Origin of the sequence: Pseudomonas sp. Irchel 3E13 (assembly GCF_900187455.1) — a bacterium.
Lineage (GTDB): Bacteria > Pseudomonadota > Gammaproteobacteria > Pseudomonadales > Pseudomonadaceae > Aquipseudomonas.
The window spans coordinates 1-55,320 of sequence record NZ_FYDX01000009.1 but is presented as its reverse complement, the minus strand read 5'-3'; the positions used below and the strand labels follow the sequence as shown (position 1 = coordinate 55,320).

Annotated in this window: 55 protein-coding genes, 5 tRNA genes, 2 pseudogenes and 1 riboswitch (1 of these 63 only partly in view); of the genes and pseudogenes, 20 read left to right on the top strand and 42 right to left on the bottom strand. The window is 61.3% G+C overall.

The window, feature by feature from the left end:
* The 4 genes from CKW37_RS32465 to CKW37_RS16835 form a co-directional block, all read right to left on the bottom strand.
* Positions 1-599, bottom strand: partial view of a hypothetical protein gene (locus CKW37_RS32465; RefSeq protein WP_143502014.1) — the 5' portion only. Its footprint begins 34 nt before the window's first position; the window shows 599 of its 633 coding nt (coding positions 1-599); its start codon is at positions 597-599; the stop codon falls past the left edge of the window.
* Between the two features lie 272 nt (positions 600-871).
* Entirely contained in the window at positions 872-1,555 is a 684-nt protein-coding gene (locus CKW37_RS16845) for a hypothetical protein (RefSeq protein WP_095156844.1), read from the bottom strand.
* Positions 1,552-1,872 carry a hypothetical protein gene (locus tag CKW37_RS16840; RefSeq protein WP_095156843.1) on the bottom strand — a complete coding sequence of 107 codons (321 nt, stop codon included), beginning with the start codon at positions 1,870-1,872 and terminating at the stop codon, positions 1,552-1,554. The genes CKW37_RS16845 and CKW37_RS16840 overlap by 4 nt, the downstream gene beginning before the upstream one ends.
* A 154-nt stretch (positions 1,873-2,026) precedes the next feature.
* Positions 2,027-2,103: transfer RNA gene (locus tag CKW37_RS16835), tRNA-Arg, on the bottom strand.
* A 294-nt stretch (positions 2,104-2,397) separates the two neighbouring features.
* On the opposite strand from CKW37_RS16835, the gene CKW37_RS16830 reads away from it, so the two are divergent.
* Positions 2,398-2,586, top strand: a complete 189-nt coding sequence (locus CKW37_RS16830; RefSeq protein WP_095156842.1) for a hypothetical protein — start codon at positions 2,398-2,400, stop codon at positions 2,584-2,586.
* Here CKW37_RS16830 and phnN read toward each other — a convergent pair.
* Complete coding sequence (gene phnN / locus CKW37_RS16825) at positions 2,583-3,179, bottom strand: phosphonate metabolism protein/1,5-bisphosphokinase (PRPP-forming) PhnN (protein WP_095157122.1); 597 nt, start codon at positions 3,177-3,179, stop codon at positions 2,583-2,585. The two genes, CKW37_RS16830 and phnN, sit on opposite strands and share 4 nt — an antisense overlap.
* Positions 3,180-3,517: 338 nt before the next feature.
* Between phnN and CKW37_RS16815 the strand changes: the two genes are divergently transcribed.
* Positions 3,518-3,844, top strand: coding sequence for an Arc family DNA-binding protein (locus tag CKW37_RS16815; RefSeq protein ID WP_003254499.1), 327 nt, complete (start codon positions 3,518-3,520; stop codon positions 3,842-3,844).
* Between the two features lie 120 nt (positions 3,845-3,964).
* Here the strand turns inward: CKW37_RS16815 and mgtE are convergent, their stop codons facing one another.
* The 8 genes from mgtE to alaS all read right to left on the bottom strand — a co-directional run bounded on the left by mgtE (position 3,965) and on the right by alaS (position 10,750).
* Positions 3,965-5,407 (bottom strand): magnesium transporter, encoded by a 1,443-nt coding sequence (gene mgtE, locus CKW37_RS16810; RefSeq protein ID WP_095156840.1) that lies wholly within the window; start codon positions 5,405-5,407, stop codon positions 3,965-3,967.
* Between the two features lie 371 nt (positions 5,408-5,778).
* Positions 5,779-5,855 (bottom strand) — tRNA-Arg (locus CKW37_RS16805).
* A 78-nt stretch (positions 5,856-5,933) separates the two neighbouring features.
* Positions 5,934-6,010, bottom strand: a tRNA-Arg gene (locus CKW37_RS16800).
* A gap of 76 nt (positions 6,011-6,086) precedes the next feature.
* A tRNA-Arg gene (locus CKW37_RS16795) sits at positions 6,087-6,163 on the bottom strand.
* A 108-nt stretch (positions 6,164-6,271) separates the two neighbouring features.
* Positions 6,272-6,362 (bottom strand) — tRNA-Ser (locus CKW37_RS16790).
* Between the two features lie 72 nt (positions 6,363-6,434).
* Positions 6,435-6,623 (bottom strand): carbon storage regulator CsrA, encoded by a 189-nt coding sequence (gene csrA, locus CKW37_RS16785; protein ID WP_010226667.1) that lies wholly within the window; start codon positions 6,621-6,623, stop codon positions 6,435-6,437.
* A 180-nt stretch (positions 6,624-6,803) separates the two neighbouring features.
* Positions 6,804-8,039, bottom strand: coding sequence for an aspartate kinase (locus tag CKW37_RS16780; protein WP_095156839.1), 1,236 nt, complete (start codon positions 8,037-8,039; stop codon positions 6,804-6,806).
* 86 nt (positions 8,040-8,125) lie between these two features.
* Entirely contained in the window at positions 8,126-10,750 is a 2,625-nt protein-coding gene (alaS, locus tag CKW37_RS16775) for an alanine--tRNA ligase (protein ID WP_095156838.1), read from the bottom strand.
* Positions 10,751-10,975: 225 nt separating this feature from the next.
* Positions 10,976-11,128: riboswitch (FMN riboswitch) on the top strand.
* A 95-nt stretch (positions 11,129-11,223) separates the two neighbouring features.
* Between alaS and CKW37_RS16770 the strand changes: the two genes are divergently transcribed.
* Positions 11,224-11,730 (top strand): 6,7-dimethyl-8-ribityllumazine synthase, encoded by a 507-nt coding sequence (locus CKW37_RS16770; RefSeq protein WP_095156837.1) that lies wholly within the window; start codon positions 11,224-11,226, stop codon positions 11,728-11,730.
* Between the two features lie 64 nt (positions 11,731-11,794).
* Here the strand turns inward: CKW37_RS16770 and astE are convergent, their stop codons facing one another.
* From astE to acs, 13 genes are all read right to left on the bottom strand, one after another.
* Positions 11,795-12,805: a succinylglutamate desuccinylase gene (gene astE, locus CKW37_RS16765; protein ID WP_095156836.1), complete on the bottom strand. Its 1,011-nt coding sequence runs from the start codon at positions 12,803-12,805 to the stop codon at positions 11,795-11,797.
* A gap of 11 nt (positions 12,806-12,816) precedes the next feature.
* The gene (locus CKW37_RS16760) at positions 12,817-13,107 is read right to left on the bottom strand and encodes a topoisomerase II (protein WP_095156835.1); all 291 of its coding nucleotides are present in this window, start codon (positions 13,105-13,107) and stop codon (positions 12,817-12,819) included.
* Between the two features lie 14 nt (positions 13,108-13,121).
* Positions 13,122-14,471, bottom strand: a complete 1,350-nt coding sequence (astB, locus tag CKW37_RS16755) for an N-succinylarginine dihydrolase (RefSeq protein ID WP_095156834.1) — start codon at positions 14,469-14,471, stop codon at positions 13,122-13,124.
* A gap of 25 nt (positions 14,472-14,496) precedes the next feature.
* On the bottom strand, positions 14,497-15,963 hold the full coding sequence (gene astD / locus CKW37_RS16750) for a succinylglutamate-semialdehyde dehydrogenase (protein WP_177454442.1): 1,467 nt from the start codon (positions 15,961-15,963) through the stop codon (positions 14,497-14,499).
* Positions 15,960-16,985, bottom strand: a complete 1,026-nt coding sequence (gene astA / locus CKW37_RS16745; protein ID WP_095156832.1) for an arginine N-succinyltransferase — start codon at positions 16,983-16,985, stop codon at positions 15,960-15,962. Before astA ends, astD begins: the two co-directional genes overlap by 4 nt.
* A 72-nt stretch (positions 16,986-17,057) precedes the next feature.
* Positions 17,058-18,077, bottom strand: coding sequence for an arginine/ornithine succinyltransferase subunit alpha (gene aruF / locus CKW37_RS16740; RefSeq protein ID WP_095156831.1), 1,020 nt, complete (start codon positions 18,075-18,077; stop codon positions 17,058-17,060).
* A gap of 132 nt (positions 18,078-18,209) precedes the next feature.
* A complete protein-coding gene (locus tag CKW37_RS16735) occupies positions 18,210-19,430 on the bottom strand; it encodes an aspartate aminotransferase family protein (RefSeq protein WP_095156830.1) in 1,221 nt (406 codons plus the stop codon).
* A 323-nt stretch (positions 19,431-19,753) separates the two neighbouring features.
* Positions 19,754-20,734 carry a transcriptional regulator ArgR gene (gene argR, locus CKW37_RS16730; protein WP_095156829.1) on the bottom strand — a complete coding sequence of 327 codons (981 nt, stop codon included), beginning with the start codon at positions 20,732-20,734 and terminating at the stop codon, positions 19,754-19,756.
* A 135-nt stretch (positions 20,735-20,869) separates the two neighbouring features.
* Positions 20,870-21,634, bottom strand: a complete 765-nt coding sequence (locus CKW37_RS16725) for an ABC transporter ATP-binding protein (RefSeq protein ID WP_095156828.1) — start codon at positions 21,632-21,634, stop codon at positions 20,870-20,872.
* A gap of 66 nt (positions 21,635-21,700) precedes the next feature.
* The gene (locus CKW37_RS16720) at positions 21,701-22,399 is read right to left on the bottom strand and encodes an ABC transporter permease (protein ID WP_095156827.1); all 699 of its coding nucleotides are present in this window, start codon (positions 22,397-22,399) and stop codon (positions 21,701-21,703) included.
* Entirely contained in the window at positions 22,396-23,085 is a 690-nt protein-coding gene (locus CKW37_RS16715; protein WP_095157121.1) for an ABC transporter permease, read from the bottom strand. The genes CKW37_RS16720 and CKW37_RS16715 overlap by 4 nt, the downstream gene beginning before the upstream one ends.
* 89 nt (positions 23,086-23,174) lie before the next feature.
* Positions 23,175-23,960, bottom strand: coding sequence for an ABC transporter substrate-binding protein (locus CKW37_RS16710; RefSeq protein WP_095156826.1), 786 nt, complete (start codon positions 23,958-23,960; stop codon positions 23,175-23,177).
* A 570-nt stretch (positions 23,961-24,530) separates the two neighbouring features.
* Entirely contained in the window at positions 24,531-26,486 is a 1,956-nt protein-coding gene (acs, locus tag CKW37_RS16705) for an acetate--CoA ligase (RefSeq protein WP_095156825.1), read from the bottom strand.
* A gap of 404 nt (positions 26,487-26,890) precedes the next feature.
* Between acs and CKW37_RS16700 the strand changes: the two genes are divergently transcribed.
* Complete coding sequence (locus CKW37_RS16700) at positions 26,891-27,151, top strand: DUF2790 domain-containing protein (RefSeq protein ID WP_095156824.1); 261 nt, start codon at positions 26,891-26,893, stop codon at positions 27,149-27,151.
* Between the two features lie 101 nt (positions 27,152-27,252).
* Here CKW37_RS16700 and CKW37_RS16695 read toward each other — a convergent pair whose 3' ends face one another.
* Entirely contained in the window at positions 27,253-28,812 is a 1,560-nt protein-coding gene (locus CKW37_RS16695; protein ID WP_095156823.1) for a sigma-54-dependent transcriptional regulator, read from the bottom strand.
* Between the two features lie 271 nt (positions 28,813-29,083).
* Between CKW37_RS16695 and phhA the strand changes: the two genes are divergently transcribed.
* The 4 genes from phhA (at position 29,084) to CKW37_RS33255 (ending at position 31,816) form a co-directional block, all read left to right on the top strand.
* Positions 29,084-29,872 (top strand): phenylalanine 4-monooxygenase, encoded by a 789-nt coding sequence (phhA, locus tag CKW37_RS16690; protein ID WP_095156822.1) that lies wholly within the window; start codon positions 29,084-29,086, stop codon positions 29,870-29,872.
* Positions 29,873-29,914: 42 nt separating this feature from the next.
* A complete protein-coding gene (locus CKW37_RS16685) occupies positions 29,915-30,271 on the top strand; it encodes a 4a-hydroxytetrahydrobiopterin dehydratase (RefSeq protein WP_095156821.1) in 357 nt (118 codons plus the stop codon).
* A complete protein-coding gene (locus CKW37_RS16680; protein WP_256587791.1) occupies positions 30,268-31,464 on the top strand; it encodes an amino acid aminotransferase in 1,197 nt (398 codons plus the stop codon). The genes CKW37_RS16685 and CKW37_RS16680 overlap by 4 nt, the downstream gene beginning before the upstream one ends.
* Positions 31,465-31,684: 220 nt before the next feature.
* Positions 31,685-31,816, top strand: coding sequence for a hypothetical protein (locus CKW37_RS33255; RefSeq protein WP_256587790.1), 132 nt, complete (start codon positions 31,685-31,687; stop codon positions 31,814-31,816).
* 69 nt (positions 31,817-31,885) lie between these two features.
* Here the strand turns inward: CKW37_RS33255 and cysC are convergent, their stop codons facing one another.
* From cysC to CKW37_RS16640, 8 genes are all read right to left on the bottom strand, one after another.
* Complete coding sequence (gene cysC / locus CKW37_RS16675; RefSeq protein WP_095156820.1) at positions 31,886-32,494, bottom strand: adenylyl-sulfate kinase; 609 nt, start codon at positions 32,492-32,494, stop codon at positions 31,886-31,888.
* 17 nt (positions 32,495-32,511) lie between these two features.
* Positions 32,512-32,925 carry an alternative ribosome rescue aminoacyl-tRNA hydrolase ArfB gene (arfB, locus tag CKW37_RS16670; RefSeq protein WP_095156819.1) on the bottom strand — a complete coding sequence of 138 codons (414 nt, stop codon included), beginning with the start codon at positions 32,923-32,925 and terminating at the stop codon, positions 32,512-32,514.
* 106 nt (positions 32,926-33,031) lie between these two features.
* Positions 33,032-34,447 (bottom strand): amino acid permease, encoded by a 1,416-nt coding sequence (locus CKW37_RS16665; RefSeq protein ID WP_095156818.1) that lies wholly within the window; start codon positions 34,445-34,447, stop codon positions 33,032-33,034.
* 706 nt (positions 34,448-35,153) lie between these two features.
* The gene (gene rluB, locus CKW37_RS16660; RefSeq protein WP_095156817.1) at positions 35,154-36,212 is read right to left on the bottom strand and encodes a 23S rRNA pseudouridine(2605) synthase RluB; all 1,059 of its coding nucleotides are present in this window, start codon (positions 36,210-36,212) and stop codon (positions 35,154-35,156) included.
* Positions 36,213-36,362: 150 nt separating this feature from the next.
* Positions 36,363-37,175 (bottom strand): SMC-Scp complex subunit ScpB, encoded by an 813-nt coding sequence (gene scpB, locus CKW37_RS16655; protein WP_095156816.1) that lies wholly within the window; start codon positions 37,173-37,175, stop codon positions 36,363-36,365.
* A gap of 16 nt (positions 37,176-37,191) precedes the next feature.
* Complete coding sequence (locus CKW37_RS16650; RefSeq protein WP_177454441.1) at positions 37,192-37,950, bottom strand: ScpA family protein; 759 nt, start codon at positions 37,948-37,950, stop codon at positions 37,192-37,194.
* Between the two features lie 68 nt (positions 37,951-38,018).
* A complete protein-coding gene (locus CKW37_RS16645; RefSeq protein ID WP_095157119.1) occupies positions 38,019-38,648 on the bottom strand; it encodes an L-threonylcarbamoyladenylate synthase in 630 nt (209 codons plus the stop codon).
* Positions 38,649-38,661: 13 nt separating this feature from the next.
* Entirely contained in the window at positions 38,662-39,525 is an 864-nt protein-coding gene (locus tag CKW37_RS16640) for a PHP domain-containing protein (protein ID WP_095156814.1), read from the bottom strand.
* Positions 39,526-39,592: 67 nt separating this feature from the next.
* Between CKW37_RS16640 and CKW37_RS16635 the strand changes: the two genes are divergently transcribed.
* From CKW37_RS16635 to CKW37_RS16610, 6 genes are all read left to right on the top strand, one after another.
* The gene (locus CKW37_RS16635) at positions 39,593-40,189 is read left to right on the top strand and encodes a septation protein A (protein WP_095156813.1); all 597 of its coding nucleotides are present in this window, start codon (positions 39,593-39,595) and stop codon (positions 40,187-40,189) included.
* A 1-nt stretch (position 40,190) separates the two neighbouring features.
* Positions 40,191-40,490 (top strand): YciI family protein, encoded by a 300-nt coding sequence (locus CKW37_RS16630; protein ID WP_095156812.1) that lies wholly within the window; start codon positions 40,191-40,193, stop codon positions 40,488-40,490.
* A gap of 124 nt (positions 40,491-40,614) precedes the next feature.
* On the top strand, positions 40,615-41,007 hold the full coding sequence (locus CKW37_RS16625; RefSeq protein ID WP_095156811.1) for a translation initiation factor 2: 393 nt from the start codon (positions 40,615-40,617) through the stop codon (positions 41,005-41,007).
* A gap of 7 nt (positions 41,008-41,014) precedes the next feature.
* Complete coding sequence (locus CKW37_RS16620; protein ID WP_095156810.1) at positions 41,015-41,692, top strand: response regulator transcription factor; 678 nt, start codon at positions 41,015-41,017, stop codon at positions 41,690-41,692.
* A 126-nt stretch (positions 41,693-41,818) separates the two neighbouring features.
* Positions 41,819-42,238, top strand: a complete 420-nt coding sequence (locus tag CKW37_RS16615; RefSeq protein WP_095156809.1) for a Spy/CpxP family protein refolding chaperone — start codon at positions 41,819-41,821, stop codon at positions 42,236-42,238.
* A 60-nt stretch (positions 42,239-42,298) separates the two neighbouring features.
* Entirely contained in the window at positions 42,299-43,639 is a 1,341-nt protein-coding gene (locus CKW37_RS16610) for a HAMP domain-containing sensor histidine kinase (protein ID WP_095156808.1), read from the top strand.
* A 54-nt stretch (positions 43,640-43,693) separates the two neighbouring features.
* On the opposite strand, the gene CKW37_RS16605 is transcribed toward CKW37_RS16610, so the two are convergent.
* Complete coding sequence (locus tag CKW37_RS16605; RefSeq protein ID WP_095156807.1) at positions 43,694-44,248, bottom strand: nitroreductase family protein; 555 nt, start codon at positions 44,246-44,248, stop codon at positions 43,694-43,696.
* A 129-nt stretch (positions 44,249-44,377) separates the two neighbouring features.
* Here CKW37_RS16605 and CKW37_RS16600 point away from each other — a divergent pair, with 129 nt between their 5' ends.
* Positions 44,378-45,832, top strand: a complete 1,455-nt coding sequence (locus CKW37_RS16600; protein WP_095156806.1) for a TrkH family potassium uptake protein — start codon at positions 44,378-44,380, stop codon at positions 45,830-45,832.
* On the opposite strand, the gene CKW37_RS16595 is transcribed toward CKW37_RS16600, so the two are convergent.
* Complete coding sequence (locus CKW37_RS16595) at positions 45,789-46,868, bottom strand: AraC family transcriptional regulator (protein ID WP_095156805.1); 1,080 nt, start codon at positions 46,866-46,868, stop codon at positions 45,789-45,791. The genes CKW37_RS16600 and CKW37_RS16595 overlap by 44 nt on opposite strands.
* A gap of 142 nt (positions 46,869-47,010) precedes the next feature.
* Between CKW37_RS16595 and CKW37_RS16590 the strand changes: the two genes are divergently transcribed.
* On the top strand, positions 47,011-47,322 hold the full coding sequence (locus CKW37_RS16590) for a DUF962 domain-containing protein (RefSeq protein ID WP_095156804.1): 312 nt from the start codon (positions 47,011-47,013) through the stop codon (positions 47,320-47,322).
* A 14-nt stretch (positions 47,323-47,336) separates the two neighbouring features.
* On the opposite strand, the gene CKW37_RS16585 is transcribed toward CKW37_RS16590, so the two are convergent.
* On the bottom strand, positions 47,337-48,158 hold the full coding sequence (locus CKW37_RS16585) for a UDP-2,3-diacylglucosamine diphosphatase (RefSeq protein ID WP_095156803.1): 822 nt from the start codon (positions 48,156-48,158) through the stop codon (positions 47,337-47,339).
* A 130-nt stretch (positions 48,159-48,288) separates the two neighbouring features.
* Here CKW37_RS16585 and CKW37_RS16580 point away from each other — a divergent pair, with 130 nt between their 5' ends.
* Both CKW37_RS16580 and CKW37_RS16575 read left to right on the top strand, forming a co-directional pair.
* Positions 48,289-49,053, top strand: a complete 765-nt coding sequence (locus CKW37_RS16580; RefSeq protein WP_095156802.1) for a helix-turn-helix transcriptional regulator — start codon at positions 48,289-48,291, stop codon at positions 49,051-49,053.
* Positions 49,054-49,130: 77 nt separating this feature from the next.
* Positions 49,131-50,015 (top strand): DMT family transporter, encoded by an 885-nt coding sequence (locus tag CKW37_RS16575; RefSeq protein WP_095156801.1) that lies wholly within the window; start codon positions 49,131-49,133, stop codon positions 50,013-50,015.
* A gap of 3 nt (positions 50,016-50,018) precedes the next feature.
* Here CKW37_RS16575 and CKW37_RS16570 read toward each other — a convergent pair whose 3' ends face one another.
* Positions 50,019-50,300 (bottom strand): SelT/SelW/SelH family protein, encoded by a 282-nt coding sequence (locus CKW37_RS16570; protein ID WP_095156800.1) that lies wholly within the window; start codon positions 50,298-50,300, stop codon positions 50,019-50,021.
* A gap of 69 nt (positions 50,301-50,369) precedes the next feature.
* Here CKW37_RS16570 and CKW37_RS16565 point away from each other — a divergent pair, with 69 nt between their 5' ends.
* Entirely contained in the window at positions 50,370-52,574 is a 2,205-nt protein-coding gene (locus CKW37_RS16565) for a patatin-like phospholipase family protein (RefSeq protein ID WP_095156799.1), read from the top strand.
* A 154-nt stretch (positions 52,575-52,728) separates the two neighbouring features.
* Here the strand turns inward: CKW37_RS16565 and CKW37_RS16560 are convergent, their stop codons facing one another.
* Together CKW37_RS16560 and CKW37_RS16555 are read right to left on the bottom strand one after the other, a co-directional pair.
* Positions 52,729-53,001 (bottom strand): baseplate assembly protein, encoded by a 273-nt coding sequence (locus CKW37_RS16560; protein ID WP_371864296.1) that lies wholly within the window; start codon positions 52,999-53,001, stop codon positions 52,729-52,731.
* Positions 52,998-53,410 (bottom strand): annotated as a pseudogene (locus CKW37_RS16555) (phage baseplate assembly protein V). Before CKW37_RS16555 ends, CKW37_RS16560 begins: the two are co-directional and overlap by 4 nt.
* Positions 53,411-53,637: 227 nt before the next feature.
* On the opposite strand from CKW37_RS16555, the gene CKW37_RS16550 reads away from it, so the two are divergent.
* Positions 53,638-55,146, top strand: a complete 1,509-nt coding sequence (locus CKW37_RS16550) for an insecticidal delta-endotoxin Cry8Ea1 family protein (protein WP_095156798.1) — start codon at positions 53,638-53,640, stop codon at positions 55,144-55,146.
* 46 nt (positions 55,147-55,192) lie between these two features.
* Here the strand turns inward: CKW37_RS16550 and CKW37_RS16545 are convergent.
* A pseudogene (locus CKW37_RS16545) lies at positions 55,193-55,320 on the bottom strand (IS5/IS1182 family transposase); the annotation flags it as partial.

Genomic DNA, 55,320 nt, shown 5'->3' with positions numbered 1-55,320 from the left:
CTACTGGCACCAATTCTTAGCTTTGCTCGTTCGAGCATTGAGATAGCCTCTAATGCGTGCGCAGAAAGGTGGTAGGCGTTTTCGCAGAGAGTTTTCCAAAATTCTACCGCCAATATTTCATCTTCAATGGGGGGGAGCGATTTGGCGACTTCTCTAGCAAATATCTCATCACTTAGCGCCTGAATGCGTTTCAGTCTAAGCCAATGATGAGAGAGCATTTGAAGAATTTCCGGATCTGAGACAATTGTGAAAAGTGCCGGGGATACGACCTCCCAGGTCGTAAGCCGCAGATCAGGATTGTGCATAACCCTGCCTTCTTCTGCCCCTATTCGTATCGTGTCAAGAACGCCGATATTATACCGGCACGCCGCGACTAATACTTCAATTGAGTCTCTTGCTTGTTGACGCAAATCTTCTACCTGCAGTCTCCTTTGTCGGCGGAGAACAAGCTCATTTAACGCCAAAGCTATAGGAACTCCGAGCACTACACCTATTAGCGTGGAAACTAAGTTTGGCCAAAAGGCATCTAAAAAAGGAGACATGGTTGCGATCCAATTATAAGTGAAAAATAAATCTGACATTTTATTTTCACTGATCAAGGCTAGTAAAGTTCTTTATCCATGCATAAGCTTCATTCAATTTGACTAACACGCTTCAAAAGAGGTGTGAGCATGGAAGAAGAGCGGCGTAACTAGTATACACATTAAAGGCGAGATCACAGTGTGTCCATGGCCCGTTTTCGGCCGTTTACTGCTATGCTTATTCTTGAGGAAAATATTGCAATGCGAAACTCAATCCTATTTCCTGCGTTTCTCTGTTAGCGAAAAACGACCGCTACAGATTTAAGAACCAATTACTTAACGCCTGATTGCTATCCAACATGCGGAGTCTGACTCAGAATCTTTCTAAAATCAAAGCTACGAATACGACACTCTTCTAGCAGCTCTACAAAGTGTTTCATATAAAGCATTGCATCGGCTTCCGAGGGCTTTTGCCTGCCTACGAGAGCTACCGAAATTATTTTTTCAACCACGATTTTTCCGTGAGCGATCAGTTCTTGATCCTCCCAATACTGCATGTACCGCCGCCGGCGGTATGCCTCTTCAACTACCTCCTGAAGAGTTTGCGGTTGGGACCTGGGCTTCTGCGTAGGCTCGAAGCGAAGACTGGCAGTGTCGCTAGTCGTCTCATAATTATGCCCTTGTGAAAACGCCCAATCACGCAAGAACTCGTCAATCCTCGCCTCAACTCGATGATGCCGATGTGCGTTGAAATCATTACTGATAACAACAGCAGGAAGCATTGGCGCGCCAGTATTGCGAAGTTGGAAGGTAGTTTGAATAAGGACGATAAAATCGATCTCTGAAAATCGTCCCGGATCTTTTCCATCACCAGTCAAGCGAAAGCTGAACCTATCGACGAGCTGGGAGAAAGGAATGCTTTCGACGGATTCATTTAGCACCAGGGCAATCCCTGGAGTATTGGAGTCTAAGCCTAACAACCTCTTGGATGAAGCGATCTGCCGCTTGGCGTTCCTCAACACCCCTTCAATCATTCGAGTCGCATTCGAAAAAATTTTAAAGAGTTGGGCGTCACCACCAGGTGTGGCCTTGATTGCAGCCCCAAGTCGTACGAGCCAAATATCAGCGGAAATTCTGGGCTGTCCATTATCGGCTTGGCACCCTCTAAAATTTTCTCCTTGGGGTCCACATCGAGAGTCTTCATCTCTACAACGGCTCCCCTGTCGAAGAACAGATAGTCAGCGATCTTAACCCCTGGGGGTTGCGCCACATGACCATCCAAAGGCGTTACATGCGCCTGGCTTTCAAGGAATTGCTGCATTCGTTGTTCAATGCCGATTGCTTGATCCATTTTAGCCCTCCAGCAGCACGAGAAGCCCTAGACTCTAGCCCGCATGCGTTGGGTAGCGCAGGTAACGCTATAGACAGAAAAACTCTCTGCACCCGCCCTGCACCCATAGAGACCGAGCAGGAAATACGAGAAACGCTGAGAGCCTTAATTAATATGGTGTCCCAGGGCCGGTTCGAACGGCCAACCTTCCCCTTAGGAGGGGGATGCTCTATCCAATTGAGCTACTGGGACACAAGCCGGCAGCGGACGCCGCGCGGCGGAAGGCGTGCATGTTAACCAGCAGGGAGTTATTTGTCATGCCGTGAATCGGGCTTTTTGCCTGCCGACGTCGCGAGGCTTACGTAACCAATCGTGCATTCTGCAATAAAGCATAAAGCCATCATTGCAGGATGCACGAAAACGCTAGCTCAAATAACATCTAACTAATTGATTTAAATGGAAAATTTTAAAAAATTCGATTGGCACGACAACTGCTGTATCAACCACAATGGAATGTATTGATCCCACAGCCCTGGAACCCACGCCATGAATCACGTCCTCATCGCCTTGAACGCCCTTGCCCTGACGGCCGTGATCGGGTTGAACCTCATGCCTGCGCAAACTTCTGTGGGCTCTCTGGATTACAAAACCTCGATGCAGCCAAACCGTGCCGTTCTGGGCGAAGCACCGCAGCAGTCCGCCACTCCGGTCGCCGAGCATACCCTCTCCTTCTAGACGTTACTGACGCCCTCTTCCCGCAGTATCGCCAGCAGGCGCTGCACGGCAGCGTCGAGCGTCGTGGAATTGTCCAGCAGGTACACACCCTCATCGAATTGACCTGCAATCCGCAGGTTGCGCGCCAGTCGCTCCTCGATTTCCGCGACGCCTTCCCGGGCGCGGCGCAGCAGTCGGCCTCTCAAGACTTCCGCAGACACCGTCAGAAGAATTGGCACCAGATCAGGGTATTTCGCGCGCGCCGACTGCAAGTGGCCACGGGAGCCGTTGACCAGGACCGACCGGCCTTCAGCGAGCCAGGTATCGATCTCCACAGGGATGCCGTACGAAAGGCCATTGGCCTGCCAATCCAGCGCGAAAGCCCCATTCGAACGTAGCGTGGCGAACTGCCATGGCGATACACTATGCGCCACTTCGCCCACCGCCTCGGCGGAACGAGTAATGACGCGTCGGGCGACAGCCACCCCCAACGCCTGCAACGCAGGTCGTGCGTGATCAATCACACTGTCCTTGCCAGACCCGGAGGGTCCCATCAGGTAGATCAACCTGCCGTGGGCGGCCAACGGGCCGTCGCCCCTTGCGTCATGCTGCATAGCCACTATGCTCATAGATAGGAAAGCCCGCGCATTCTAGGCGCTTTCCATGACCTTTTCGCCTGTTGCTGATGGCAGGTAAAAAGGTGGCTGAATCGGAAAAGTGGTGACACAAAACTTTTCAAACCAGTACTCATTTCTGATAATTGGTACTGGCAAAAAGCCTCCACCCGGTTCAATATTTGTCACAGAATTGACGCCAAGGAACCGGCGACAATGAGGCATCATAACGGCCTCATTCACAATTCAGGTTGAACATTTGACCGTGATGATGGTCGTAGTCTCATCGCGCGGCCAATTTCAAGAACCGCTTCCCCTGAACTAAACCGGTCAATTATATGCGCCCAATGAAACAGGCTATTTACTCAAGCCGCACCGCAGACAAATTCGTCGTCCGCCTACCCGACGGAATGCGTGAGCGCATTGCCGAGGTTGCGCGTAACCATCACCGCAGCATGAACTCCGAGATCATTGCCCGCCTGGAGCAGAGCCTTATCCAGGAAGGCGCACTGGGAGACGAGCTGAGCATGCGCCTGGACAGCCCGGAACTGTCCCTGCATGAACGCGAGCTGCTGCAACGCTTCCGTCAACTGTCCCATCGCCAGCAAAACGCCCTGGTGGCTCTGATCGCCCACGACGTAGAGATGGCAGCGGACGCTTCCTGACCTTATTCCTGAACCCGCTTCAGAACAAAACGCCCGATGCACTGCATCGGGCGTTTTGCTTTTCGGCGCTCACAAAAAAAGCCAGCATCTCAGCTGGCTTTCTTTTACTTCAGTTGGGCATCACAGCAGGAACACCGTGGCCAGGCCGAGGAAGATGAAGAAGCCACCACTGTCGGTGACCGCAGTAATCATCACGCTGGACCCCATCGCGGGATCTCGCCCGAGGCGTACCAGGGTCATCGGAATGAGTACGCCCATAAGCGCCGCCAGCAACAGGTTGAGCGTCATCGCCGCCATCATCACCAGGCCCAGCGACCAACTGCTGTACAGCAGGAACGCGACTACACCGATTACCCCGCCCCAGATCAGACCGTTGAGCAGCGAGACCGCCAGCTCCTTGCGCATCAAGCGCGAGGTGTTGCCGGGACTGACCTGATCCAGCGCCATGGCCCGCACGATCATGGTGATGGTCTGGTTACCCGAGTTACCACCAATACCGGCCACGATCGGCATCAATGCCGCCAGTGCAACCAGCTTCTCGATCGAACCCTCGAACAGGCCGATCACCCGCGAAGCAAGGAAGGCGGTGATCAGGTTGATCGCCAGCCAGGCCCAGCGGTTGCGCAGAGAGCGCCAGACCGATGCGAAGATATCTTCTTCTTCGCGCAGACCCGCCATGTTCAGCACTTCGCTTTCGCTTTCTTCGCGAATCAGGTCGACCATCTCGTCGATGGTCAGACGGCCGATCAGGCGGTCGTTCTTGTCGACTACGGGCGCTGATACCAGGTCATAACGTTCGAACGCCTGGGCCGCGTCATAGGCGTCCTCGTCGGGGTGGAAGCTGACCGGGTCGCTGGCCATTACTTCGGAAACCTGCTTGTCCGGGTCGTTGACCAGCAAGCGCTTGATCGGCAGCACGCCTTTGAGGATGCCGTCGTAATCGACCACGAAGAGCTTGTCGGTGTGCCCTGGCAGCTCCTTGAGCCGGCGCAGGTAACGCAGAACCACTTCCAGGCTGACGTCTTCGCGGATGGTGACCATCTCGAAGTCCATCAACGCACCTACCTGCTCCTCGTCGTAGCTCAGGGCTGAGCGCACACGCTCACGCTGCTGGCCATCGAGGGTTTCCATCAACTCATGGACAACGTCACGGGGCAGTTCAGGGGCGAGGTCGGCGAGTTCGTCGGCGTCCATTTCCTTGGCGGCGGCGAGCAACTCATGATCGTCCATGTCGGCGATCAGGGTTTCACGCACCGCGTCGGATACTTCGAGGAGAATGTCGCCGTCTCGCTCAGCCTTGACCAACTGCCAGACCGTCAGGCGGTCGTCGAGGGGCAATGCTTCGAGAATATGGGCAACGTCGGCGGAGTGCAGGTCATCGAGCTTGCGTTGCAGCTCGACCAGATTCTGCCGGTGAACCAGGTTTTCTACCCGGTCTTGATGATGGCCTTCCTGGCGGTGAGTGAGATCTTCCACCACGCGCTGGCGATGGAGCAACTCGACCACCTGGGCCAGGCGATCCTGCAGGCTATCTTGCGTCTTTTTTACTTCGACTTCAGTCATAGGCGAACTCCACTCCCAGCAGCGGAGCACGCCGGGAGATCAATCAGTCACATCGTGATTGGCAAAACGAGCTATTGAGTAACTACTGGGTAAGTCCATGGTGGTATTCCACAAGCCCCGGCGGGGCTGACGGGCGCAATCATACACCGCTTGAGCTGCCAGGGGCTGAAAATATCGGCGAAAACAATCGTTTGCGGAAATGACCGACGCAAACGCCCGAATCCATCAATGCGACGGCAAGCGCCCGAAAAAGAGCACATGCGCCAACTAAAAATTAGCACGCCCTATCGATTGCTCGATGACATTTTATTAATCGGAGAAATAAACGCGGAAAACAAAAAGCCCGCCATTAAGGCGGGCTCTTCGTTATATGGTGCACTCGACAGGATTCGAACCTGTGACCGCTCGGTTCGTAGCCGAGTACTCTATCCAGCTGAGCTACGAGTGCAGGGTTGGTACTTGATGGACCAGATCACCTCTGGTTGAAGCAGAAGCAAGTTCCGATTGGAAACTACTTCTTTATATATGGTGCACTCGACAGGATTCGAACCTGTGACCGCTCGGTTCGTAGCCGAGTACTCTATCCAGCTGAGCTACGAGTGCAGGGTTGGTATTTGATGGACCAGATCACCTCTGGTTGAAGCAGAAGCAACTTCCTGTTGGAAACCGCTTCTTTATATGGTGCACTCGACAGGATTCGAACCTGTGACCGCTCGGTTCGTAGCCGAGTACTCTATCCAGCTGAGCTACGAGTGCATTTGAAGCCGCGCATTATAGTTCGCTTAATCGTTTTTACAAGTGCTTTTTCGTTTAATTTCAACGACTTAGCAATTTGGATCAGATTACAGCGCCCTACATGAATAATGGCGGAGAAGGGGGGATTCGAACCCCCGATACCCTTGTGAGGTATACTCCCTTAGCAGGGGAGCGCCTTCGGCCACTCGGCCACCTCTCCGCAACACGGGGCGTATAATAACCAGAGCTTTCCCCGTTTGCAAACTCTTTTTTGAAAAAAAATCGATAAAAATTAATGGGTTGGTTCTTCGTCCTTCTCTTTCTTGATCCGAAGGTAGATTTCCTCACGGTGTACGGCCACTTCCTTGGGGGCGTTCACACCGATCCGCACTTGATTTCCTTTGACGCCGAGCACGGTCACGGTGATTTCGCCATCGCCAATAATCAGGCTCTCTGCGCACCGACGAGTCAGAATCAACATACCTTTCTCCTCACGCAATTCAGTTCAGGGACAACAGTCTGCAAAAAAAAGGGCTTCAGCCTACAACCAGGATGGCTATCGACCTACGCCTAAGTATTGACCAGCGCGGACAAAAGAACAGATTCCACACCAGCCAAAAAAGAAGGGGCGCGGCCTGGCCGCGCCCCTGGGGACCAACGCTTACTCGCCCTGACGGGACGGAGCGTCCAGCTCGAAAGCCGTATGCAGCGCGCGTACAGCCAGTTCCAGGTACTTCTCTTCGATGACCACGGAGACCTTGATCTCGGAAGTGGAGATCATCTGGATATTGATGCTCTCCTTGGCCAGCGCTTCGAACATGCGGCTGGCAACGCCCGCGTGGGAGCGCATACCAACGCCGACGATCGACACCTTGGCGATCTTGGTATCGCCAATGATTTCCCGAGCGCCGATTTCACGTGCGGTGTTTTCCAGCACTTGCTGCGCCTTGGCGTAGTCGTTGCGGTGCACGGTGAAGGTGAAGTCGGTGGTGTTATCGTGCGAAACGTTCTGCACGATCATGTCGACTTCGATGTTGGCGGCGCTGATCGGGCCGAGGATCTTGAAGGCAACGCCCGGAGTATCCGGTACGCCACGGATGGTCAGCTTGGCTTCATCGCGGTTGAAGGCGATGCCGGAAATGATCGGCTGTTCCATGGATTCCTCTTCATCAATAGTAATGAGGGTACCCGGACCCTCCTGGAAGCTGTGCAGCACGCGCAGCGGAACGTTGTACTTGCCGGCGAACTCGACGGCACGGATCTGCAGCACCTTGGAACCGAGACTGGCCATTTCCAGCATCTCTTCGAAGGTGATCTTGTCCAGGCGCTGGGCCTGGGACACGACGCGCGGGTCGGTGGTGTAGACACCGTCCACGTCGGTGTAGATCTGGCACTCATCAGCCTTCAGCGCTGCCGCAAGGGCCACGCCGGTGGTGTCGGAGCCGCCACGACCGAGGGTGGTGATGTTGCCGTGCTCATCGACACCCTGGAAACCTGCGACCACAACCACGCGGCCGGCCTTGAGGTCGCCACGGATCTTCTGATCGTCGATTTGCAGAATGCGCGCCTTGTTGTGCGCGCTGTCGGTGAGAATCCGTACCTGGTTGCCGGTGTAGGAAACCGCCGGAACGCCACGCTTCATCAGTGCCATGGCGAGCAAGGCGATAGTCACCTGCTCACCAGTGGAAACGATCACATCCAGTTCACGCGGAACCGGCTGATCGCTGATCTGCTTGGCAAGGTCGATCAGGCGGTTGGTTTCGCCGCTCATCGCCGACAGCACAACCACCAGGTCATCGCCAGCTTCGCGGAATTTCTTGACCTTTTCGGCAACCTGCTCGATTCGCTCGATTGTGCCGACCGAAGTACCGCCAAATTTCTGTACGATCAACGCCATTTCAAAGCCGCCTCAGCCCGTGAAGGGCACCCAATAAACAATCACAACGCCCGCGGCCCGCCACTAGACGACGGGCCGCAGGCGCCTCAGACACCCTGCTCTACGAATGGCACGGTCAGGGCCAGTGCGCCGTCCAGCGCCGCGGCGTCCACGCCACCGCCTTGCGCCATGTCCGGACGACCACCACCCTTGCCGCCCACCGCCGCAGCGGCTTGCTTCATCAAATCACCGGCTTTGAGTTGGCCGGTAAGGTCCTTGGTCACGCCTGCGACCAGTACGACCTTCTCTTCGTGGACACTGCCGAGCAGGATCACTGCGCGGCCGAGCTTGTTCTTCAGTTGATCGACCAGCGCCAGCAGGGCCTTGCCATCCTGACCGTCGAGACGCGCAGCCAGCACCTTGACGCCCTTGACGTCCACCGCGCTGTTGGCCAGGTCGTCACCGGCGGCACTGGCGGCCTTGGCCTGCAGTTGCTCCAGTTGTTTTTCCAACTGGCGGTTGCGCTCGAGCACAGCCGACAGCTTGTCGATCAGGTTGTCGCGACTGCCCTTGACCAGTTGCGCGGCTTCCTTCAACTGCTCTTCGGCGGCGTTCAGGTAAGCCAGCGCCGCAGCACCGGTGACCGCTTCGATACGACGGACGCCGGAGGCCACACCGCCTTCGCTGATGATCTTGAGCAGACCGATATCACCGGTGCGCTTGGCATGGATACCACCGCACAGTTCAACCGAGAAGTCGCCGCCCATGCTCAGGACGCGCACGTTGTCGCCGTACTTCTCGCCGAACAGCGCCATGGCGCCCTTGCGCTTGGCGGTCTCGATATCGGTCTCTTCGGTTTGCACCTCGGAGTTCTTGCGCACTTCGCGGTTGACGATCTCTTCCAGCGCCTTTATCTGCTCTGGCTTGATCGCTTCGAAGTGGCTGAAGTCGAAACGCAGGCGCTGGCTGTCCACCAGCGAGCCTTTCTGTTGTACGTGATCGCCCAGCACCTGGCGCAGCGCAGCGTGCAGCAGGTGAGTGGCCGAGTGGTTGAGCGAGGTAGCGTGCTGGACATCGGCATCGACCTTAGCTTCAACCTGGGCGCCAACGCTCAGGCTGCCACTGGCAACGATGCCGTGGTGCAGGAACGCGCCACCGGTCTTGGTGGTGTCACGCACGTCAAAGCGCACGGCACCCGCCAGCAGGTAGCCGGTGTCGCCCACCTGGCCGCCGGATTCGGCGTAGAACGGCGTGCGATCGAGGATCACCACGCCCTCCTCGCCTTCGCCCAGTTGCTGGACAGACTGGCCGTCCTTGTACAGGGCGACGATTTTGGCGCTGTCTTCAGTGGTGTTGTAGCCGGTGAACACAGTGTCCACGTCGACCTTGACCAGGCTGTTGTAGTCCAGGCCGAAGGCGCTGGCGGAACGGGCGCGCTCGCGCTGGGCGTCCATTTCACGCTCGAAGCCAGCTTCGTCGATGGTCAGCTCGCGTTCGCGGGCGATGTCGGCGGTCAGGTCCATCGGGAAGCCGTAGGTGTCGTACAGCTTGAACACCACGTCGCCCGGCACCACGTTGCCTTTCAGTTCGGCCAGGTCCTGCTCGAGGATCTTCAGGCCCTGTTCCAGGGTCTTGGCGAACTGCTCTTCTTCGCTTTTCAGCACGCGCTCGATGTGCGCCTGCTGGGATTTCAACTCAGGGAAGGCTTCGCCCATCTCGCCCGCCAGCGCGGCGACGATCTGGTAGAAAAAGCTGCCCTTGGCGCCGAGCTTGTTGCCGTGACGGCAAGCGCGGCGAATGATGCGGCGCAGCACATAGCCACGGCCTTCGTTCGATGGCAGCACGCCGTCGGCGATCAGGAAACCGCAGGAGCGAATGTGGTCAGCGACCACCTTGAGCGACGGCTGGGCGTCGTTGCTGCAGCCGATGGCCTTGGCCGAAGCGGCCAGCAGGCTTTGGAACAGGTCGATTTCATAGTTCGAGTGAACGTGCTGCAGGACCGCGCTGATGCGTTCCAAGCCCATGCCGGTGTCCACCGAAGGCGCCGGCAGCGGGTGCAGGACGCCGTCCGCGGTGCGGTTGAACTGCATGAAAACGTTGTTCCAGATCTCGATGTAGCGGTCTCCGTCTTCTTCCGGCGAACCGGGCGGGCCGCCCCAGATGTCGGCGCCGTGATCGTAGAAGATCTCGGTGCACGGGCCGCACGGGCCGGTATCGCCCATGGTCCAGAAGTTGTCGGAGGCGTAGGGCGCGCCCTTGTTGTCGCCGATGCGGACCATGCGCTCGGCCGGAACGCCGACTTCCTTGGTCCAGATGTCATAGGCTTCGTCGTCGGAGGCGTAGACCGTGACCCAGAGCTTTTCCTTAGGCAGGTTCAGCCACTTGTCCGAGGTCAGGAAGGTCCAGGCGTAGGTGATCGCGTCACGCTTGAAATAGTCGCCGAAACTGAAGTTGCCCAGCATTTCGAAGAAGGTGTGGTGGCGCGCCGTGTAGCCGACGTTTTCCAGGTCGTTGTGCTTGCCGCCGGCACGCACGCATTTCTGGCTGCTGACCGCGCGGGTGTAGGCGCGTTTTTCCTGGCCGAGGAAGCAGTCCTTGAACTGGTTCATACCGGCGTTGGTGAACAGCAGGGTCGGGTCGTTGCCCGGAATCAGGGAGCTGGAGGCGACTCGGGTGTGTCCCTGCTCTTCGAAGAATCGAAGGAAGGCTTCACGGATTTCTGCGCTTTTCATAGGTTCTTCCACGGAAACGGCGGCCTGAGGCAAATGTGCGCGTCAAATAGACGAAACGACGGCAAAGGGCCGCATTATATCTAGCCTGAGTGCCGGGTGCAGTGTGTTTATACGATCGAAGCCTGCATTCAGGATGAAATGACGTTTATCCAGGCGATTTAGTTAGCAGGCTATACGTTCCGCCAAAAACTATGTTACAAACGGCGTCGCCATCACAGGTGATGGCAACGTTCTCAGGGCGGGGTGCAACTCCCCACCGGCGGTAATTGCGCGCAATGCGCATAGCCCGCGAGCGCTTGCAGGCACGGCTTGCAAGGTCAGCAGACCCGGTGTGATTCCGGGGCCGACGGTCATAGTCCGGATAAAGAGAGAACGGGATAGACACCGCTGTGTCCGTTCGTCCACGCATTGCGGGACGACCATCCCTTTCGATCCAGATGCCCTGTTTTTCATATAAACAGGAGTCCGTTTCAATGCAACCAACCCCAATCGACAGCAAGTCCCACGGCAACGAACGTATCGCTTTCGTCCAGGCGTGCTGGCACAAAGATATCGTTGACCAGAGCCGCAAAGGCTTCGTCGAGGAAATGGCCAAGCACGGCTATCAGGCCGGCGATATCGATTTCTATGAAGTCGGCGGCGCCTTCGAGATCCCGTTGCACGCCAAGCTACTGGCCCGCAGTGGCCGCTATGGCGCCATCGTCGCCGCCGGCCTGGTGGTGGACGGCGGCCTGTACCGCCATGAGTTCGTCGCCCAGTCGGTGATCAGCGGCCTGATGCAGGTTCAACTGGAAACCGAAGTGCCGGTGTTCTCGGTGGTCCTGACCCCCCACCACTTCCACGCCGGCGACGAGCACCAGAAGTTCTTCTTCGAGCATTTCGTGCTCAAGGGCCAGGAAGCGGCGAACACCTGCGCTGACACGCTGTTGAAGCTGCGGGCACTGCGTCGCAGCGAAGTGCCGCAGAAAGTCGCGGTATAAATGAGAAGGCCGCGGAGTGATCCGCGGCCTTTTTCGTTGCCCTGACCTAATCGCTTGCCAGCGACTACTGGCCCAGTCCCTCTGTCGAGGCGGGCACGATCAGAATCCCCGCGCGCAAGCCGTTCTTGACCTTCGGGTTGGGGAAGATGATGCGAGCCCCCTCCTCCTCGACGATCCAGCGCGTCTCGGCCAAGTCTTCGGCCAGCAGATAGCCCTTGGACAATTCCGAGAAATTCTCGATGTCCGCCGGCAAGTGCAGGTGGAAGTTGTCGCTGTGCTTGATGATCTCGCGGGCGACGCTGAACAGTTGCAGGCCATCCAGCCCTTCCGGCTGCTCGGGCTCGGTGCCTTCGATGATCTGGATCAGCCGCGCCTGGAGCCGGTCGAGATTGACCTGCTCGTTCTGTCCGAAAGGCCGCGCCTTGCCCAGTTCCAGGGTGAAGGACTCGGCCTCGAGCTGTTCGTAGGTGAAGGCGGTAAAGGTGATGGAGGTCTTGCTTTGCAGCAACACCGCTTCCATGCCGGCGGCGCGCAGACGGGCCAGTTCGCGGCGAGAGTGCTGGCGCCCCTCTTTATAAGGATAGAGGGCGAACTGCTCGATCTTCGAACCACGGATGGCGGTGTGCAGGTCGTAGTGCAGCCGGGTACGCCCCGGCAGGCTGAAAAAGGTGGTCGCCAGGCGTTCCAGTTCACAGGCGCGCAACGCCTCCGAACCGCTGGACAGCTCATGACGGCCGTTGAACAGGCGATTGACGTCCTGTTCAAGGTAACGCTCACCGCGCCGAATCGCCTCGGGGTTACCGAACAGGAACAGAATCCGCGCCCGGGGCTTCACGTCACCGCGGGCGATGCCGTGCAGCAGTTCGTCGAGCAGCTCGATGGGCGCGGTTTCATTGCCGTGGATGCCGGCGGACAGCAGGATGTCCAGGCCGATATCCCGCGATTCCGGCGGGCGGACTTCCAGCGCGCCCTCGGCGAGCCAGCGCAAGCGCACGCCCTCGACCGTCAACTGGGTCTTCTCCGCCGGTTCACGACCGGCAAGGGTCAGCTCAAGCAGTTTGCCGAGGGCGAGCATGGTGTCGTTCCTTAGTGATGATGTCCGCAATCGGGACCGTGGACGTGATCGTCATCGTCGCCGGCATCGGCCGGCTCCATTTCCAGTTCCAGGCTGACCAGGTTGGTGGCCAGCGGGCGCAGCAGCAGGGTGGCGTATTCGCTATCGCCCTCTTCCACGTCGACGCCGATCAGCAACTGGCCGCGGCCATCCTGCTGGATCCAGACTTCCTTGCCTTGCCAGATCACCGCAAAGCGGCTGGTGGAGACTTCGCGCGAGGTGCCATCTTCATCTTCAAGGATCAGTTGCAGGGCGTCGGACATGTTCAAGTGCTCTTTCAGGGTTGGAGTTGGAACGGATAGACCGAGCCCAGTTGCAGAATCCGGGTCAGTTCATCCAGTGCCGTACGACACTCCGTCAGCAGTTGCGGATCGGCCAGGTCGCTTTCAACCAGGCGGTCGCGGTAGTGCTTGTCGACCCATTGGGTCAGGGTGTCGTACAACGGCGCCGTCATGATAACCCCTGGATTGACCGCCGCCAGTTCCGTTTCATTCAGGGCCACGCGCAGGCGCAGGCAAGCCGGACCACCACCGTTCTGCATGCTCTGCTTGAGGTCGAAGACGCGCACCTCGCTGATCGCACTGCCCTGGCCGGCCAGCGCCGACAGGTAAGCCCAGACCCGCTCGTTGTTACGGCACTCTTCCGGCACCACCAGCAGCATCGAACCGTCGTCGCGCGACAGCAACTGGCTGTTGAACAGGTAGGAACGCACCGCGTCCTCCACCGAAACCTGGGCTCGCGGCACGCAGATCGCCTTGAAGTCGCCGCCGCGCTTGGCCAGTTTGGCCTTCAGTTCAGCCAGTACCCGCTCGGTCTCGAGGAAGGCGTCCTCGTGGTAGAACAGCACTTCGCCGTTGCCGACCGCGATCACGTCGTTGTGGAACACGCCCTGGTCGATGACCGACGGATTCTGCTGAGCATAGACCACGCCGTCATCGCTCAAGCCATGCAGGCGGGCCACGGCCTGGGACGCTTCCAGAGTCTGCCGTGCCGGGTACTTCTGCGGCGCCGGAAAGCGAATGTCGAAGGCACTGCGACCGAAGACGAAGAATTCGACGCCCGGCTCACCGTAGGCACGGCAGAAGCGGGTGTGGTTGGCCGCGCCTTCATCGCCGAACTGCGCCACCGCCGGCAACGCGGCGTGGTGGGCGAAGTGTTGCTGGTTGGCGAACATGGCGCCCAGCACGCGACTGGTGGTCGGGTGCTCGATGCTGCGGTGGTACTTGCAGTTCAGGTTGGCGGCGGTGAAATGCACGCGGCCATCGGCGGTGTCGGCGCTCGGGCTGACCGTCGCGGCGTTGGCCACCCACATGCTCGATGCCGAGCAACTGGCGACCAGCAACGGCATGGCTTCTTTCGCCGCGCGCTGGATGACCTCGGCATCGCTACCGCTGAAGCCCAGGCGGCGCAGCGCTGCCACGTCCGGGCGCTCCTGCGGGGCCAGCACGCCTTGCTTGAAGCCCATGTCGGCCAGCGCTTTCATCTTCGCCAGGCCCTGACGCGCCGCTTCACGCGGGTTCGAGCCCTGCTGGCTGTTGCTCTGCGAGGCAACGTTGCCGTAGGACAGGCCGCCGTAGTTGTGCGTCGGTCCGACCAGACCATCAAAATTCACTTCAAACGATTTCATCGGCTAAGGCTCCGTGAACCTGTTGTTATAGGGCGACGCCGGGCGTCAGCGTGGCAGGCAGGACAAGGCTCGCGGTTTCCAGCGAAGCCACCGGGTAGGCACAGTAATCCGCCGCGTAATAGGCACTGGCGCGGTGGTTGCCGCTGGCGCCGACGCCACCGAACGGCGCGCTGCTGGCGGCGCCGGTCAGTTGTTTGTTCCAGTTGACGATACCGGCGCGGCTTTCCAGCCAGAACTGCTGGTAGCGCGCATGGGAGTCCGACAACAAACCCGCGGCGAGGCCGTACTGGGTGTTGTTGGCCTCGGCGATGGCCGCCGGGAAATCGCTGTAGCGGATCACTTGCAGCAGCGGGCCGAAGAACTCTTCGTCCGGGCGATCGGCCACGGCGCTGACATCGAGAATGCCCGGGGTCAGCAACGCGGCGCCGGCTTGCGGCTGGGTCATTTCCAGCAACGCGGTGGCGCCGTTGGCCAGCAGGTGCGCCTGGGCATCCACCAAGGCCTTGGCCGCCGCCAGGGAAACCACCGAGCCCATGAACGGTGCGGGCTGCTGGTCGAAGGCACCGACCGAGATGTTCTTGCTCACGTCCACCAAACGCGCCAGCAGCGTGTCGCCCCAGGCGCCTTGCGGCACCAGCAGGCGGCGGGCGCAGGTGCAGCGCTGGCCGGCGGAGATGAACGCGGACTGGATGATGGTGTAGACCGCGGCGTCCAGGTCCTTGACCTCGTCCACCACCAGCGGGTTGTTGCCGCCCATCTCCAGGGCGAGGATTTTGTCCGGGCGACCGGCGAATTGTTGGTGCAACAGGTTGCCGGTACGGCTGGAGCCGGTGAAGAACAGGCCGTCGATGCCGGGATTGGCAGCCAGGGCCACGCCGGTTTCCCGCGCGCCCTGCACCAGGTTGAGCACCCCCGCCGGCAAGCCGGCGTCGTTCCAGCACTTGACCGTCAGTTCGGCGACCTTGGGCGTCAGTTCGCTCGGCTTGAACACCACGGCGTTACCCGCCAGCAGTGCCGGCACGATGTGACCGTTGGGCAGGTGGCCCGGGAAGTTGTAAGGACCGAACACCGCTACCACACCATGCGGCTTGTGGCGCAAGACGGCGGTGGCGTCGGCCAGAGGGCCGCTTTTCTCGCCGGTACGTTCGCGGTAGCTCTGCACCGAGATCGCCACCTTGTTGACCATGCTGGTCACTTCGGTCGCGGATTCCCACAGCGGCTTGCCGGTTTCCTCACCGATGCAACGGGCCAGTTCGTCAGCGTTGGCCTTGAGTTGCGCGGCGAAGGCCTCCAGCACAGCGATGCGCATGTCCAGCGACTGCCGAGCCCAGCCCGGGAACGCCTGGCGAGCGGCCGCAACGGCCTGCTCGACCTGCTCCGCGCTGGCGCCCTGTCCTTTCCAGACCACGGCCTGACTGACCGGGTCCAGCGATTCAAGGGTCTCGCCCTGACCGGCCAGCCATTGGCCTGCGATGTAGTGAGTGCTCATTATTTGGCCTCCCGGGCAGCGGACAGCGGCACCGCGCGAACCTGGTCGCCAACGCTCAGGCGCAGGCGCTTGGCGGTCTGTGGATCGACCACCAGGGTGCCGGCCGCCAGGCGGGCGGGTGCCGCGGCGATGCGGCAGTCTTCACGCTTGCGGTTGTGGATGATGTAAGGGGTGGCATCGTCGCCCGGCGTACCGACGGCCAGTACCAGGGACTGGCTGTCCTGGACCGCGCGGATCTTGCTGGTCTGGCACTCGATGGCCGGGCCGGCGTCGAAGATGTCGACGTAGCCCTGGTAACTGAAACCTTCGCTCTTGAGCATCGCCAGCGCTGGCTCGGTATCGCTGTGGACGCGTCCGATAACGCTGCGCGCCGCTTCCGAGAGGAAGCAGGTATAGAGCGGGAACTTGGGCATCAGCTCGGCGATAAAGGCCTTGTTGCCGACGCCGGTGAGGTAGTCGGCCTGGCTGAACTCCATTTTGAAGAAGTGCCGGCCCAGGCTTTCCCAGAACGGCGAACGGCCCAGTTCATCGGACATGCCGCGCATTTCGGCGATGATCTTGTTGCCGAACAGGTCGGGGAATTCGGCGATGAACAGCATCCGCGCCTTGGACAGCAGACGGCCATTCAGGCCGCTGCGGCTGTCGGCCCGCAGGAACAGCGAGCACAGCTCGGAGTTGCCGGTCAGGTCGTTGGCCAGGAACAGCGTCGGGATCTCCCGATAGATGTTCAGCTCCTGAGAAGCGCTGACGGTCAGGCCGACCCGGTAGTTGTACCAAGGCTCGCGCAGGCCGACGGCACCGGCGATGGCGGAAATGCCCACGACCACGCCGTCGTCGTTTTCCAGCACGAACAGGTAGTCCGCGTCGGCACGCTCGGCCTCGCCGCGAAAGGTCTTCTCGGCCCAGCCGACTCGGTGGGCCAGGCGCTCTTCGTTGGCCGGCAAGGTGGTCAGGCCGGTGCCGGTGCTGCGCGCCAGCTCGATCAGCGCCGGTAGGTCGCTGCTGCGTACGGGACGAACGATCATGCTATCTCCTCGGGCAGGCGCCTGCTGGCACCTGCGAAACTCGGCCGAATTCTTGGTATCAGAACCGCAGTATCAAACCGCGACCAGGCGCACGCTGGCGCCCTCGCCAACACCCAGCGCTTCCAGGGCGTCAGGGCTCAGGTGAACCGGTTTGCCCGGCACCCAGTCCAGTTCCAGCAGTACCGCGCGGTAATCCTGCAACTGGCCATTGGATACCAGGTACTGACGGCCGCCCTTGGTCGGCTGCTCCTGCAGCTTGACCGGTACGACCCGGCTCTGGGCAATCGAACGGATGCCGGACACCCGCGCGTGCAGGGTCGGGCCGCCGTCGAAAATGTCGATGTAATGGTCAGTCTCGAAGCCTTCGCGCATCAGGATGTCGAAGGTGATCTGCGCCCGCGGATGAACCTGGCCCATGGCCTCTTGCGCCTCGTCCGGCAGCAGTGGCACGTAGATCGGGTAATGCGGCATCAGCTCGGCGAGGAAGGTACGGCTCTTCAGGCCGCACAGGCGCTCGGCCTCGGCGTAATTGAGATCGAAGAAGTTGCGGCCGATGGCGTCCCAGAACGGCGAGTCGCCGTTCTCGTCGCTGTAGCCAACGATTTCGGTGACCACCGAATCGGCGAAACGCTCGGGATGGGCGGCCATGAACAGCAGACGGCCACGGGAATTCAGCTCGGCCCAGGCGCTGTTCACCAGTTCCGGCAGCACATAGAAGCTGGTCAGCAGGCTGTTGCCGGTCAGGTCATGGCATTGCGAGAGGACGTGGATCTTGTTGTGGATCTTCAGCTCGCGGGACGCATGCACGAAGGTCTCGTTGCGGAAGCTGTAGAACGGCTCGGAATAACCCGCCGAGGCGACGATGGCCGAACAGCCGACCAGCTTGCCGGTGGCGCTGTCTTCGAGGACGAAGAAGTAGCTCTCCTCGCCATTGAAGCTGACTTCGGCGGCGAACGAGGTCTCGGACGCGGCGATCTTGTCGCTCAGGCGACCGGCATCATCCGGCAGGGACGTGACACCAATGGGACTGTCCGCAGCCAGACGCTGTACTTCACCCAGGTCAGCCATTTGCGCGGGGCGCATCACCAGCATGGTGTCACTCCTTTCGGGTATACGGGCCGACAACGGTCGGCGCAAAAAAAGCGGCGTGTGCACACCAGGCACAGGCCACATGAAATCGGTTCGCTGGCCAGTGACGGCCAGCGACGGGACAGCGGAGGCTTATCAGGCCTTGGTCAGCTTGGCGGCAGCGCGCTCAAAACGGTCCAGACCTTCATCGATGTCGGCATCTTCGACCACCAGGCTCGGGGCGAAACGCACCACATCCGGGCCGGCCTGCAGGACCATCAGGCCCTCTTGCTCAGCAGCGTTGAACACGTCCTTGGCCTTGCCTTTCCAGGCCTCGGTCAGCACGCAGCCGATCAGCAGGCCGCGACCGCGCACCAGGCTGAACAGGCCGTATTTCTCACCGATCTGCTCAAGGCGGGACTTGAAGCGCTCGTGCTTGGCTTTGACGCCGTCCAGCACTTCAGGGGTGTTGACGATGTCCAGCACGGCGTTGGCGACGGCGCAGCCCAGCGGGTTGCCGCCGTAAGTGGTGCCGTGGGTGCCGACGGCCAGGTGCTTGGCCAGGTCGTCGGTGGTCAGGATCGCGCCGATCGGGAAACCGCCGCCCAGGCTCTTGGCGCTGGAGAGGATGTCCGGGGTCACGCCGTAGTGCATGTAGGCATACAGCTCGCCGGTACGGCCAACGCCGGTCTGCACTTCGTCGAAGATCAGCAGCGCGTTGTGCTTGTCGCACAGTTCGCGGGCGCCTTGCAGGTAGGCCTTGTCGGCCGGGACCACACCGCTCTCGCCCTGGATCGGCTCGATCACGACGGCGCAGGTCTTGTCGGAAATCTGCGCTTTCAGCGCTTCCAGGTCGTTGTACGGCACATGGCTGATACCGGTGATCTTCGGGCCGAAGCCGTCGGAGTACTTCGGCTGGCCGCCGACGCTCACGGTGAACAGGGTGCGACCGTGGAAGCTGTTGACGGTGGCGATGATCTCGTTCTTTTCAGGACCGAAACGGTCGTGGGCAACGCGACGGGCCAGCTTGAACGCGGCCTCGTTGGCCTCGGCGCCGGAGTTGCAGAAGAACGCGCGGTCGGCGAAGGTCGCGTCGACCAGCTTGCGGGCCAGACGCAGGGCCGGCTCGTTGGTGAACACGTTGGACACATGCCACAGTTTGTTGGCCTGTTCGGTCAGTGCTGCGACCAGTGCCGGATGGGCATGCCCCAGAACGTTTACGGCGATGCCGCCAGCGAAATCGATCAGCTCGCGGCCCGACTGGTCCCAGACTCGGGAACCGGCGCCACGCACGGGAATGAACGCTGCTGGCGCATAGTTGGGAACCATTACCTGGTCGAAATCGGCGCGTTGCACCGGAGCTTGCTCAACGGACATCGGAGTCTCCTGAAGAGGAACGCCTGCCTGGAACTGGCGAGCGATGGGGGGATTGTAAGGAGAGATGAACACTCGGCCTTGCCGCCAAGCGACAACTTCTTATAGCGCCAAACCCTGTTTTTCCAAGGCTTTCGGCAATGCGACAAATAGGGTCGCAAAGGCGCAGTTTAAACGGTGCGGGGTGCTGACGGGGAGAAGCGATGCGGGGGATTGAGGGTTTTTCTACGGGGAGATGACCAGGCGGTCATGGGGGTGGGGCGATTGGAGGATAAGGGGGGCTGTTCCGGGCTCATCGCTGGCAAGCCAGCGATGAGGCCTGACGCTCACCCCCGCTCGGCAGGCACCGAGGACAATTCGAACGGCGAGCTGCTGCGGCGCTGGTTGCGGTCTTCCCGCGGGGTGGCGCCGAAGAAATTGCGGTACGCGCTGGAGAAGTGGGGGCCGGAGGAGAAGCCGCAGGACAAGCCGATCTGAATGATCGACTTGCTGGTCTGCATCAGCATCTGCCGTGCCTTGTTCAGGCGCAGTTCCAGGTAATACTGGCTCGGCACGCGGTTCAGGTACTGCTTGAAGATCCGCTCCAGTTGCCGACGCGACACACAGACATGCTGGGCAATTTCATCAGTGGTCAGCGGCTCTTCGATATTGGCTTCCATCAGCAGCACGGCCTGGGTCAGCTTCGGATGGCTGGAGCCAAGACGGTTCTGCAGGGGAATGCGCTGACGCTCGCCGCCTTCGCGGATGCGCTCCACCACCAGTTCCTCGGACACCGCGCCAGCCAGCTCGGCGCCGTGATCCCGCGCCAGCACCGCGAGCAGGAGGTCCACCACCGACATGCCACCACAGGCAGTCAGGCGATCACGGTCCCAGTCGAACAGGTGACTGGTGGCGATCACCTTGGGGAAACGCTCGGAAAAATCATCCTGCCAGCGCCAGTGCACCGCGGCGCGGTAGCCATCCAGCAAACCAAGCTGCGCCAGCGGATAGACCCCCGCCGACAAGCCGCCCACCACGCAACCGGAACGCACCAGTTGCTTGAGCGCCCCGGCCAGCGCCGCGCCAACCGTCACCGGCGGTTCATCGGCCAGCAAAAACAGCTTCTGGCAGTTTTCCAGGCGCCCGGTCCATGGCTCGCCCGGCAGGCGCCAGTCACCTTCGACCGGGGCTTCGGCCTGGAGAAAGGCCAATTCGTAGGTCACGTCCGGGTGCACCTTCTGCGCCACCCGCAGCACCTCTTCGGCCAGCGCAAGGGTCAGCGCCTTGGTGCTGGGCCAGATGAGAAAACCGATTCGCTGGTTGGTCATAAGGTGCGGTCCGAAACCTGAAGTGAGTCTGACGCCCGTCACTGTAGACGGGCGGGATAATGCCTGGTGCAGGCTGCGCGGGTGGCGCAGCATGACCTATTTTGGTGCAAAGCGGCAGCTTGGTGAGCCACCGGCTTACTTCAGGCTGCCCGAAAGGAACTGCTGCAGACGCTCGGACTGTGGATTGACCAGCACTTCACGCGGGTTGCCGGTTTCTTCCACCAGCCCCTTGTGCAGGAACACCAGTTGGTTGGAAACCTCACGGGCGAAGCCCATTTCATGGGTCACCACCACCATGGTCCGACCTTCCTGGGCCAGCGACTGCATGACCTTGAGGACATCGCCCACCAGCTCCGGGTCGAGCGCCGAGGTCGGCTCGTCGAACAGCATCACCTCCGGCTCCATCGCCAGGGCACGAGCGATCGCCACGCGCTGCTGCTCGCCGCCGGACATGTGGCCAGGATAGGCGTCCTTGCGATGGGCGACGCCGACCTTGGCCAGGTAATGCTCGGCCTTTTCCAGCGCGTCTTTCTTGCTCATGCCGAGCACGTGCACCGGCGCTTCGATGATGTTTTCCAGCGCGGTCATGTGCGACCACAGGTTGAAGTGCTGGAACACCATCGACAGCCGCGAACGCATGCGCTGCAACTGCTTAGGATCAGCGGCCTTGAGCGCGCCGTCCTTGTTCGGCACCAGCTTGAGCTCTTCGTTGTTGAGCAGGATCTTGCCGGCGTGCGGCTGCTCCAGCAGGTTGATGCAGCGCAGGAAAGTACTTTTGCCAGAACCGCTGGAGCCGATGATGCTGATCACGTCACCGGCCTTGGCGGCCAGCGATACACCCTTGAGCACTTCATGGCTGCCATAGCGTTTATGCAGGTCTTGGACTTCGAGTTTGTACATGCTGTCGGTTCTCACAAAGCGTTCAGTCGTGAACACACGCCAAGGGCGAAAAATTAGCCGCGGGCCTCAGCCCTTGCGCGGCGCCAGGTAGCCGAGCCAGCGGCGTTCGGCAAGCTTGAACAGGTGGACCAGGATGAACGTCAGGCACAGGTAGAACACGCCGGCGGTGATATACGCCTCGAACGGCAGGTAGAACTGGGCGTTGACGGTCCGCGCCGCACCGGTGATATCGATCAGGGTGACGCTCGAGGCCAGGCTGGTGGTCTGCAGCATCATGATCACTTCGTTGCTGTACTGCGGCAGCGCCCGGCGCAGGGCCGAGGGCAGCAGGATCCGGCGGTACATCTTGTAGCGCGACATGCCGACCGCCTTGGCCGCCTCGATCTCACCGTGCGGCGTGGCCTTGAGGCTGCCGGCGATGATTTCCGCGGTGTAGGCGCTGGTGTTGATGGCGAACGCCAGGCAGGCACAGAACGTGGCGCTGGACAGCCATGGCCAGAGGAAGCTTTCCCGCACCGCCTGGAACTGGGCCAGCCCGTAGTAGATAAGGAAAAGCTGCACCAGCATTGGCGTCCCGCGGATCACATAGGTGTAGAGCCAGGCGGTGAAGTTCACCACCGGCTGCTTCGACACCCGCATCAGACCCAGCGGGATTGCCGACAGCAGACCGAACAACAGGGAAATCGCCAACAGCTTGAGCGTGGTCAACAGGCCGCCGAAGTACAGCGGCAGGGCTTCCCAGATGACGTTGTAGTCGAAAATCATAGTTCAGCCGCCTTTACGCCAACCGAGTAGCGTTTTTCCAGGTAACGCAGGGCCAGCAACGAGACACTGGTGATCACCAGGTACAACGCCGCCACTGCCAGGTAGAAGGTGAAGGGTTCGCGGGTGGCATCGGCTGCCTGCTTGGCCTTGAACATCATGTCCTGCAGGCCGACCAACGAGATCAGCGCCGTGGCCTTGGTCAGGACCAGCCAGTTGTTGGTGAAACCGGGGATCGCCAGGCGGATCATCTGCGGCACCAGCACCCGGAAGAAAATCTGCAGGTTACTCATGCCATAGGCCATGCCGGCTTCGGCCTGCCCCTTGGGAATGGCCATGAACGCGCCGCGGAAGGTTTCCGACAGGTAGGCACCGAAGATGAAGCCCAGGGTGCCGATACCCGCCATCAGCGGATTGAGGTCGATGTAATCGTTGTAGCCCAGCAGCGGCGCCACGCGATTGAGAAGATCCTGGCCACCGTAGAAGATCAGCAGGATCAGGACCAGATCGGGAATGCCGCGAATCACCGTGGCATAAAGATCGCCCAGCCAGGCCAGCCAGCGCACGGGCGACAGACGCAGGGCGACACCGATAAGGCCGAGTACGATGGCCAGGGCCATGGACGACAAGGCGAGCTGTAGCGTCAGCCACACTCCATCGAGGATGACTGCCCCGTAGCCTTTCAACATGATGAGGTCCTCGACCTTAGGGATGAAAAAATGGTGCAAGCCTCAGCGCTTCTGCTGCTTGCACCATCGAACAGGTGGAACGACGACGGTTACTTGCTTTCCGGGCCGTAGATATCAAAGTTGAAGTACTTGTCCTGGATCTCTTTGTACTTGCCGCTGGCGCGAATACCGGCGATGGCGGCGTTGATGCGCTCCAGGTTTTCCTTGTCGCCCTTGCGTACGGCGATGCCGATGCCGTCACCGAAGTATTTCGAGTCGGTGAAGGCCGGGCCTACGAAGCTGTAGCCCTTGCCGGCGTCTGTCTTCAGGAAACCGTCTTCGAGAAGCGTAGCATCGGCCACGGTGCCATCCAGACGGCCCGCGGTGATGTCCAGGTAGATTTCGTTCTGGGTGCCGTAAGGAACGATGGTGGCGCCTTTCGGAGCGAAAACTTCCTTGGCGAAGCGGTCGTGGATCGAGCCGCGCTGCACACCGATTTTCTTGCCTTGCAGTTCGCTCAGGCCTTCGCTGACAGCGGTGCCGTCCTTCATGACCAGGCGAGCCGGGGTCAGGTAGTAGCGGTTGGTGAAATCAACCGACTTCTTGCGGTCTTCGGTGATCGACATGGACGACAGGATGGCGTCGATCTTGCGGACCTTCAGGGCCGGGATCAGGCCGTCGAATTCCTGCTCGACCCAGGTGCACTTGACCTTCATCTCGGCGCACAGGGCGTTGCCGATGTCGTAGTCGAAGCCAACGATGCTGCCATCCGGCGCTTTCGACGCGAAGGGTGGGTAAGCGGCCTCGATGCCGATTTTCAGCGGTTTTTCGTCAGCCAGCGATGCCAGGGAAAACACGGATAGCGCCAGTGCGCCAAGCAGTGCGAGTTTTTTCATCTGGGAACTCCAATCGGTAAAGGGCAATGCCAGGCAGTTCGACTGCCCACTATGCGAATGAGTACAACGCAGAGCTGCGCGGGGCCTGACCACCGGTCCGGTGCCACGAGCGAGTGATCGGCATTTTAACGACAGCTCGGAAGCCGATATTTCTTCAAAGCGACAAGTAGTTACAGAAGCGCCGGAAGAATGGCCGGGGGATATTGACAGTTTTCGGGGAATATGCAAAAGCGAAAAACAAATAACCTGTAACCAAAGCAATAACCGGGCCCATTATTGGCAAAGCCTTGTATCACGGCAAGCCCAGCCGTTTGAGTGTCGGAAATTTCATGAAATAGCGCACCAATAACGCACATTCACGTTTCCTATTGCCCCGTTTTTGTACGAATGCAGTGACAGAAGGGTTACCGATGAAAGTCGAAGTAACAAAAAACCCAAGGCCCCGCGCAGCGCATGCTGGCGGGGCCTTGGGTTTTCTTCGAAAGATCGCGGGGCAAGCCACGTCCGGGAGGTACTACACAGCTCCTCCGCGGAGCGACTGCTGGCTTACCCTGCGAAACACTCGGCGCTTCAGGCGGCGCTCATGGTCTTGTGGGTCTCGACCAGATGCGCCACGACACCCGGATCGGCCAGGGTGGAGATGTCGCCCAGTGCGTCGTACTCGGCCGTGGCGATCTTGCGCAGGATACGGCGCATGATCTTGCCCGAACGGGTCTTCGGCAGGCCCGGCGCCCACTGGATGACGTCTGGCGAAGCGATCGGACCGATCTCCTTGCGCACCCAGTTTTTCAGTTCCAGGCGCAGCGCCTCGGTCGGCTCCTCGCCACCATTGAGGGTGACGTAGACGTAGATGCCCTGCCCCTTGATGTCGTGCGGCACACCGACCACCGCCGCTTCGGCGACTTTCGGGTGGGCAACCATGGCGCTTTCGATCTCGGCGGTGCCCATGCGGTGACCGGAAACGTTAAGCACGTCGTCGACACGGCCGGTGATCCAGTAGTAGCCGTCTTCGTCGCGACGGGCACCGTCACCGGTGAAGTACATGCCGCGGAACGTCTTGAAGTAGGTATCGACGAAGCGGTCGTGGTCGCCGTACAGCGAACGCGCCTGGCCCGGCCACGAATCGAGAATCACCAGGTTGCCTTCGGCGGCGCCCTCGATCAGGTTGCCCAGGTTGTCCACCAGCGCCGGCACCACGCCGAAGAACGGACGGGTCGCCGAGCCTGGCTTCAGTGCGGTGGCGCCTGGCAGCGGGCTGATCAGCACGCCGCCGGTTTCGGTCTGCCACCAGGTGTCGACGATCGGGCAACGCTCTTTGCCGACCGCCTGGTGGTACCAGTTCCAGGCTTCCGGGTTGATCGGCTCGCCGACCGACCCCAGCAGGCGCAGGCTGGAGCCATCGGCACCGGCAACAGCGGCCTGACCTTCGGCCATCATGGCGCGGATGGCGGTCGGCGCGGTGTAGAGGATGTTGACCTTGTGCTTGTCGATGATCTTCGACACGCGGGTGATATCCGGGTAGTTCGGCACGCCTTCGAACAGCAGGGTGGTCGCGCCGTTGGCCAGCGGGCCGTAGACGATGTAGCTGTGGCCGGTGACCCAGCCGACGTCGGCGGTGCACCAGTAGACTTCGCCCGGACGGTAGTCGAATACGCGCTCATGGGTCATGGCGGCGTAGACCAGGTAACCGCCGGTGGTGTGCAGCACGCCCTTCGGTTTGCCGGTGGAACCGGAGGTGTAGAGGATGAACAGCGCTTCTTCGGCACCCATTTCTTTCGGGGCGCAGACGCTGCCGGCAACCTTCATCAGGTCTTCGTACCAGATGTCACGGTGCTGGTTCCACTTGATGTCGGAACCGGTGCGCTTGCACACGATGACTTTCTGGATGCTGTTGGTTTCAGGGTTGGTCAGCGCGTCATCGACGTTGGCTTTCAACGGCGTGCGGCGACCGCCACGCAGGCCTTCATCGGCGGTGATCACCACCTTGGATTTGCAGTCGATGATGCGACCGGCCAGGGCTTCCGGCGAGAAGCCGCCGAAGACCACGGAGTGGATCGCACCGATACGGGCGCAGGCCAGCATGGCGACCACGGCCTCGGGGATCATCGGCATGTAGATGGTTACCACGTCGCCGCGGTGAACGTCCTGGCCACGCAGGGCGTTGGCGAATTTGCAGACTTGCTCGTGCAGTTCGCGGTAGGTGATGTTGCGGTGTTCGGAAGGGTCGTCGCCTTCCCAGATGATTGCGAGCTGATCGCCACGCTCGGCCAGATGACGGTCCAGGCAGTTGTAGGAAACGTTCAGGGTGCCATCGGCGAACCACTTGATATCGACGTGGTGGTCGTCGAACGAGGTCTGCTTGACCTTGGTAAACGGCTTGATCCAGTCGAGGCGCTGAGCCTGCTCACGCCAGAAGCCATCCGGGTTGATCACCGACTTCTGATACATGGCCTTGTAGGTAGCCTCGTCAGTCAGGGTATTCGCCGCAACCTCGGGACGAACGGGGTACAGGGAAGCCGCACTCATCTTTTTTACCTCGGTGTAATAGTTGTTTTTGTATGACCTTGTTTTAACTGTAACAGAGCCTCTCAGGCCATTCGACGTTGGTAGTAACAGGGCGGTCTTTTCGGCCACCACATGGCCGGAACCGCTCTAGAACGGGCATCGATCTCTAATCCCAAAGAAACAAAAGGCCTGCCGAGGGCGATTGTTACAAAATTTGCCAACAGTGTTTATCAAAACACCGACTGTTTCAGTTTCATGCCCCGCCCTAAAATTCACCTCGCCAGCAACGGCAACGCGATTAACTTCAGGTAACAGCCCCCACGAAGGCACGTTAATCCCGAGATAACTTTCCGCTTTTACTTTGCTGCAACGTAGCGCCACAAGCGCTACGCCCCCTCTTTCGACCCTGGACAGGTAAATTGAAGATGAAAGCTTTACTGGTATTGGCACTCGGTAGTTTTTGCGCAGCGGCCATGGCCGACGAAGTTGCAAACTCCACCGCCGAGCAGATCCCGGTTGAACAGTACAGTTACTCGCAACATCTGGACATCGCCAAAGTCATTTCGATGAGCGAGATCCCGAACGTCTGCGAAGTGGTTCCAGCCCGCATGACCTATGAAGACTCCCAAGGCCAGAAGCACATCCTCGAATACCGTGTCATGGGTAACGGTTGCTCTAACGGCTAATCAACCTTGCGTGGCTGTCGCGCCTCTTTTACCCAAAAGAGGCGCCACGCCCTGATAACACGCCCTTAATAAAACTCTCGCCTTTTTTATAGTTCCGCGAATTATTCGCCGGACTTTCCAATTGCATAATCACGCAACTTGTTGGCAATGGTTGTATGGGAAACGCCCAGCCGTTTACCCAATGCCCGACTGGTTGGATAGTCGCTCTGCAAACATTCCAGCACTGCCTTTTCAAATCGTCCGACAATTTGCGCCAGATCGCCTTCCAGGGAGAACTCACCCAATGGCTGGCGGGCGCCGTAGTCCGGCAGACGAATATGTTCAGACTTGACCACCCCGCCCTCGCAAAGCGAAACCGCCTGGAACAGCACGTTCTCCAGTTGCCGGACATTGCCCGGCCAGTGGTACTGGCTCAACCGTTCCAGCGCCGCCGGCGCCAGGCGCGGCAAGGGGCAACCGATCTGCCGGCTGGCCTGATCGAGGAAGTGCTCCACCAGCGGCGGCAGGCCATCAAGGCATTCGCGCAGCGGCGGAATGTGCAGCGACAAGACATTGAGGCGGTGATAGAGGTCCTGGCGGAATTCGCCACGGGCACAGAGTTCGGACAAATCCACCTGGGTCGCACAGATTACCCGTACATCCAGGTAAACCTCTTCGTCGCTGCCCACGCGGCGGAAGCAGCCGTCCTGCAGGAAGCGCAGCAACTTCACCTGCAAACGCGGACTCATCTCATCGACACCATCGAGAAACAGCGTGCCGCCCGCTGTCAGTTCCAGCAGGCCCAGCTTGCCTTCGGCGCGCGCGCCCTCGAACGCGCCAGGGCCATAACCGAACAACTCGGTCTCGGCCATCGACTCAGGCAACCCGGCGCAATTCAGCGCCATCAACGGCGCTTGCCCCCGCGGGCTGGCGAGGTGACAGGCCCGGGCCAGCAGCTCCTTGCCGGTGCCGGTTTCGCCTTCGATCAGCAGCGGCGCGTCCAGCGGCGCCATGCGCCGTGCCTCGCGCACCACGGCAGCCATCACCCGCGAACTCTGGAAGATGCTGTCGAACCCACGCAGTTCCTGCTTGCGCACGTTGTAGATGCGCTCGCCGATACGGTCGGCGCGGTGCAGGGTCAACACCGCGCCGGCCAGCGCCTCGCTGTCATCGTGCTCGGATTGCAGCGGCGCGATATCCGCCAGGAACACATCGCCCTTGACCTTGACCCGCAACCCATTGATCCGCGACTTGTTGGCCCGCACCAGTTCCGGCAGGTCGAAATCCTCGGCATAGCGCGACAGCGGAATACCCGGCACCTCATCGACCCGCACCCCGAGCAACTGCGCCGCCGCACGGTTGGCGGCAACGATCGAGCCGCCCATGTCGATCGACAGCACCGGGAAATCCAGCGCGCCAAGCAGCGCATTCAACTCCATGTGCCGACGCTCGCTCGGCATCAGACCCACGCGCTTGACTCCGAAGACCCCGGTGATCGCCTCGAATTTCGCTCGCAGCGCCTGGAATTGCAGGTTGATCAGGTTCGGGCAGTGCAAATAGATGGCGTTGCCATGCTCGCCGCCCACCTCGCCCCGAGCCACGTTGATGCCATAGGCCACCAGCAGGTTGAGGATGTCTCGGAGAATGCCGATGCGGTTCTGGCAATGCACTTTGATACGCATGAAAGGTCCTACAAAGCAGTGAGACCGACGATTTTTCTGCTTGAGCGCCGGAAAATTTGTAAATAATACGTTACAAAAATCGGCTTTCACAGGGTCATAGGGCCGCGATTTTGCGGATCCCGCCCTGATTCGTAAAATCTGCGTTACAAAAACCGCCTGCTGGCGCGGGTCTTCCTCTACGCGGGTAGCTGAAAAATTCAAAGCCAGCGGCTATCTCTAAGGGCACGGCGCAAGCCTTCAAAACAATAAGAGCCCTCATCAGGAGAGCAGCATGAAACAGACGCAATACGTGGCCCGTGAGCCCGATGCGCAAGGTTTTATCGATTACCCGCCGCAGGAACATGCGGTGTGGAACACCCTGATCACCCGGCAACTAAAGGTGATTGAGGGGCGCGCGTGCCAGGAATACCTGGACGGCATCGAACAGCTCAACCTGCCCCATGACCGCATCCCGCAGCTCTCCGAAATCAACGCGGTACTGGGCGCCACCACCGGCTGGCAAGTTGCCCGGGTGCCGGCGCTGATCCCCTTCCAGACCTTTTTCGAACTGCTGGCGAGCAAGCGCTTCCCGGTGGCGACCTTCATTCGCAGCGAAGAAGAACTCGACTACCTGCAAGAGCCGGACATCTTCCACGAGATCTTTGGCCACTGCCCGCTGCTGACCAACCCGTGGTTCGCCGAATTCACCCACACCTACGGCAAGCTCGGCCTGGCCGCCACCAAGGAACAGCGCGTGTACCTCGCCCGCCTGTACTGGATGACCATCGAGTTCGGCCTGATCGATACGCCGCAAGGCCGCAGGATCTACGGCGGCGGCATCCTGTCCTCGCCGAAAGAGACGGTCTACAGTCTCTCCGACGAGCCCGAACACCAGCCATTCAGCCCGCTGGAAGCGATGCGCACGCCTTACCGCATCGATATCCTCCAGCCGGTCTACTTTGCCCTGCCGAGCCTCAAGCGCCTGTTCGACCTGGCGCACGAAGACATCATGGGCATCGTCGCGCAGGCCATGCAGCTCGGCCTGCACGCGCCGAAATTTCCACCCAAGGCGGCCGCCTGAGCCGCCCTGTACACCTATAACAATCCACTTGCGGAAAACTTTATGAACGCCTTGAACCAAGCCCACTGCGAAGCCTGCCGTGCCGACGCGCCGAAAGTCAGCGACGACGAACTGCCAGGACTGATCGCGCAGATCCCTGACTGGAACATCGAAGTCCGCGACGGGATCATGCAGTTGGAAAAAGTCTTCCTGTTCAAGAATTTCAAGCACGCCCTGGCCTTCACCAATGCCGTCGGCGAAATCTCCGAAGCCGAAGGCCATCACCCAGGCCTGCTGACCGAGTGGGGCAAAGTCACCGTCACCTGGTGGAGCCACTCGATCAAGGGCCTGCACCGTAACGACTTCATCATGGCCGCGCGCACCGACGAGGTCGCCCAGACCGCCGAAGGCCGCAAGTGAAGCACTTCGAGGCCATCACCCGGGTTCCGGGTGACCCGATCCTCGGCCTCATGGAGGCCTACGCCAAGGACAGCAACCCCGCCAAGTTCGACCTGGGTGTCGGCGTGTTCAAGGACGCCCAGGGCCTGACGCCAGTACCGGCGGCGGTCAAACAGGCGGAGCAGCGTCTTGTCGATCGGCAGGCCAGCAAGAGTTATGTCGGCGGACACGGCGATGCCGCGTTCGGCCGGCTGCTCTGCGAACTGGTGCTGGGCAGCGCCTCGTCGTTGCTGGCGGAACAACGCGTCGGCGCCACCCAGACCCCGGGCGGCACCGGCGCCCTGCGCCTGGCCGCGGAATTCGCCCGGCAGTGTCTGCCGGGCCGCGGTATCTGGCTCAGCGACCCGACCTGGCCGATCCACGAAACCATCTTCGCCAGCGCCGGCCTGGCGGTCAGCCACTATCCCTATGTGGGCGCGGATAACCGCCTGAACGTCGCCGGCATGCTCGCCGCGCTGGAAAAGGCGCCGGAGGGCGATATCGTCCTGCTGCACGCCTGCTGCCACAACCCGACCGGTTTCGACTTGTCGCGGGAAGACTGGCAGGCGGTACTGGACGTGGTGCGCCGCCGCTCGCTGCTGCCCCTGATCGACTTCGCCTACCAGGGCTTCAGCGACGGGCTGGAAGAAGACGCCTGGGCCGTGCGGCTGTTTGCCGCCGAACTGCCCGAGTTGCTGATCACCAGTTCCTGCTCGAAGAACTTCGGCCTCTACCGCGAACGCACCGGCGCCCTGCTGGTGTGCAGCCACGATGCGCAGAAGTTGCTGGATGTGCGCAGCCAGTTGGCGTTTATCGCCCGTAACCTGTGGTCCACCCCGCCGGACCATGGCGCGGCGGTGGTCGCGGAGATTCTCGGCGACCCGGCGCTGAAAAGCCTGTGGATCGAAGAAGTCGAGTCCATGCGCCAGCGGATCGCCCGGCTGCGGGTCGGCCTGGTGGACGCGCTGGCGCCGCACGGGCTAAGTGAGCGGTTTGCCCATATTGCCGAGCAGCGCGGGATGTTTTCCTACACCGGATTGTCGCCACAGCAAGTGGCGGCGTTGCGGGAACGGCACAGCATCTACATGGTGAGCACCGGGCGGGCGAACGTCGCCGGCGCAGATGAAGCCAGGCTGGACGTGCTGGCGGCGGCGATCGCGGACGTCTGCGGCTAAGGCCGTTTGCGCGTTACCAAGGCATCGCAAGACAAGCTCGCTCCTGCGCCAGCACAAGCCGCAGGGGCGGGCTTCACAGCTCAAATGTCGTAATTTTCCTACCAAACAGCAGGAAAATTCATTCTGTCACTCAGACTGCTGTATTCTGCCCCCGGCTTCCCAGGAGCCACACGCGCAATCGCGTAATCTTTCAACTATCGAACTTGCGAGGAACGACGAGATGCATGAAATCCCGAATCTTCCCTTCCCAAGCCTGAACCCCGTCGAACAGACGCCCGCCACTCACAGCGCCGAAACAGCCCAAGCGGCTGAACAACACGGCGACGAAAACCCGAGCGCCGACCAGGAATAACCGCGCACTACAGGACGTGTGAAAACCTCGGTTACCGGGGGACAACCTCACCAACCGGTTTTCACACGCTCAAGAACAACGTTCCCCGCCTTCTCCGCCGCGCACCCGCGCCAGCAGAATCTCCATGCAACGCTCCAGCGACAGGCTGTCGGTATTCAGCGCCTCGTCCGGCGCCGGCGGTGCTTCGTAGGGATCGTCGATCCCGGTAAACCCGCTCAACACCCCCGCCCGCGCCTTGCGATACAGCCCCTTGGGATCACGCCCCTCGCACACATCCAGCGGCGCACTGACATGGATTTCGTGGAAGCGCTCGGCGCCAATGATGTCCCGCGCCCTATCGCGATCACGTCGGTAGGGCGAAATGAACGCGGCCATCACCACCAGCCCGGCATCGTTCATCAAGCGCGCCACCTCCGCCACGCGACGGATATTTTCCGTCCGGCTGTGGGCATCGAAGCCCAGGTCGCTGCACAAGCCATGGCGGATGTTGTCGCCATCCAGCACGCAGCAGGCAATGCCCTGCCCGACCAGCAAGCGCTCCATGGCAAAAGCCAGGGTGCTCTTGCCCGAACCGCTGAAGCCGGTGAACCAGAGCGTCAGCGGGCGCTGGCCGTTGGCGTTGCGGGTGGCAGGATCGAGCGCGGTCGGCTGCCAGGTCAGATTCCGTTCAGAAGCCATGAGTGTCCTTTCGCGTATCAGTAGTCGATTTTTCCGCGGCCTGCCTTGATTGCCCCACGCTTGCTCTTGGTGTCCAGGCGCCGGGTCTTCGAACCCAGGGTCGGACGCGTGGGACGCCGCGCCTTTTCCACCTTCACTGCCGCGAGAATCAGCTCGCGCAAGCGCTCGAGAGCGTCGGCGCGGTTCTGTTCCTGGGTGCGGTGTTGTTGGGCCTTGATCACGATCACACCGTCGCGGGTGATCCGGCTGTCGCTGACCTGCAGCAGGCGTTCCTTGTAGAACGGCGGCAGCGATGATGCCTGACTGTCGAAGCGCAGGTGCACGGCGCTGGAGACCTTGTTGACGTTCTGCCCGCCCGCGCCTTGCGCGCGGATGGCATTCAACTCGATTTCTTCGTCGGGAATGTGGACGGTGTTGGAGAGGACAAGCATGGAAACGCCCAGTTGGGTGGCTGGGCGTCAGGATACTCGGTGTTGTCGGTTTTGGGGCTGCTCGCGAGCAAGCTCGCGCCTACAACAGCCCCCTGGACGCCCTGACTTACTTGACCGCCGCGCTCACGGCCGAAGCGGACGCGGAGCGCTTGCTCTTGAGCACATAGCCCACCCACATCACCAGCAACCAGACCGGAATCGCATACACCGAATTCTGGATGCCCGGGATCAGCAGCATGATGCCGAGGATCAGCACCACGAACGCCAGGCAGAGGTAGTTGCCATAGGGGTACCACAGCGCCTTGAACAGCGACTTCTGGCCAGTGCGGTCCATGTGCTGACGGAATTTCAGGTGCGAGTAGCTGATCATCGCCCAGTTGATCACCAGCGCCGCGACCACCAGCGACATCAGCATTTCCAGCGCGTGCTGCGGCATGAAGTAGTTGAGCAGCACCGCCACCAGGGTCACCGCCGCCGAGGCCAGGATCGAACGCACCGGCACACCGCGCTTGTCGATCTTCGCCAGGCCTGCCGGGGCATCGCCCTGCTCGGCCATGCCGTAGAGCATGCGGGCGTTGCAGTAAGTGCCGCTGTTGTACACCGACAGCGCCGCGGTCAAGACCACGAAGTTAAGGATGTGCGCCGCGGTGTTGCTGCCCAGCATCGAGAACACGTGGACGAACGGGCTGCCGCTATAGGAACCGCCGGACGCATCGATGTTGGCCACCAGGCTGTTCCACGGGGTCAGCGACAGCAGCACGACCAGGGCACCGATGTAGAAAATCAGGATGCGGTAGATGACCTGGTTGATCGCTTTCGGGATCACGGTCTTCGGCTTGTCGGCCTCGGCTGCGGTGAAGCCGAGCATTTCCAGGCCACCGAAGGAGAACATGATGATCGCCAGGGCCATGACCAGGCCGCTGACCCCGTTGGGGAAGAACCCGCCGTGTTCCCAGAGGTTGCTGACGGAGGCTTCCGGGCCGCCGCTGCCGCTGACCAGCATGTAGCTGCCCAGGGCGATCATGCCGACGATGGCCAGGACCTTGATGATGGCGAACCAGAACTCGGCCTCGCCGAACACTTTCACGTTGGCCAGGTTGATCGCGTTGATCAGGATGAAGAACGCCGCGGCCGAGGCCCAGGTCGGGATCTCCGGCCACCAGTAATGAACGTACTTGCCGACCGCGGTCAGTTCGGACATGCCCACGAGGATGTACAACATCCAGCAGTTCCAGCCCGACAGGAAGCCGGCGAAACCGCCCCAGTATTTGTGCGCAAAGTGGCTGAAGGAGCCGGCGACTGGCTCTTCGACGATCATCTCGCCAAGCTGGCGCATGATCATGAAGGCGATGAAGCCGCAAATGGCGTAACCGAGGATCATCGACGGACCGGCCGATTTCATCACCCCGGCCGAACCGAGGAACAGTCCGGTTCCGATTGCACCGCCAAGGGCGATCAACTGGATGTGGCGATTTTTCAGGCCGCGCTTGAGCTCACCTGAATGTGGGTTTTGTCCACTCATGAACGAAGTCACCTGTTGTTTTTATCTGTGACGGGATCGGACCCACCGCGCTCGTGGCGCAGCGGAATTGACAAGGGGTGGTTACCTTGGCGCTTGAAAACGGGCGGTTCGACACGGGCAATGGGGCCCGGTCGCTCAGCCTGGCATCAGCAAGGTTGCGTGGTACGCAATAGGGTCACAGGTAAAACGCGGCGCACTGTATACCCTTGCATTGACGCAGGGGTCAACACATCGCGTAACGTTCTGTTGACGGCACGCAGCGTTCCAGCGGGAGGAATGAAGCCTGGGAAAGTGAATGGCGTACATGGCGCCCTCCGTTCTTGTTGTTTTTTTCTGGCCCACTCTGCGGCGGGTCAGGCACATGGCAATGGCCCACATAACACCGTGCCACGGGGGCTGTAGCAAGGTGTTGACGCGAACGTAAAGCTGATCGAAGGGGGATTTTCGGCACGGAATGTTTACAAGAAAAAAGGCGCTGCGGATTGCCGGGAGAAGCGGCCCGGACTCGTAACAAATTATTTACAAGGTGGTTCAAAAAATTGCCAGGCAGAGAGTGCTCGGGTGGCCACTAGGGCCTTATCGCTGGCAAGCCAGCACCAGACTTTGATTTCGTAGACGCGTCAGTCAAGGCACCGCCTCCCCCCGGGAGTCCGTGAACAACCAAAAAAAAGCCAACCCGAAGGTTGGCTTTTTTCTTTCTCAGCCCTTACTCAGAGCGAGGCTTGCCACGACCACTACCGCCGCCACCCGGACGCTTCGGCGCGCCCGCCGGCTTGCGGCGTACATCGCTCGGGCGCTCGGCAACGGTGCTGCGGCCTTTGCGCGGGGAATCGTCACGCGGCTGGCGCGACGAACGCTCGGTGGCGCCCTCCTTCGCCGGACGCAGGGTCCGCACGCGCTCGCCACGGCCGACCGGCTTGCTGGATTTACGCTGCATGCGCTCCAGCTTGTCCTTGGTCTTGGCGTTCATCGCCGGCATCGCCACCGGGGTCAGGCCCACTTCGGCGGCCAGGATGTCGATTTCGCCCTGACTCATTTCGCGCCAGCGGCCCATCGGCAGGTCGGAATTGAGGAACACCGGACCGAAACGCACGCGCTTCAGGCGGCTGACCACCAGGCCCTGGGATTCCCACAGGCGGCGAACCTCACGGTTGCGGCCTTCCATCACCACGCAGTGATACCAGTGGTTGAAGCCTTCACCGCCCGGCGCCTGCTGGATATCGGTGAAGCGTGCCGGACCGTCTTCCAGCACGACGCCTTCCTTGAGGCGGGCGATCATGTCGTCATCGACTTCACCACGCACGCGCACGGCGTACTCGCGGTCCATCTCGTAGGACGGGTGCATCAAACGGTTGGCCAGCTCACCATCAGTGGTGAACAGCAGCAGGCCGGTGGTGTTGATGTCGAGGCGGCCGACGTTGATCCAACGGCCTTCTTTCGGCCGCGGCAGGCGGTCGAACACGGTCGGACGGCCTTCCGGGTCGTCACGGGTGCAGATCTCGCCGTCGGGCTTGTTGTACATGATGACGCGGCGTACGGCTTCGGCTTTTTCTTCGCGCTTGATCAGGCGACCGTCGACGGAAATGGCGTCGTGCAGGTCGACGCGCTGGCCGAGGGTGGAGACAACGCCGTTGACCTTGATGCGGCCTTCGCCGATCCAGGCTTCTACGTCACGGCGCGAACCCACGCCAATGCGCGCGAGTACTTTTTGCAGTTTTTCGCCGGACGGACGTGGCGGGCTGTCTTGCAGGTCTTGTTCACTCATCTGGGCACCTCCCGGTGTAGAGATTCAAATCTGGGTTTCTGGTGCGCCAAGCACCAAAAAGGTCGCGAATCATACGCTGATCCCGGCGCAAACGCATCAGAGCGTAGCGGTATATCGCCATCGGTGCCGCGCTTTGCGCCGGACGGTGGATCAGTCGCGGGATGCTTCGGGCAAAGCGTCGGGGCTGTCGTCGGTGTCCACCGCGTCATCCGCCGTCTCGCCAGGCGCTTCAGGCAGGTCACGCAGCAGGTCGTCGAAGTCGGTTTTCAAGCCTTCTTCCATCGCATCCAGCTCCACCAGCAAGGTGCGGAAGCTGGTTTCTTCCACCGGCGCCTCGCCATCAGGTTCGCCGCTGGCATCGGCCAAGGCCTGCAAATGCGCGGGCACCGGCAGGTCGTCCAGGTCCATCGGCGGCATCGGCGCCGGCTCCATTTCCCGCAGTTCAGCGAGGGAGGGCAATTCGTCGAGGCTTTTCAGGTTGAAGTGGTCGAGGAAACCCTTGGTGGTGGCGAACATCGCTGGCCGGCCGGGCACTTCGCGGTAACCGACGATCCGCACCCACTCGCGCTCCAGCAGCGTCTTGACGATGTTGCTGTTGACCGCGACGCCACGCACATCCTCGATCTCGCCGCGGGTGATCGGCTGGCGATAGGCGATCAACGCCAGGGTCTCCAGCAATGCCCGGGAATAGCGCTGCGGACGCTCTTCCCACAACCGGCCGACCCACGGCGCGTAGGTCTCGCGAATCTGCAGGCGATAACCGGAAGCAACCTCCACCAGCTCGAAAGCCCGCCCGGCACAGGATGCCCGCAGCACTTCGAGGGCTTCCTTAAACACGCTGGAGTCAGGGCGCTCGGCTTCCTCGAACAACTCGAAAAGCCGCTCCAGCGATTGCGGTTTACCGGAGGCCAGGAGAAAGGCTTCGAGCAGGGGCGCCAGGTCGCGCGGGTCGTTCAGGTTCATGCGGTTGCTCTTGAATTCATTCTGCCCGGGCCCGGACGTGGATCGGCGCGAAGGGCTCATTCTGCACGAGTTCGACCAGCGATTCCTTGACCAGCTCAAGAATCGCCATGAAGGTCACCACCACGCCAAGCTTGCCCTCGTCCGCGGTGAACAGCTCGACGAACGGCACGAAGCCACCGCCCTTGAGGCGCTCAAGCACTTCGCTCATGCGCTCGCGGGTCGACAGCGCCTCACGGCTGATCTGGTGGCTTTCGAACAGATCACTGCGGCGCAACACCTCGGCCATGGACATCAGCACTTCTTCGATGCAGACATCCGGCAGCAGCTTGCGCGCCTTGGCCTGAGGGGCGTCGAGGCGCGGCACGATGATGTCGCGGCCGACCCGGCTCAGTTGGTCGATGTCCTCGGCGGCGGCCTTGAAGCGTTCGTACTCCTGCAGGCGACGAATCAACTCGGCGCGCGGGTCGTCTTCTTCTTGCTCGGCCTGCTCGGCCCGCGGCAGGAGCATGCGCGATTTGATCTCGGCCAGCATCGCCGCCATCACCAGGTACTCGGCGGCCAGTTCCAGGCGCACGGTCTTCATCAGCTCGACATAGCCCATGTACTGGCGGGTGATTTCCGCCACCGGGATATCGAGAATGTCGACGTTCTGCTTGCGGATCAGGTAGAGCAGCAGGTCCAACGGGCCCTCGAAGGCTTCGAGGAACACTTCAAGCGCGTCCGGCGGGATGTACAGGTCCACCGGCATTTCGGTCAGGGCCTGGCCATAGACCATGACCAGCGGCAGTTCCTGTTGGGCGCCGGCCTGGGGATCGACCGGAGCCTCTACCTCTTCGACCATGCTCACGCTTCGACCATGAAAGGCGCAGGGTCGCCGCAACCGACCCGTATGACTTCCGGCTCGTCTCCGGACAAATTGATCACGGTAGAGGCTTTCAGGCCGCCGAAACCGCCGTCGATGATCAGGTCGACGTGGTGCTCGAGCGCCTGGCGCATTTCATAGGGATCGGTCATCGGCTCGGACTCGCCGGGCATCACCAGGCTGACGCTCATCAGCGGCTCGCCGAGTTCTTCCAGCAGCGCAAGGGCGATAGGATGGTCCGGCACGCGCAGGCCGATGGTGCGGCGCTTTTCATGCAAGAGCAGGCGCGGCACCTCGCGGGTGGCGTTGAGGATGAACGTGTAAGGCCCCGGCACATGGGCCTTGAGCAGGCGGAAGGTGCCGGTGTCGATCTTGGCGAACAGCCCCAGTTGCGACATGTCGCAGCAGATCAGCGTGAAGTTGTGGTTCTTGTCCAGCTTGCGCAACTGACGTACCCGCTCCACGGCGTTCTTGTCGCCGATCTGGCAACCCATCGCGTAGGAGGAGTCGGTGGGATACACCACCACCCCGCCCTTGCGGATAATCTCGACGGCCTGTTTTATCAGGCGCGGCTGCGGATTCTCCGGATGTATCTGGAAAAATTGACTCACATTGTCTTCCTGTTCAGACGGCCGCGGATGGCTGCTCATGTTTGAATCGACGCCACAGAGGTGGCAGATCCTCCGGCAGAGGCCGGTAGACACCGATTTCGGACCAGGTGCCCGGGCCATGGAAGTCGCTGCCAGCACTGGCCAGCAGACCGAACTCACGGGTCAGGATGGACAACGTGCCGACCTGTTCGGCCGGCTGCATGCCGTTGACCACTTCAAGCGCCTGTCCCCCTGCTTGAATATAGTCGGCAATCAGCCGGCGGCGCTTGCTGCGGGTGAGTTCGTAATGCATCGGATGGGCCAGGCTGACCCAGGCGCCAGCGGCGCGCAGGGTCTCTACCGTGTCGTCGAGGGTCGGCCAGTGCAGCTTGACGTCACCCAGCTTGCCGGCGCCGAGCCATTTGCGGAACGCTTCGGCGCGGTCCTTGACGTAGCCGGCGCTGATCAGGAAGTCGGCGAAATGCGGGCGCGCCGGCGCGTTGCCGCTGTCACCGAGCGCCTGCTGGATCGCCCGCGCGCCTTCCAGCGCGCCGGGCATGCCCTTGGCCGCCAGGCGCCGGCTTATTTCCTCGGCGCGCAGCCAGCGGCCGCGGTGCAGGGACTCGACGGCCTCCAGCAACGGCGGGGCATCCAGCGGGAATCCGTAACCCAGGACGTGGATGGTGACGCCCGACCAGGTACACGACAGCTCGATCCCGCTGACCCATTGCATGCCGCGCGCGTGCATCGCCTCGCGGGCCTCAAGCTGGCCTTCGAGGGTGTCGTGGTCGGTCAGGGCCATCATCCGGACGCCCTGTTCATAGGCGCGGGCAACCAGATCGGTGGGAGTCAGCGAGCCGTCTGACGCGGTGCTGTGGCAGTGCAGATCAACATTCATGGGGTGACGCTTTCCCTCTCATTGAGGTTTGTTATTATGCCGACACATCCCGCTCCTGGCTGCCACCGTGAAACAATTCATCGATTTCATCCCGCTGCTCCTGTTTTTCATCGTCTACAAACTCGATCCCCGCGTCGTCGACGTCGCCGGCCAGAGCTTCAGCCTGGGCGGCATCTACAGCGCCACCGCAGTGCTGATCATCAGCTCGCTGGTGGTCTACGGCACCCTGCTCATCCGCCAGCGCAAGCTGGAAAAAGGCCAATGGCTGACCCTGGTCGCCTGCCTGGTGTTCGGCGGCCTGACGCTGGCCTTCCACAGCGAAACCTTCCTCAAGTGGAAAGCCCCGGTGGTCAACTGGCTGTTCGCCCTGGCGTTCCTCGGCAGTCACTTCGTCGGCGACAAGGTGCTGATCAAGCGCATCATGGGCCACGCGCTGACCCTCCCGGACCCGGTCTGGACCCGCCTGAACCTGGCCTGGATCGCCTTCTTCCTGATCTGCGGCGCGGCCAACCTGTTCGTCGCCTTCACGTTCCAGGACTTCTGGGTCGACTTCAAAGTGTTCGGCAGCCTGGGCATGACCGTGCTGTTCCTGGTCGGCCAGGGTGTCTACCTGTCCCGTCACATGCACGACAGCGACCCCACCACTCCCAAACCCGAGGAATGACATGCTCTACGCCATCATCGCCACCGATGTTGCCAACTCGCTGGAAAACCGCCTGGCCGCACGCCCGGCGCACCTGGAGCGCCTGCAACAACTGAAGGCTGAAGGACGCATCGTCCTGGCCGGCCCGCACCCGGCCATCGACAGCAACGATCCGGGCGCCGCCGGTTTCAGCGGTAGCCTGATCGTCGCCGAGTTCGACTCGCTGCACGCCGCCCAGGCCTGGGCCGACGCCGACCCGTACATCGCCGCCGGCGTCTACGACAACGTCATCGTCAAGCCCTTCAAGCAAGTCCTGCCGTAACACCCACGGCGCGCCGGCCGAGCCTGGCGCGCCGTGCCCCGTTTTTAATCGGGGCAGTTGCTCATTATTCTCATCGCGCGGCCGACAACACCCTGAACACTCGACTGGAATTACAGGAGTTCCGATGCGTCAAGGTCCGTTGTCCATGCTGCTGTGCCTGTTGTTGCTGAGCCCGTTCACCCAGGCCGAAGAGGCCACACCGCTGTCGCTGAGTGCGGGCAGCCAGATCACCGAGTTGCAGCAGCGACTGAAAGAGAGCGAGCTTCAACGCGAAGCACTGACCCAGCAACTGCAAAATACCGACAGCGAGCGCGAAAACGCGCAACTGGGCCGACTACGCCAGGAAAACCAGCGCCTCAAGCTGATGCTCAAGGAGTCTCAGGCCAGCACGGCCCCTAAACTGCTGACCGATCAGCAGCAATGGTTCGTGATCGGCAGCGCGGTCACCCTGATCGCCGTGCTCTGCGGTATCTTTGTCAGCGGTAGCCACAGAAGGCGCAAGCAATGGTTGAATTGAGTGAGACATGAGTGAGCTGTTACTGATTGACGACGACCAGGAACTCTGCGAGTTGCTCGCCCACTGGCTGAGCCAGGAAGGGTTCCAGGTCCGTGCCTGCCACGATGGCCAGAGCGCCCGCAAAGCCCTGGCCGAACAGGCTCCGGCAGCGGTGGTGCTGGATGTGATGCTGCCCGACGGCAGCGGCCTGGAGTTGCTCAAGCAGTTGCGCAGCGAGCACCCCGAGTTGCCGGTGCTGATGCTGTCGGCCCGCGGCGAACCACTGGACCGCATCCTCGGCCTGGAACTGGGCGCCGACGATTACCTGGCCAAACCCTGCGACCCTCGCGAACTGACCGCCCGCCTGCGCGCCGTATTACGCCGCAGCCATGCCCCCGCAGCACCGAGCCAGCTTGAAATTGGCGACCTGAACTTCAGCCCGGCGCGTGGCGTGGTCGAGATCGACGAACGCGAGCTGACCCTGACCCTCTCCGAAAGCCGCATCCTCGAAGCCCTGCTCCGCCAGCCCGGCGAGCCGCTGGACAAGCAGGAACTGGCGCAGATCGCCCTGGGCCGCAAGCTGACGCTCTACGACCGCAGCCTCGACATGCACGTCAGCAACCTGCGCAAGAAGATCGGCCCCCACCCCGACGGCCGCCCGCGCATCGTCGCGCTGCGCAGCCGCGGCTACTACTACAGCCTGTAAGCGCTGTGTCAGTCAGGTTCCCGGCGGTCTTTACCCAGGCTTTACCCTTGGCTGACCGCCGCTGACCTTGATCTCCATAGACTGGCCACATCCGGTAACGACCGGCCTACAGATAGGAGAGACACCATGCGCAAGACCCTTATCGCCCTGATGTTCGCTGCCGCCCTGCCCACCGTCGCCATGGCCATGCCCGAAGGCGGCCCAGGTCCACGCCACGGCGAGCACCACCGCGGTGACGCGCCTTTCGCCCAACTGGACCTGTCCCGCGAGCAGCGCCAGCAAGTTGGCAAGCTGATGGGCGAAGAAATGAAGAACCGCCGCGATGTCACCCAGCGCTACCTGGACAAACTGCCGGCCGCCGAGCAGAAAGCCATGAAGGACGAGCTCAAGGCCAAACAGGACAAGACCCAGGCAGACATTCGCGCCCTGCTCAAGCCAGAGCAGCAGAAACAGTTCGACGAACTGCAGAAAAAACGCGAGGAACGCCGCGCCGAATGGCAACAGTTCCAGGCCTGGAAAGCTGAAAACGGCAAGAAGGCCCAGTAAGCTGTCACACCGTCCCCACCCGGTCTGCTCACGCAGGCCGGGCTTCTGTCATTAGAGGGATTGCCCTTGCGTTCACTGTTCTGGCGTATCCTGGCCAGCTTCTGGCTCGCCATCGCCCTGGTCGCCGGTCTGTCGATCCTGCTCGGGCACACACTCAACCAGGACGCCTGGATTCTCAGTCGTCATCCGGGACTCAACGTTCTGGCGAAAAACTGGGCAGAGCGCTACGAGCAGCAAGGCCCGGAAATCGCCCAGCGCTACCTCGAACAACGCAAACACCGCTACCACATCGATACGCAGGTGCTCAACGAGGCCGGCGAAGCCGTGGTACCGGGTACGTTCCCGCGCCGGGCGGCGGTGTTCGAAGCGCGGCAAGGCAATGACGATCGCCCGCTGCCCTGGCGCCGCCTCACCGAGGAATACACCAGCCCCGGCAGCGGCACTACCTACCTGTTGATTTATCGCATCCCGCATCCCGAACTGGATGCCTGGCACCGCGAGAGCCTGATCTGGCCCCTGAGTGCACTGGGCATCACCTTGGTGGTGCTGACCCTGTTCAGCCTGCTGGTCACGCTGTCCATTACCCGCCCGCTCAGTCGCCTGCGCGGTGCGGTACATGACCTCGGCCAGGCCAGCTACCAGCAGAACAGCCTGGCGCGGCTGGCCAGCCGTCGTGATGAATTCGGCGTTCTGGCCAACGACTTCAACCGCATGGGCTCACGCCTGCAAAGCCTGATCGGCAGCCAGCGCCAATTGTTGCGCGACGTTTCCCATGAGTTGCGTTCGCCATTGGCACGGTTGCGCATCGCCCTGGCCTTGGCCGAGCGAGCGGAACCGGAACAACGGGAAACCTACTGGCCACGCCTGACCCGCGAGTGCGACCGGCTGGAAGCCTTGATCAGCGAGATCCTGGTGCTGGCGCGGGTCGATGCCGAGCATGCCCACGCCGAGCCCGTCGACCTCAATGCGCTGTTGAACAGCGTGTGCAAGGACGCGCAACTGAGCGCGCCGGAGCAGGAGATCCAGATCCAGGACGCCCCGGGCCTCACGCTTCAGGGCTGGCCGACGATGGTGGAGCGGGCGCTGGACAACCTGCTGCGCAATGCCTTGCGCTTCAGTCCGGAAGGTCGACCGATCGAGGTCACGGCATTACAGGAGGGCGAGCGGATCGTCATCAGCGTGCGCGATCACGGGCCGGGCGTGGCGCCGGAGCATCTGGAGCAGTTGGGCGAGCCGTTTTTCCGTGCACCTGGGCAGAGTGCGCCGGGGCATGGTCTGGGCCTGGCGATTGCGCGGCGGGCGGCGGAGCGGCATGGCGGGAGTTTGCAGTTGGCCAACCACCCGCAGGGCGGGTTTGTGGCGACGCTGGTATTGCCGGTTCAGGCGGGTGGGGGTGCCTGATTTGTAGCGTTCGCGACGGTTCGGCACGCCTAGCCGTCGCGATGAGCCCGGAAATCAGCCCCAGGCGCTGACAAAGTCCTCGGTCTTCAATACCGGCGCAGTCCGCGGCTCACCCATTGGCGTGCCGAGGTACAGGAAGCCAATCAACTCTTCCCCCGCTTCCAGACCCAGGCCCTTGGCCACATGCGCCGAGTAGGCCATCTCGCCGGTCCGCCACACCGCGCCGATGCCTTGCGCATGGGCCGCCAGCAAAATCCCGTGGGCGGCACACCCCGCCGCCAGCACCTGCTCGGACACCGGCACCTTGAAGTGTTCCTGGGTCCGGGCAATCACCAGCACCAGCAGCGGCGCCCGCAGTGGCATGGCGCGCGCCTTGTCGAGGGCGGCTTCGGTAGCATCACCCTTGAGCGCGACCACTTCGGCGAACAGCTCGCCCAGACGGGCCCGCGCCTCGCCTTCGACCGTGAGGAAACGCCAAGGCCGCAACTGGCCGTGATCCGGTGCACGCAAGGCCGCCTGGAACAGGCCTTCACGCTGGGCGGCGTTGGGCGCCGGGTCCGTCAGGCGCGGAACGGAAACACGGTTGAGCAAAACGTCGAGAGCCTCCATCGGCTACCCTCCAGGTCGAAAAATGAGGGCCCATTCTAGTGCCCTGCCGATCAAACACCACAGCGACGTTTACTTAAAAAGGCCCGCAGGTAGAATGGCGCCCTTCCGTTTCGAGTCAGAGCAGATCACATGGCGTTGCCGACCTTAAGGATCATCGGTTTCATTATCGGCATCTTCCTCATCACTCTGGCGGTCAGCATGGTCGTGCCGATGGCGACGCTGGTCATCTTCGAACGCACCAGCGACATGCCGTCGTTCCTCTGGTCCAGCCTCATCACCTTCATCGCGGGCCTCGCGCTGGTGATTCCCGGCCGGCCGGAACACGTGCATCTGCGCCCGCGGGACATGTACCTGCTGACCGTCAGCAGTTGGCTGGTGGTGTGTATATTCGCCGCACTGCCGTTCCTGCTGACCCAGCACATCAGCTACACCGACGCCTTCTTCGAAAGCATGTCCGGCATCACCGCCACCGGCGCCACGGTGCTCAGCGGCCTGGACAGCATGTCGCCGGGGATCCTGATGTGGCGCTCGCTGCTGCACTGGCTCGGCGGTATCGGCTTCATCGGCATGGCGGTGGCGATCCTGCCGCTGCTGCGCATCGGTGGCATGCGCCTGTTCCAGACCGAGTCGTCGGACCGCTCCGAGAAGGTCATGCCGCGTTCGCACATGGTCGCCAAGTCCATCGTGCTGGTGTACATCGGCATCACCGCGGTCGGCGGCCTGGCCTTCTGGCTGGCGGGCATGAACCCGTTCGATGCGATCAACCACGCCATGTCGGCGATTTCCACCGGTGGGTTCTCCACCTCGGACTTGTCCCTGGCCAAGTGGCAACAGCCGGCGGTGCATTGGGTCGCGGTGGTGGTGATGATCTGCGGCAGCGTGCCGTTCACCCTCTACGTGGCAACCCTGCGCGGCAACCGCAAGGCGCTGATCAAGGACCAGCAGGTCCAGGGCCTGCTGCTGTTGCTGGTGGTGACCTGGCTGGTGCTCGGCACCTGGTACTGGGCCACCACCAAGCTGCACTGGCTCGACGCCCTGCGCCACGTCGCACTGAACGTCACCTCGGTGGTCACCACCACCGGCTTCGCCCTGGGCGACTACAGCCTGTGGGGCAACTTCTCGCTGATGCTGTTTTTCTACCTGGGCTTCATCGGTGGCTGCTCGGGCTCGACCGCGGGCGGCATCAAGATCTTCCGTTTTCAGGTCGCCTACATCCTGCTCAAAGCCTCGCTGAACCAGTTGATCCACCCGCGGGCGGTGATCAAGCAGAAATACAACGGTCACCGTCTCGACGAAGAGATCGTCCGCTCGATCCTGACCTTCTCGTTCTTCTTCGCCATCACCATCTGCGTGATCGCCCTGCTGCTGTCGCTGCTCGGCGTCGACTGGATGACCGCGCTGACCGGCGCCGCCAGCACCGTGTCCGGCGTCGGCCCCGGCCTTGGCGAGACCATCGGCCCGGCGGGCAACTTCGCCACCCTGCCGGACGCCGCCAAGTGGATCCTTGCCGGCGGCATGCTGCTCGGCCGCCTGGAGATCATTACTGTGCTGGTTCTATGTATGCCGGCGTTCTGGCGTCACTGACCGGCGCTTGCGCCGCCTCGGGCTGGTTCAGTCCGTGGCGGCGGGCGCGGTATTCGCCGGGGGTGACATCGAACCAGCGGCGAAAGGCCCGGAAGAAATTGCTCGGGTCGGCGAATCCCAACAAATAGGCCGTTTCCAGCAGGGTCATACCCGGCTGGGCCAGGTACTGCTCGGCCAGTTCGCGCCGGGTGTCATCCAGCAGGGCCTGGAAGCTGGTGCCCTCCTCCTGCAAACGACGCTGCAAGGTGCGCTGGGACAGGTGCAACGCCTGGGCCACGAGTTCGCGCTTGGGTTCGCCCTGCGGCAGCACCCGGCACAACACCTGGCGAGCGCGGTGGGTCACCCGGCTTTCGGAGAAACGCGCCAGGTATTCCCCGGCGAAGCGGTCGTGCAGGGTCGCCATTGCCTCGTTGGCGGTGGGTAGCGGCGCCTGCAGGTCTTGCGGATCGAAGATCAGCGCGTCATAGGGCGCGCCAAACACCAGCGGCGAGTGAAATGCCGTCTTGTAGGGTTCGATATCGTGGGGTTGCGGGCCCTGAATCAGCACCCGCCGTGGCTGGATCACCCGCCCGCTCAACCAGGTGCACAACGACAACGCGCAGGCCAGCGACGCTTCGGAGCTATGTCGGGTCGGCGGCAGATGGTCGCCGTGGACGGTAAGAATCAGGGCATGGCCTTCCGGGCCGAGGTGAAAGCTCAGGTCGGAGCTTTCGGCAATGATCCGCTGGTAACGCACCAGACGCTCGAAGCCCTCGGCCAGGGTCCGGCTCGACATCAGCGCATAACCCACCACATGAAACGACGCCGGTCGCACTACCCGGGCCATGTTCAGGCCGATGGCGTGGTTGCCGGACAATTCCTCGGCCAGTTGCCAGAGACGGGTCATCGAGTCCTGGGTGAAGCGCGCGTCAGGGTCATCCAACGCGGCGAAGTCCAGGCCGAGCTTGCGAAACAGGCCAGGACAGTCGAGCCCTTCAAGCTCGAGCGCTTTGACAATCCCGGAGGCCCAGCTTGCTGACGTGGTTCTCTCGTTCATGGCGGGCTCAGGTTTTGGGGAGACGCAAAGGATACTAAAGTGGCGCCTATTGTCACTTGCTGATACAGCTACTGACTCTAGACTCAGTTCAGGCTCCACGCCCTATAGGTTGCAAACTTACAAGAACAGGGAGGCTAAAGCCGTGGACAATCTGCAGCGTTTCAACAGCTTCGAGCAGTTCTATCCCTATTACCTGGGCGAGCACAGCAACCCCGCGTGCCGGCGCTTGCACTTCGTCGGCACCACGCTGGTGATTGCGCTGCTCGCCTACACCATCGGCAGCGGCAAGTGGCTGTTGCTGCTGGCCGTGCCGTTCGCCGGCTACGGCTTTGCCTGGGTCGGGCATTTCTTCTTCGAGAAGAACCGCCCGGCCACCTTCAGCTATCCGCTCTACAGCCTGTTGGGAGATTTCGCGATGTACCGCGACATGCTGCTGGGGAAGGTGAGCTTCTAGGCATCCGACTGAAATCAGCCCTGCACGGACTCCGCCAGCCGCGAGGCTTCCAGCTCGGCCTGCCGCGCTTGGTCATCCGCCAGCCGATACAGCTCGATCTGGCCGTCCCAGTGCTCGATCAGCGCCGTGCAGGACTCCACCCAGTCGCCACAGTTGAAGTAGTCGATCTCGCCGACCTTGCGGATTTCGGCGTGATGGATGTGTCCGCAAACCACCCCGTGGAAGCCCTGTTTCACGCACTCGCGGGCGATGGCTTCCTCGAAGTCGCTGATGAAGTTCACCGCGCTCTTGACCTTGTGTTTCAGGTACGCCGACAACGACCAGTAGCCATAGCCGTAGCGCGCCCGCCAGTGATTCAGCCAGCGGTTGAGGGTCAGGGTGAATTCGTAGGCCGAGTCGCCGAGAAAGGCCAGCCAGCGGTGATAGCGGGTGATGACGTCGAACTGGTCGCCGTGGATCACCAGCAGGCGGCGGCCGTCGGCGGTGAGGTGTTCGGCCTGGTCCACCAGATGAATGTTGCCCAGCACCAGTTTCGAGTAACGCCGGAGGAATTCGTCGTGGTTGCCGGTGACGTAGATCACCTCGGTGCCGCGCTTGCTCATGGTCAGCAGGCGGCGAATCACGTTGGTGTGGGCCTGCGGCCAATACATGCCGCCGCGCAGTTTCCAGCCGTCGATGATGTCGCCGACCAGGTAGATCCGGTCGGCGTGATAGCGCTTGAGAAATTGCGACAGGTGCTCGGCCTGACAGTCGCGGGTGCCCAGGTGCACATCGGAAATCCACAGGGTGCGTACGCGCTGCTTGCGCGAGGGTTTGATCAACGCGGCACTGGTCATGGGCGGGGCTCCGGCAGACTTTGGGCGAGCTTGCCAGTCGGCGGTTAATCGAACATGACAGCCATGCGGCAGTCCCATGACAGCCGCGGCGAGAGTAAACTGGCGCCTTTCACCCGCCTGGACCCTCGCCATGAGCTGCGGCCCGATCCTCACCCTGCGCCACTACCGCGACGACCTGATCGCCCACAGCCACGAGCACCCGCAATTGGTGTTCGGCCTGCGCGGGCGCCTGGATTTCGAAGTGGACGGACGCGGCGCGCGGGTCGAGCGTCAGGACCTGATGGTGGTGCCCGCCGGCGCCCACCACACCTGCGGCAGCGAGACCGGCAGCCACTGCCTGGTGCTGGATGTGCCCGCCGACAACTGGCTGGCCAGCAGCCTCGGCGCGCATGCGGGTGACTGCCACCGCCTGCTGGAACGGCCCGGCCCGCTGCTGCTGGACACTCGCCAGCAGCAATTGGTGGACTGGCTGGCCCTCAGCCCCGTGAGCGACCCGCTGATCGCGCGCCAGGGCGCGGTGTTGTTGCTCGCCAGCCTGAATGCCGGCGTCAGCGCCAGCCCGGTCCAGCGCGAACTGCCCTACGCCGCCTTCGACGCCCATATCGAGCAGTACGCGGCCTATCCGCTGCAGGTCGCCGACCTGGCGCGGCTGGCCGGGTTGTCCAGCGCACGCCTGCATGCCCGCTTCATCGCCGAGCGCGGCATCACGCCGATGGACTACATTCGCCAGCGCCGGCTGCTGCGTGCGCGGCAATTGCTGCAAGCCACGTCCTTGCCGGTCGGCGAGATCGCCAGCCAGGTCGGCTACAGTTCCCAGAGCGCCTTCGCCGCCGCCATGCTCAAGGCCTTCGGTCGCAGCCCCGGTGCACTGCGCCGCGAGTCTGGCGACAACTGACGCGAGGATCGCGACAGACACCCCGGCGGGGCCCGCCTTACACTGGCCACGCTGTCGCCTGCTCATCAAGGATTCCCATGAACCACCGCACCGCCCTCGGCGCCCTGCATATCGGCGCGCTGTTTTTCGGCCTGACCGGCGTTTTCGGCAAGCTCGCCAGCGCCGCGCCCTCGATCATCGTTTTCGGCCGCGCCGCCTTCGCGGTGCTCGCCCTCGGCCTGTTCGCCCGCCTCGCCGGCCCGGCCTGGCGGACGTTACAGGCTCAGGACTGGCGCCGCCTGGCACTCGGCGGCGTGCTGCTGGCCGGGCACTGGGTGAGCTTCTTCATCGCGGTCAAGGTTGGTGGCGTGGCCATCGCCACCCTGGGTTTCGCCAGCTTCCCGGCCTTCACGGTGATCCTCGAAGGGTTGCTGTTCCGCGAGCGGATTCGCGGCAATGAGCTGGTGCTGGTGGCGCTGGTGAGCATCGGTCTGGTGCTGGTCACCCCGGAATTCAATCTGGCCAGCGAGGCCACCGGCGGCCTGCTCTGGGCGCTTCTCTCGGGGCTGCTGTTCTCATTGCTGTCACTGACCAACCGCGCCGGCTCCGGGCGCATTCCGGCAGTGCAAGCGGCACTGTGCCAGAACCTTGTGGTCGCCCTGTGCCTGCTGCCGTTCGCGGCGCCGGGCCTGGCCGAGGTGCCAGCGATGGACTGGCTGTGGATCGCCTTGCTCGGCGTCTTCTGTACCGGAGTCGCCCACAGCCTGTTCGTCGCCTCGCTGGCGGTGATCAAGGCGCGCACCGCCGCGGTGGTTTTCGCGATGGAGCCGATCTACGGCATCGCCATGGCCTGGCTGCTGTTCGCCGAGACGCCCACCCCGCGCATGCTGCTGGGCGGTGCGCTGATTATCCTGGCGATCGTGGTGTCCAGTCGCCTCGCCGCCAGCGCTCAGCCTCGCAAGGCCGCCGCCGGGCAAAGCTGAAACTCAGCGGTCGTTGTGACCGAGGTCGCGCTCGGGGTCGATCTGGTCGCGCACCCGCTGCTTGAGCACCTTGGCTTCCGGGAAGCCGCCGTCGGCCTTGCGCTCCCAGATCTGCACGCCATCGCAGGTGATGCGGAACGTACCGCCGCTGGCCGGCTCCAGCGCCACGCGGCCCAGCTCGTCGCTGAACGTGCTGAGCAGTTCCTGGGCCAGCCAGGCCGCGCGCAGCAGCCATTGGCACTGGGTGCAATAGGTGATGACAATTTCCGGCTTCGGCGCGCTCACGGTAACAACCTCAAACAAAATGTGTGGCGCTTATACTAGCGGTCTTTGCCCTTCGCTCCGAGAGCCACGATGCGCCGCCTGCTGCTCTGTCTGCTGCTGTTGTCCACGTCCCTTTCCCTGTTCGCCGCCGAGACCGCCAAGCCTGGCGCTACCCGGCCCAAGGTCGGCCTGGTGCTGTCCGGCGGTGCCGCCCGCGGGCTGGCCCATATCGGCGTGCTCAAGGCGCTGGAAGAACAGGGCGTGAAGATCGACGCCATCGCCGGCACCAGCATGGGCGCGGTGATCGGCGGGCTGTATGCCTCCGGCTACAAGATCGAGGAACTGGAGAAACTGGCGCTGTCGATCGACTGGCAGCAGGCCCTTTCCGATGCGCCGCCGCGCAAGGACGTCCCGTTCCGCCGCAAACAGGACGACCGCGACTTCCTGATCAAACAGAAAATCAGCTTCCGCGACGACGGCAGCCTCGGCCTGCCGCTAGGGGTGATCCAGGGCCAGAACCTGGCGCTGATGCTGGAAAGCCTGCTGGCCCACACCAGCGATACCCGCGACTTCGACAAATTGCCGATCCCCTTCCGCGCCGTGGCCACCGACATCGCCAGCGGTGAAAAAGTGGTGTTCAGCCGCGGCCACCTGCCCCAGGTGATTCGTGCCAGCATGTCGATCCCGGCGGTGTTCGCCCCGGTCGAGCTGGAGGGCAGGTTGCTGGTCGATGGCGGCATGGTGGACAACATCCCGTTGGATATCGTGCGGGAAATGGGTGTCGACGTGGCGATCGTCGTCGATATCGGCACGCCGCTGCGCAACCGTAAACAACTGGCGACGGTTGTCGATGTGCTCAACCAGTCCATCACCCTGATGACCCGCCGCAACTCCGAAGAACAACTGGCCGCCCTCAAGCGCGACGACATACTGATCCAGCCGTCACTGGCCAGCTTCGGCGTCACCGACTTCGGGCGCGCCCCGGAAATGGTCGAAGCCGGCTACCGCGCGACACAAATTCTCGGACCTCGCCTGGCCGCCCTGCGCCACGTCGAAGGCAGCGGCGCCGAACTGGCGGTGGCCCGCTCGCCAGGGCAACGGACCCCGGTGATCACCGCGATCAAAGTGGAGAACGACTCCAAGGTCAGCGACGACGTGATCCGCTACTACATCCGCCAACCCGTCGGCCAGCCGCTGGAACTGGACCGCCTGCAGACCGACATGGGCACCCTGTACGGCCTGGACTACTTCGACCGGGTCCAGTACCGCGTGGTGCACAAAGGCGAGGACAACACCCTGGTAATCAACGCCCGCGGTCGCCGCGGCGGCACCGACTACCTGCGCCTGGGCCTCAACCTCTCGGACGACATGCGCGGCGACAGCGCTTTCAACCTCGGCGCCAGCTACCGGGTGAACGGCATCAACAGGCTCGGCGCGGAATGGCTGACCCGAGCACAGATTGGTGATGTGCAGGAGCTGTACAGCGAGTTCTACCAGCCGCTGGATACCGGCTCGCGCTATTTCGTCGCACCGTACCTGAACCTCGGCTCGCAGAACATCGAGGCGACGCTGGACAACGACCCCGTCGCCGAATACCGCCTGGAGCGCTACGGCTTCGGCCTGAACCTCGGTCGGCAGATTGGCAACAGCGGTGAAGTGCGCTTCGGCGTAGGCCAGGCCTGGGGCAAGGCCGAGGTGCGAATCGGCGACCAGGACCTGCCCAAGGTCAACTTCAACGAAGGTTTCTACGAGCTGAAGTACTCCTTCGACACTCTGGACAACGTCTACTTCCCCCATAGCGGCGAAGACATCCGCCTGACCCTGCGCCAGTTCGAACCGGACCTCGGTTCCGATCAACGCTACCGGCAATGGGACTTCAAGCTGGACAAGGCACTGAGCAGCGGCCCGAACACCTGGGTGCTGGGCGGGCGTTATGGACGGACGCTGGACGATGCCGACGTGGTGGTGTCGAGCATGGTGATGGGTGGGCCGCGGCAGCTTTCGGGCTTCCGCCAGAACTCGCTGTCCGGGCAGAACCTGAGCCTGATGCGCATGGTGTATTACCGCCGCCTGACCCCACGCGCCTACCTGCCGCTGGACTTCCCGCTGTACCTGGGCGGCTCGCTGGAACGCGGGCGAGTCTGGAACAACGACAATGAATTCGACAGCGGTTATGTCAACGCGGCGAGTGTCTTCGTCGGTTTCGATACACCGTTGGGGCCGCTGAGCTTCAGTTATGGCTTCAACAGCGAAGATGAGAAGGCGGTTTATCTGAATTTGGGGCAGACGTTCTGAAGGGGTCTTAGGCTCTGTATGAAAAGCCTTGAGACGAAGGTCAGGCAAGGCGAAAACAGCCGAGTAACGGCCGGGGTCGCGCTCGACGTTTACGGGTTGTAAATGAGCATTCCGAGGCTGTTTTCAACGCAGCATCACCGAGTATCAAGGCTTTTCATACAGAGCCTAGGTCCAGCTCGGCGCGGCCCGAAAGATCCGTCAGAAAGAACTGCACCCGCGAGAGGCGAATCCGTGGTCCCAATTCATCAGGGCGATAGCGGTGGCGGCGAACAGGCGAAGGCGGGTGACGTCGTTCTGGGGCTGATCGATCAGCTCCGGTAACAGGGCTGCCGTATTCGCGCCGGGCGAGGCGGGTGGTGAGGGTGTCTTCCGCGGACTGGGTGATGTGCTCCGGCTCGTTGAAGTTACCGCCGTTGTGGCGACTCATTGCACTGGTGCTCCGCTTTGGCCATTGCCCGGGGTGACCTGGCCATGAGGGTGTTTCACCAGGCTGATGCCGGCGGCGATCACGTCATTGCTGACCGTCACCATACCGGTGATGGTCTGGTTGCCGGTCTGGGTGTAGTCGCCTTCGTGGGTATGTGCAGGCCACCCGGGCTGTCCAGGTGGGTGGTGGCGCAGGCTGGCAGGCTCACGTTCAGTGGTGCGCCACGCTGTCGTACTCGCTGACCGCGCCGTCGCTGTACGTGCGGCAGTGCAGGCCGGCACGGTAACCAGGTCGTGGTGATCCCGCCGCTGCGCACTTTGACCCTGGGCGGTGTGTGCTGCACCTCGGCGATGGTGTCGAGGCGGATGAGGTTTTCGAGCAGGCGGGAGAGCGTGCCGAGGTTGTTCATCGTGCCGATGGTGGCGGCGAAGCCGCATCTCCGCATCCATTTAGGGTTGTCAGGTAAGTGCTGACAGGCAAAAAGATGAGCTAACCATTCTTTATAAAAAATAATGTCCTAAATTGCTTTTTATTATATGGCGTGTGCGGCGGTAAGCCTACTATCAAGTGGGTACCTTCGAGTCTTATCTAATTTCACGGATCACGAAGTCATTTACTTGGAGAGGGGCGTGCAACATGGAACACATGGATCGTTTTGTTGCTGAAAACACAGGGGAAAGGCAGCAGTCAGATAGCAGTGCTGAGCTTGAGGGCATGATTAAGATTTTCAAAGATGGGACGATCGAAATACTCAATAAGGACCTTATTAAAGGGGAGAAAGCAAAAGGGGTCGTTGCCCTGGGAGGTAATGTACTACTTGAGGCTTGGAAGGACTCTCAAACGGGAAACTACAATAACACGCTCAGAACCTTGGCTATTGGGTCTACAGCCCTTATTCCATATGGAGGTATATTTATCTCGCCCATGCTGGGTCTGCTATGGCCAGAAAACGTTCCTCCGCAAGATCAGATGATGTCGCAGCTAGTGGCAGATATGGCTGTTATGATGGACGATAAAATAGATGAATATGACATTGATAGCATACGTCAAGCGTGGAAAGCGCTCATGGATCTACAAGTAAAATTTGAAAACTCCGTAAATAAGAAGGGTGCGGGGCGAAATGAAAAAATCCAGGCGGCCAATGTCAAATATGCTGGCGATATTAATAATAAGTACAATGAGCTGGTTTCCCTGTGCCAGAAATCATCGAGGAAGGTAATAGAGCTGCCAATGTTTACTACAATCGCATGTGCGCATGTGCAGTTCTTGAAGTTTATGGAGAGGAACGCGCGAACGCACCCACGAATCAAGATGGATGCTGAACAGTATCAAATTTACTTCGAGGCAGATCTGGTCACGCTGCCGCCGGTCTATGCTGCTCATGTGATGAAAACGTACCAAGAAGGGCGTAGCCAGGCATATGCGAAGGTAACAAAGCTTGTCGAAGGCAAAAGAACGAGGAATTATGACTCCCAAAAAGCTTTAAAACTGTGGACGAGTTATACCAAATTTTATGATACGGCATATTCTGTGCGGGCATTTTGGGATATTGTCGATCTTCCTTCCTTCAATAAAGCTACAACGGGATGGCTCCAAGAGGGTCCATATTATTGCTACCTGGTCAAAGGCCAGAAGCAAACGGGTTGGTTCAAATATCAGGGGAAATGGTATTACGCCAGTGAGGAAGGGCAGATGGTGACGGGCTGGTTCAAGGCTGACGGGAAATCATATTTTGCTAGCCCTAAGGCAAAAGATACATTCAAGGAGGGAGAGATGGTTACCGGGTGGTTGAATGACTACTACGGTTACGGGACGTTGGGGGATGAGGCGACACAAACTAATTTTGGTATTTATACAGCGGGTGACCGCCGGGAGATTTGGTACTATCTCAGTCCGAAGGGTTATATGAGTGATAAGTTTAAAGAGGGAGAGATGGTTACCGGCTGGTTCCAGATTGATGAGAAGTGGTATTTCGCTAATCTTCAACCTCGCTCGGGGAGTCGCATTATTTTTGATTCTTTCAGGTTGCCTCGGGGAGAAATACCTGTAGTGTTTGAGGGTAATGGTTCGCTGATTACGGACGCAAAGGTAGAAATTGATGGAAAGTTGTACTCGTTCGATAAAGACGGAAAAATGACAGGGTAGGCGTTATCGGGAGTAAGCTCTGGAAGTCAAGGTTAAGCCCAAGCGCTTAGGCTCTGTACGAAAAGAGATGTCGCAAACACCGCATAGAACAAGCCAGTGAGACCATGGCGGCATAACTTTTTGCGAGCTTGTCGAAGCGTGTCACGATGCGGCGGTTCTCTTTCAGCCAGCCAA

What these genes read in the sequence shown, in the direction of transcription:
- CKW37_RS16550 (WP_095156798.1), top strand. Translation starts at nt 53,638, where the DNA reads ATGGAACACATGGATCGTTTTGTTGCTGAAAACACAGGGGAAAGGCAG.
- CKW37_RS16710 (WP_095156826.1), bottom strand. Translation starts at nt 23,960, where the DNA reads ATGAAAAAACTCGCACTGCTTGGCGCACTGGCGCTATCCGTGTTTTCC.
- CKW37_RS16575 (WP_095156801.1), top strand. Translation starts at nt 49,131, where the DNA reads ATGAACCACCGCACCGCCCTCGGCGCCCTGCATATCGGCGCGCTGTTT.
- CKW37_RS33255 (WP_256587790.1), top strand. Translation starts at nt 31,685, where the DNA reads ATGCATGAAATCCCGAATCTTCCCTTCCCAAGCCTGAACCCCGTCGAA.
- CKW37_RS16845 (WP_095156844.1), bottom strand. Translation starts at nt 1,555, where the DNA reads ATGATTGAAGGGGTGTTGAGGAACGCCAAGCGGCAGATCGCTTCATCC.
- CKW37_RS16630 (WP_095156812.1), top strand. Translation starts at nt 40,191, where the DNA reads ATGCTCTACGCCATCATCGCCACCGATGTTGCCAACTCGCTGGAAAAC.
- CKW37_RS16665 (WP_095156818.1), bottom strand. Translation starts at nt 34,447, where the DNA reads ATGAGTGGACAAAACCCACATTCAGGTGAGCTCAAGCGCGGCCTGAAA.
- CKW37_RS16605 (WP_095156807.1), bottom strand. Translation starts at nt 44,248, where the DNA reads ATGGAGGCTCTCGACGTTTTGCTCAACCGTGTTTCCGTTCCGCGCCTG.
- CKW37_RS16700 (WP_095156824.1), top strand. Translation starts at nt 26,891, where the DNA reads ATGAAAGCTTTACTGGTATTGGCACTCGGTAGTTTTTGCGCAGCGGCC.
- scpB (WP_095156816.1), bottom strand. Translation starts at nt 37,175, where the DNA reads ATGAACCTGAACGACCCGCGCGACCTGGCGCCCCTGCTCGAAGCCTTT.
- aruF (WP_095156831.1), bottom strand. Translation starts at nt 18,077, where the DNA reads ATGCTGGTGATGCGCCCCGCGCAAATGGCTGACCTGGGTGAAGTACAG.
- CKW37_RS16625 (WP_095156811.1), top strand. Translation starts at nt 40,615, where the DNA reads ATGCGTCAAGGTCCGTTGTCCATGCTGCTGTGCCTGTTGTTGCTGAGC.
- CKW37_RS16815 (WP_003254499.1), top strand. Translation starts at nt 3,518, where the DNA reads ATGCGCCCAATGAAACAGGCTATTTACTCAAGCCGCACCGCAGACAAA.
- astE (WP_095156836.1), bottom strand. Translation starts at nt 12,805, where the DNA reads ATGCTCGCCCTCGGCAAACTGCTTGAGCTGACCCTTGCCGGTCGTGAA.
- cysC (WP_095156820.1), bottom strand. Translation starts at nt 32,494, where the DNA reads ATGGCTTCTGAACGGAATCTGACCTGGCAGCCGACCGCGCTCGATCCT.
- astA (WP_095156832.1), bottom strand. Translation starts at nt 16,985, where the DNA reads ATGATCGTTCGTCCCGTACGCAGCAGCGACCTACCGGCGCTGATCGAG.
- alaS (WP_095156838.1), bottom strand. Translation starts at nt 10,750, where the DNA reads ATGAAAAGCGCAGAAATCCGTGAAGCCTTCCTTCGATTCTTCGAAGAG.
- CKW37_RS16760 (WP_095156835.1), bottom strand. Translation starts at nt 13,107, where the DNA reads ATGTCCGACGCCCTGCAACTGATCCTTGAAGATGAAGATGGCACCTCG.
- CKW37_RS16565 (WP_095156799.1), top strand. Translation starts at nt 50,370, where the DNA reads ATGCGCCGCCTGCTGCTCTGTCTGCTGCTGTTGTCCACGTCCCTTTCC.
- CKW37_RS16780 (WP_095156839.1), bottom strand. Translation starts at nt 8,039, where the DNA reads ATGGCGTTGATCGTACAGAAATTTGGCGGTACTTCGGTCGGCACAATC.
- CKW37_RS16725 (WP_095156828.1), bottom strand. Translation starts at nt 21,634, where the DNA reads ATGTACAAACTCGAAGTCCAAGACCTGCATAAACGCTATGGCAGCCAT.
- CKW37_RS16735 (WP_095156830.1), bottom strand. Translation starts at nt 19,430, where the DNA reads ATGTCCGTTGAGCAAGCTCCGGTGCAACGCGCCGATTTCGACCAGGTA.
- CKW37_RS16715 (WP_095157121.1), bottom strand. Translation starts at nt 23,085, where the DNA reads ATGTTGAAAGGCTACGGGGCAGTCATCCTCGATGGAGTGTGGCTGACG.
- argR (WP_095156829.1), bottom strand. Translation starts at nt 20,734, where the DNA reads ATGACCAACCAGCGAATCGGTTTTCTCATCTGGCCCAGCACCAAGGCG.
- astB (WP_095156834.1), bottom strand. Translation starts at nt 14,471, where the DNA reads ATGAAATCGTTTGAAGTGAATTTTGATGGTCTGGTCGGACCGACGCAC.
- CKW37_RS16615 (WP_095156809.1), top strand. Translation starts at nt 41,819, where the DNA reads ATGCGCAAGACCCTTATCGCCCTGATGTTCGCTGCCGCCCTGCCCACC.
- CKW37_RS16640 (WP_095156814.1), bottom strand. Translation starts at nt 39,525, where the DNA reads ATGAATGTTGATCTGCACTGCCACAGCACCGCGTCAGACGGCTCGCTG.
- csrA (WP_010226667.1), bottom strand. Translation starts at nt 6,623, where the DNA reads ATGTTGATTCTGACTCGTCGGTGCGCAGAGAGCCTGATTATTGGCGAT.
- arfB (WP_095156819.1), bottom strand. Translation starts at nt 32,925, where the DNA reads ATGCTTGTCCTCTCCAACACCGTCCACATTCCCGACGAAGAAATCGAG.
- CKW37_RS16600 (WP_095156806.1), top strand. Translation starts at nt 44,378, where the DNA reads ATGGCGTTGCCGACCTTAAGGATCATCGGTTTCATTATCGGCATCTTC.
- mgtE (WP_095156840.1), bottom strand. Translation starts at nt 5,407, where the DNA reads ATGACTGAAGTCGAAGTAAAAAAGACGCAAGATAGCCTGCAGGATCGC.
- rluB (WP_095156817.1), bottom strand. Translation starts at nt 36,212, where the DNA reads ATGAGTGAACAAGACCTGCAAGACAGCCCGCCACGTCCGTCCGGCGAA.
- CKW37_RS16560 (WP_371864296.1), bottom strand. Translation starts at nt 53,001, where the DNA reads ATGAGTCGCCACAACGGCGGTAACTTCAACGAGCCGGAGCACATCACC.
- phnN (WP_095157122.1), bottom strand. Translation starts at nt 3,179, where the DNA reads ATGCAGCATGACGCAAGGGGCGACGGCCCGTTGGCCGCCCACGGCAGG.
- CKW37_RS16720 (WP_095156827.1), bottom strand. Translation starts at nt 22,399, where the DNA reads ATGATTTTCGACTACAACGTCATCTGGGAAGCCCTGCCGCTGTACTTC.
- CKW37_RS16595 (WP_095156805.1), bottom strand. Translation starts at nt 46,868, where the DNA reads ATGAACGAGAGAACCACGTCAGCAAGCTGGGCCTCCGGGATTGTCAAA.
- CKW37_RS16620 (WP_095156810.1), top strand. Translation starts at nt 41,015, where the DNA reads ATGAGTGAGCTGTTACTGATTGACGACGACCAGGAACTCTGCGAGTTG.
- CKW37_RS16840 (WP_095156843.1), bottom strand. Translation starts at nt 1,872, where the DNA reads ATGGATCAAGCAATCGGCATTGAACAACGAATGCAGCAATTCCTTGAA.
- CKW37_RS16770 (WP_095156837.1), top strand. Translation starts at nt 11,224, where the DNA reads ATGCAACCAACCCCAATCGACAGCAAGTCCCACGGCAACGAACGTATC.
- CKW37_RS16695 (WP_095156823.1), bottom strand. Translation starts at nt 28,812, where the DNA reads ATGCGTATCAAAGTGCATTGCCAGAACCGCATCGGCATTCTCCGAGAC.
- CKW37_RS16650 (WP_177454441.1), bottom strand. Translation starts at nt 37,950, where the DNA reads ATGGTCTATGGCCAGGCCCTGACCGAAATGCCGGTGGACCTGTACATC.
- CKW37_RS16830 (WP_095156842.1), top strand. Translation starts at nt 2,398, where the DNA reads ATGAATCACGTCCTCATCGCCTTGAACGCCCTTGCCCTGACGGCCGTG.
- acs (WP_095156825.1), bottom strand. Translation starts at nt 26,486, where the DNA reads ATGAGTGCGGCTTCCCTGTACCCCGTTCGTCCCGAGGTTGCGGCGAAT.
- CKW37_RS16585 (WP_095156803.1), bottom strand. Translation starts at nt 48,158, where the DNA reads ATGACCAGTGCCGCGTTGATCAAACCCTCGCGCAAGCAGCGCGTACGC.
- CKW37_RS16685 (WP_095156821.1), top strand. Translation starts at nt 29,915, where the DNA reads ATGAACGCCTTGAACCAAGCCCACTGCGAAGCCTGCCGTGCCGACGCG.
- CKW37_RS16580 (WP_095156802.1), top strand. Translation starts at nt 48,289, where the DNA reads ATGAGCTGCGGCCCGATCCTCACCCTGCGCCACTACCGCGACGACCTG.
- phhA (WP_095156822.1), top strand. Translation starts at nt 29,084, where the DNA reads ATGAAACAGACGCAATACGTGGCCCGTGAGCCCGATGCGCAAGGTTTT.